This is a genomic window from Streptomyces sp. AC627_RSS907, assembly GCF_019049165.1.
The window spans coordinates 60159-117829 of sequence record NZ_JAGMUE010000280.1; the positions used below are offsets into that span (position 1 = coordinate 60159).

The 57671-nt window shown below is 72.9% G+C and carries 38 protein-coding genes and 2 pseudogenes (1 of these 40 only partly in view); 18 read left to right on the forward strand and 22 right to left on the reverse strand.

What is annotated here, in order from left to right:
* Positions 1–82: 82 nt before the first annotated feature.
* Positions 83–1048 (forward strand): alpha/beta fold hydrolase, encoded by a 966-nt coding sequence (locus tag KUM32_RS33495; protein ID WP_217145684.1) that lies wholly within the window; start codon positions 83–85, stop codon positions 1046–1048.
* A gap of 317 nt (positions 1049–1365) precedes the next feature.
* Here the strand turns inward: KUM32_RS33495 and KUM32_RS33500 are convergent, their stop codons facing one another.
* On the reverse strand, positions 1366–2115 hold the full coding sequence (locus tag KUM32_RS33500; protein ID WP_217145685.1) for a TioE family transcriptional regulator: 750 nt from the start codon (positions 2113–2115) through the stop codon (positions 1366–1368).
* Positions 2116–2173: 58 nt separating this feature from the next.
* Here KUM32_RS33500 and KUM32_RS33505 point away from each other — a divergent pair, with 58 nt between their 5' ends.
* The 3 genes from KUM32_RS33505 to KUM32_RS33515 all read left to right on the forward strand — a co-directional run bounded on the left by KUM32_RS33505 (position 2174) and on the right by KUM32_RS33515 (position 6289).
* Positions 2174–3391 carry an erythromycin esterase family protein gene (locus KUM32_RS33505; protein WP_217145686.1) on the forward strand — a complete coding sequence of 406 codons (1218 nt, stop codon included), beginning with the start codon at positions 2174–2176 and terminating at the stop codon, positions 3389–3391.
* 279 nt (positions 3392–3670) lie between these two features.
* Positions 3671–5308, forward strand: coding sequence for a family 43 glycosylhydrolase (locus KUM32_RS33510; protein ID WP_217145687.1), 1638 nt, complete (start codon positions 3671–3673; stop codon positions 5306–5308).
* 297 nt (positions 5309–5605) lie between these two features.
* On the forward strand, positions 5606–6289 hold the full coding sequence (locus KUM32_RS33515) for a DUF899 family protein (protein WP_217145688.1): 684 nt from the start codon (positions 5606–5608) through the stop codon (positions 6287–6289).
* 125 nt (positions 6290–6414) lie between these two features.
* On the opposite strand, the gene KUM32_RS33520 is transcribed toward KUM32_RS33515, so the two are convergent.
* The 3 genes from KUM32_RS33520 to KUM32_RS33530 all read right to left on the reverse strand — a co-directional run bounded on the left by KUM32_RS33520 (position 6415) and on the right by KUM32_RS33530 (position 9542).
* Positions 6415–6786 (reverse strand): hypothetical protein, encoded by a 372-nt coding sequence (locus tag KUM32_RS33520; protein WP_217145689.1) that lies wholly within the window; start codon positions 6784–6786, stop codon positions 6415–6417.
* Between the two features lie 258 nt (positions 6787–7044).
* On the reverse strand, positions 7045–8355 hold the full coding sequence (locus KUM32_RS33525; protein ID WP_217145690.1) for an MFS transporter: 1311 nt from the start codon (positions 8353–8355) through the stop codon (positions 7045–7047).
* 290 nt (positions 8356–8645) lie between these two features.
* Entirely contained in the window at positions 8646–9542 is an 897-nt protein-coding gene (locus KUM32_RS33530) for a hypothetical protein (RefSeq protein ID WP_217145691.1), read from the reverse strand.
* A 562-nt stretch (positions 9543–10104) separates the two neighbouring features.
* Here KUM32_RS33530 and KUM32_RS44130 point away from each other — a divergent pair.
* The 3 genes and pseudogenes from KUM32_RS44130 to KUM32_RS33540 form a co-directional block, all read left to right on the forward strand.
* Positions 10105–10467: pseudogene (locus KUM32_RS44130) on the forward strand (GDP-mannose pyrophosphatase); the annotation flags it as partial.
* Positions 10468–10758: 291 nt separating this feature from the next.
* Positions 10759–11895: a C40 family peptidase gene (locus tag KUM32_RS33535; RefSeq protein WP_217145692.1), complete on the forward strand. Its 1137-nt coding sequence runs from the start codon at positions 10759–10761 to the stop codon at positions 11893–11895.
* Positions 11896–11899: 4 nt separating this feature from the next.
* Entirely contained in the window at positions 11900–12814 is a 915-nt protein-coding gene (locus tag KUM32_RS33540) for a hypothetical protein (RefSeq protein ID WP_217145693.1), read from the forward strand.
* Positions 12815–12971: 157 nt separating this feature from the next.
* On the opposite strand, the gene KUM32_RS33545 is transcribed toward KUM32_RS33540, so the two are convergent.
* Positions 12972–16739: a S8 family serine peptidase gene (locus tag KUM32_RS33545; RefSeq protein ID WP_217145694.1), complete on the reverse strand. Its 3768-nt coding sequence runs from the start codon at positions 16737–16739 to the stop codon at positions 12972–12974.
* Between the two features lie 298 nt (positions 16740–17037).
* On the opposite strand from KUM32_RS33545, the pseudogene KUM32_RS33550 reads away from it, so the two are divergent.
* Together KUM32_RS33550 and KUM32_RS33555 are read left to right on the forward strand one after the other, a co-directional pair.
* Positions 17038–17373 (forward strand): annotated as a pseudogene (locus KUM32_RS33550) (class I SAM-dependent methyltransferase); the annotation flags it as partial.
* Positions 17374–18192: 819 nt separating this feature from the next.
* Positions 18193–18789: a response regulator transcription factor gene (locus KUM32_RS33555; RefSeq protein ID WP_217145695.1), complete on the forward strand. Its 597-nt coding sequence runs from the start codon at positions 18193–18195 to the stop codon at positions 18787–18789.
* Between the two features lie 43 nt (positions 18790–18832).
* Here KUM32_RS33555 and KUM32_RS33560 read toward each other — a convergent pair whose 3' ends face one another.
* The 4 genes from KUM32_RS33560 to lanKC form a co-directional block, all read right to left on the reverse strand.
* The gene (locus tag KUM32_RS33560; RefSeq protein WP_217145696.1) at positions 18833–20668 is read right to left on the reverse strand and encodes an ABC transporter ATP-binding protein; all 1836 of its coding nucleotides are present in this window, start codon (positions 20666–20668) and stop codon (positions 18833–18835) included.
* A complete protein-coding gene (locus KUM32_RS33565) occupies positions 20665–22461 on the reverse strand; it encodes an ABC transporter ATP-binding protein (RefSeq protein ID WP_217145697.1) in 1797 nt (598 codons plus the stop codon). Before KUM32_RS33565 ends, KUM32_RS33560 begins: the two co-directional genes overlap by 4 nt.
* 136 nt (positions 22462–22597) lie before the next feature.
* The gene (locus KUM32_RS33570; RefSeq protein ID WP_003972313.1) at positions 22598–22726 is read right to left on the reverse strand and encodes a SapB/AmfS family lanthipeptide; all 129 of its coding nucleotides are present in this window, start codon (positions 22724–22726) and stop codon (positions 22598–22600) included.
* 32 nt (positions 22727–22758) lie between these two features.
* Positions 22759–25377 (reverse strand): class III lanthionine synthetase LanKC, encoded by a 2619-nt coding sequence (lanKC, locus tag KUM32_RS33575; RefSeq protein WP_217145698.1) that lies wholly within the window; start codon positions 25375–25377, stop codon positions 22759–22761.
* Positions 25378–25639: 262 nt separating this feature from the next.
* On the opposite strand from lanKC, the gene KUM32_RS33580 reads away from it, so the two are divergent.
* Positions 25640–25840, forward strand: coding sequence for a DUF2191 domain-containing protein (locus tag KUM32_RS33580; RefSeq protein ID WP_217145699.1), 201 nt, complete (start codon positions 25640–25642; stop codon positions 25838–25840).
* Here the strand turns inward: KUM32_RS33580 and KUM32_RS33585 are convergent.
* The gene (locus KUM32_RS33585) at positions 25831–26712 is read right to left on the reverse strand and encodes an alpha/beta fold hydrolase (protein WP_217145700.1); all 882 of its coding nucleotides are present in this window, start codon (positions 26710–26712) and stop codon (positions 25831–25833) included. The genes KUM32_RS33580 and KUM32_RS33585 overlap by 10 nt on opposite strands.
* 126 nt (positions 26713–26838) lie before the next feature.
* On the opposite strand from KUM32_RS33585, the gene KUM32_RS33590 reads away from it, so the two are divergent.
* The gene (locus KUM32_RS33590; RefSeq protein ID WP_217145701.1) at positions 26839–27246 is read left to right on the forward strand and encodes a helix-turn-helix domain-containing protein; all 408 of its coding nucleotides are present in this window, start codon (positions 26839–26841) and stop codon (positions 27244–27246) included.
* Between the two features lie 193 nt (positions 27247–27439).
* Entirely contained in the window at positions 27440–28078 is a 639-nt protein-coding gene (locus KUM32_RS33595) for a carbonic anhydrase (protein WP_217145702.1), read from the forward strand.
* 410 nt (positions 28079–28488) lie between these two features.
* Here KUM32_RS33595 and KUM32_RS45075 read toward each other — a convergent pair whose 3' ends face one another.
* Positions 28489–31305 (reverse strand): SpoIIE family protein phosphatase, encoded by a 2817-nt coding sequence (locus KUM32_RS45075; RefSeq protein ID WP_217145703.1) that lies wholly within the window; start codon positions 31303–31305, stop codon positions 28489–28491.
* Between the two features lie 254 nt (positions 31306–31559).
* On the opposite strand from KUM32_RS45075, the gene KUM32_RS33605 reads away from it, so the two are divergent.
* Positions 31560–32060 carry an N-acetyltransferase gene (locus KUM32_RS33605; RefSeq protein WP_217145704.1) on the forward strand — a complete coding sequence of 167 codons (501 nt, stop codon included), beginning with the start codon at positions 31560–31562 and terminating at the stop codon, positions 32058–32060.
* Positions 32061–32325: 265 nt separating this feature from the next.
* Here KUM32_RS33605 and KUM32_RS33610 read toward each other — a convergent pair whose 3' ends face one another.
* The 4 genes from KUM32_RS33610 to KUM32_RS33625 all read right to left on the reverse strand — a co-directional run bounded on the left by KUM32_RS33610 (position 32326) and on the right by KUM32_RS33625 (position 36663).
* Positions 32326–32919 (reverse strand): DinB family protein, encoded by a 594-nt coding sequence (locus tag KUM32_RS33610; RefSeq protein ID WP_217145705.1) that lies wholly within the window; start codon positions 32917–32919, stop codon positions 32326–32328.
* 251 nt (positions 32920–33170) lie between these two features.
* Positions 33171–34925: a lysyl oxidase family protein gene (locus KUM32_RS33615; RefSeq protein WP_217145706.1), complete on the reverse strand. Its 1755-nt coding sequence runs from the start codon at positions 34923–34925 to the stop codon at positions 33171–33173.
* Between the two features lie 335 nt (positions 34926–35260).
* Entirely contained in the window at positions 35261–35755 is a 495-nt protein-coding gene (locus KUM32_RS33620; protein WP_217145707.1) for a hypothetical protein, read from the reverse strand.
* 56 nt (positions 35756–35811) lie between these two features.
* On the reverse strand, positions 35812–36663 hold the full coding sequence (locus KUM32_RS33625; RefSeq protein WP_217145708.1) for an endonuclease/exonuclease/phosphatase family protein: 852 nt from the start codon (positions 36661–36663) through the stop codon (positions 35812–35814).
* A 172-nt stretch (positions 36664–36835) separates the two neighbouring features.
* Between KUM32_RS33625 and KUM32_RS33630 the strand changes: the two genes are divergently transcribed.
* On the forward strand, positions 36836–37837 hold the full coding sequence (locus tag KUM32_RS33630) for a helix-turn-helix transcriptional regulator (RefSeq protein WP_254406498.1): 1002 nt from the start codon (positions 36836–36838) through the stop codon (positions 37835–37837).
* Positions 37838–37893: 56 nt separating this feature from the next.
* Here KUM32_RS33630 and KUM32_RS33635 read toward each other — a convergent pair whose 3' ends face one another.
* Positions 37894–38919, reverse strand: a complete 1026-nt coding sequence (locus KUM32_RS33635) for a metallophosphoesterase (RefSeq protein WP_217145710.1) — start codon at positions 38917–38919, stop codon at positions 37894–37896.
* A 111-nt stretch (positions 38920–39030) separates the two neighbouring features.
* Between KUM32_RS33635 and KUM32_RS33640 the strand changes: the two genes are divergently transcribed.
* A complete protein-coding gene (locus KUM32_RS33640) occupies positions 39031–39588 on the forward strand; it encodes a hypothetical protein (RefSeq protein WP_217145711.1) in 558 nt (185 codons plus the stop codon).
* Positions 39589–39597: 9 nt separating this feature from the next.
* On the opposite strand, the gene KUM32_RS33645 is transcribed toward KUM32_RS33640, so the two are convergent.
* From KUM32_RS33645 to KUM32_RS33660, 4 genes are read right to left on the reverse strand one after another with little or no spacing between them, the layout of a single operon-like run.
* Positions 39598–40611: a DUF2891 domain-containing protein gene (locus KUM32_RS33645; protein WP_217145712.1), complete on the reverse strand. Its 1014-nt coding sequence runs from the start codon at positions 40609–40611 to the stop codon at positions 39598–39600.
* Positions 40611–41261 (reverse strand): pyroglutamyl-peptidase I, encoded by a 651-nt coding sequence (pcp, locus tag KUM32_RS33650; RefSeq protein WP_217145713.1) that lies wholly within the window; start codon positions 41259–41261, stop codon positions 40611–40613. The genes KUM32_RS33645 and pcp overlap by 1 nt, the downstream gene beginning before the upstream one ends.
* Before the next feature lie 57 nt (positions 41262–41318).
* Positions 41319–42293, reverse strand: a complete 975-nt coding sequence (locus KUM32_RS33655; RefSeq protein ID WP_217145714.1) for a DUF979 domain-containing protein — start codon at positions 42291–42293, stop codon at positions 41319–41321.
* Positions 42290–43009, reverse strand: coding sequence for a DUF969 domain-containing protein (locus KUM32_RS33660; protein WP_217145715.1), 720 nt, complete (start codon positions 43007–43009; stop codon positions 42290–42292). Before KUM32_RS33660 ends, KUM32_RS33655 begins: the two co-directional genes overlap by 4 nt.
* Before the next feature lie 216 nt (positions 43010–43225).
* On the opposite strand from KUM32_RS33660, the gene KUM32_RS33665 reads away from it, so the two are divergent.
* The 3 genes from KUM32_RS33665 to KUM32_RS33675 are packed head-to-tail and all read left to right on the forward strand — an operon-like array spanning position 43226 to position 45491.
* The gene (locus KUM32_RS33665) at positions 43226–43978 is read left to right on the forward strand and encodes a LamB/YcsF family protein (protein WP_217145716.1); all 753 of its coding nucleotides are present in this window, start codon (positions 43226–43228) and stop codon (positions 43976–43978) included.
* Entirely contained in the window at positions 43975–44637 is a 663-nt protein-coding gene (locus KUM32_RS33670; protein WP_217145717.1) for an allophanate hydrolase subunit 1, read from the forward strand. The genes KUM32_RS33665 and KUM32_RS33670 overlap by 4 nt, the downstream gene beginning before the upstream one ends.
* On the forward strand, positions 44634–45491 hold the full coding sequence (locus KUM32_RS33675) for a biotin-dependent carboxyltransferase family protein (protein ID WP_217145718.1): 858 nt from the start codon (positions 44634–44636) through the stop codon (positions 45489–45491). The genes KUM32_RS33670 and KUM32_RS33675 overlap by 4 nt, the downstream gene beginning before the upstream one ends.
* 25 nt (positions 45492–45516) lie before the next feature.
* On the opposite strand, the gene KUM32_RS33680 is transcribed toward KUM32_RS33675, so the two are convergent.
* Both KUM32_RS33680 and KUM32_RS33685 read right to left on the reverse strand, forming a co-directional pair.
* Complete coding sequence (locus KUM32_RS33680; protein WP_217145719.1) at positions 45517–52086, reverse strand: type I polyketide synthase; 6570 nt, start codon at positions 52084–52086, stop codon at positions 45517–45519.
* A 58-nt stretch (positions 52087–52144) separates the two neighbouring features.
* Positions 52145–57671, reverse strand: partial view of a type I polyketide synthase gene (locus KUM32_RS33685; protein ID WP_217145720.1) — the 3' portion only. Its footprint extends 470 nt past the window's final position; only the last 5527 of its 5997 coding nucleotides appear in the window; its start codon lies beyond the right edge, outside the window; its stop codon occupies positions 52145–52147.

Sequence of the window (57671 nt, forward strand, 5' to 3'; positions counted from 1 at the left end):
CGGAGCACTCCTGACCGCCTTGTCCCGTCGCCGGTCGCGGAAGACCGGCGACGGGAGGTGCCACCGAAAGGGAACCCACATCGTGAGCACATCCACTGCCACCACCACCGAGGCCTTGGACAGGCCCGTCCCGGTCCTGTCCTTCAGCCCCGTCGTCCTCTCCGTGCCCGGACGTCCGGTGGACCTCCAGGTCCGCGTCTCCGCCCCCGCGACCGGGACCGGCCTCCCCGTCCTCCTCCTCTCGCACGGGCACGGCCCCTCGAACAACCTCTCCTCGCTCAACGGCTACGCGCCGCTCGCCAACTTCTGGGCTGCCCACGGATTCGTCGTCATCCAGCCGACCCACCTCACCTCCCGCACACTGAGCCACCTGGTCGCCGACGCACCCGGCGCACCCGACTTCTGGCGCTCCCGTGCCGAGGACATGACCCACATCCTCGACCGGCTCGACACGATCGAGCGCACCGTGCCACAGCTCGCGGGACGGATCGACCACACCAAGGTCGCCCTCGCCGGGCACTCGCTCGGCGGCTTCACCGCCGCCCTCCTGCTGGGCGCCGGGCTCAACGACCCGGACACCGGGAACGTGGTGCACCTCGTCGAGCCCCGGATCAAGGCCGGCGTGCTCCTCGCCGCGCCCGGCCGGGGCGGCGACGCCCTCAACGGGCCCATGGCCGAGCAGTGGCCGATCATCGGCGCCCTCGACTTCTCCACCATGACCGCGCCCGCGCTGGTCGTCGCCGGCGACAAGGACGACTCCCGGCACTTCACGGACATGGGACCGGACTGGCACGCCGACCCCTACACCCTCGCCCCCGGACCCAAGACCCTGCTCACCCTGTTCGACGCGGAGCACGGTCTCGGCGGGATCGCGGGATACGACGCCGCCGAGACCACCGACGAGAACCCCGAGCGGGTCTCCGCCCTGGCCCGACTCACCGCGGCCTACCTCCACACCGAGCTCCACCCCGGCGCCCCCACGTGGCGGGCCGCCTGCGAGGCGCTGACGAGCGGGCCCGACGCGGTAGGCCGAGTCGAGCACAAGTAGGCGCCCGCGCCGCTCCACCCTCGTCGGGAGGCCCTCGGCACCACGGCCGGCGCATGCCCCTGCTGCAGAGGTCTGCGCGGGCCGGCGGGCCGCGGCCCGCAAGGGCGACGCATGTACTCGCCCCGTCGGCCCGGGGAGCCGGCCGCTGAGAACTACCCGTAGTCGATCAGCCACCAGGTCGTGATCGACACCGAAACCCGGGGGAGGACGAGTGTCCATTCCGGTCGTGATCGCGCACCCCGCCCCGCAACGGCCGGAGAGTGAGCCACGCCATGACGACGGGCTCGCAGTGCCGTCCTCGACCTCGGAGCGGCAGGTCAGTCCCCAGCCGTTCCGCACTCACGGAGGTACGCTTCCAGCTCGGCGGCTCCGGTCAGCAACGCCCGCCCACGAGTGGACAGCCGACCGTGCCAGTCCCGCAGGGCTGCCTCCAGCGGCTCCAGCCCGCCGGCCGCCCGCACCTGGGCGGTCAGCGGGGCGATCTGCTCCAGGAGGTAGCCGCCCCGCCTGAGCTGGTGGGCCAGTCGGGCATCCCGCACGTCGGCCTCGCCATAGACGCGGTAGCCGGTCTGCGGGTCGCGGCGCGGGCGCACGAGCCCGGCGCGCTCCCACTTGCGCAGCGTCGCGGGTCGGATCCCGAGCTTCCGGGCCAGCGGCCCGATGAACGTGCCCTCGGCCCCGGGCATCGCGGTCGGCTCTGCTCCGGGCACCCCCGCGGGATCCAGGCCGCGGAGGGCCTTCTCCACTGCCTGGAGGGTCTGCCGGTCGACGAGCAGCTGAGCGTGACTCTCGTCGATGAGGCGGAAGGCCTCGTCGACGGCGCCCTGGTTCACGGCCCGCATGATCGACGTCGCCGTCTGGTGGCCGTGGCCGGGTACCAGGGCGAGAAACGCCCGCAGGGCGCCCGCGTGCTGCGGCGTGTAGACGCGATAGCCGTGGGGCGTGCGGCCGGCGGCCGGAAGGATGCCGGCCTCCTCGTAGTTCCTGATCGCCTGCGTGGACAGACCGTGCCCGCGGGCCAGGTCAACCGGCCTGAGCCGAGCGGCTGTTTGAAGGTTTCGCCCCATATCGCCGACGATACCGCGTGCAGGTCTCAACCGTAGGTTCAACGATAGCGTTGAGGGCATGGCTACCGACATCAAGGACGCCGCCCAAGCCGTCGATGCCGCCTCCGTCATGAGGCTGGTCCCGGCCCGGCCGCGGCTGCTCGCCCTGGGCGAGCCCACCCATGGCGAGAACGCTCTGCTCGAACTGCGCAACGAGCTCTTCCGGCAGCTTGTCGAGCAGGAGGGCTATCGGACCATCGCGATCGAGAGCGACTGCATGACGAGCCTGCTCGTCGACGACTACGTCACCTCGGGCACGGGCACCCTAGAGGAGGTCATGGAACGGGGGATCAGCCACGGTTGGGGCGCCTTTGCGGCCAACCACGAGCTCGTGCGCTGGATGCGCGCCTACAACATCCGCGTCGACGACGAGGGCCGGCCCGCTTCCGAACGGCTCCGCTTCGCCGGTTTCGACGGCCCGCTGGAGATCACCCACGCCGCGAGCCCCCGTCAGGCCCTCACCGCACTCCACGACCACCTCGCGGCCCACGTGGACACGGACCTGCTCCCCTGCACCGCGGACACGCTCGACCGCCTGCTCGACGCCGACGACCGGTGGACCGATCCCGCCGCCATGATGGACCCGTCCCGGTCCGTGGGGCAGTCGGCCGAGGCCCGTCAGCTGCGCCTGCTCGCCGACGATCTGGTGGCGCTGCTCGACCAGCAGACACCCCACCTGCTCGCGGCGACCTCGCGTGACGATGTCGACCGGGCTCGCCTGTACGGGCGTACCGCCACCGGCCTGCTGCGCTACCACTTCTGGATGGCCGACACCTCACCGGCCCGCATGAGCCGACTGTGCGCGCTGCGGGACTCGATGATGGCCCACAACCTCCTCGCCGTCGCCGCTCGGGGCCCGGTGCTCGCCCACGCGCACAACTCCCATCTCCAGCGGGAGAAAAGCAGGATGCAGATGTGGCAGGGGCCGGTGGAGTGGTGGAGCGCCGGCGCGCTGGTAAGCGCCCAGCTCGGCGCGGAGTACGCCTTCGTGGCCACGGCTCTCGGCACGATCCGGCACCAGGGAGTGGACACTCCGCCGCCGGACACCCTCGAAGGTCTCCTGTACGCGCTCCCGGAAGACCGCTGCGTCATCGACGCCCCGCGGCTGGCCACCGCCCTCGGTGACACGCGGCCCGTGCCCCGGGTGTCCCCCTGGTTCGGCTACGCCCCGCTCGACCCGGCCCGTCTGGCGGACAACGACGGGATCTTGTTCCTCAAGGATGTCCCGCAGCGATGAAGGAACCGAGGTCGTCGTGTACGGCCGGCACAGGCCTGACCTGCACGGCAGGTCAGGCGCCCGAGGCGTCGGGCGGCCGGGTGAGTGACACGTCGGCACCACCCGGCGAGCGAAACAATTCGGTGCGACTGCCGAATGATGCAAGGGGGTTGACGCGCCCCGGGTGCCATCCACGATCCTGACCGTCCGAGTTGCCGAAACATGTTCGAAACACCGAACGTGTGGCCACTCGGGACCCGCTCCCTCCCTGCCCCGCCCTCGACGCCGCAAGGAGCTCGCATGTCATGGACTCGTCATTCCGTCAATCGTCGTGCCGCACTCGCGACGGGAACCGGCCTGCTGGCGGGGAGCGTGCTGCCCGTGGCAGCGGCCGGACAGGTGTCCGCCGCACAGCCGGCGGCGCCTTCCCCGACCGCCACGACCTACGCCAACCCCGTCCTCTGGCAGGACTTCGCGGACATCGACGTCATCCGCGTGGGCAACACGTACTACTGCTCGGCCTCGACCATGCACTACTCGCCCGGCGCTCCGATCCTGCGCTCGTACGACCTGGTGAACTGGGAGTTGGCCGGCCACTCGGTGCCGGTGCTGGACTTCGGTCCCAAGTACGACCTCAACGGCGCCCGCGGCTACGTCCGGGGCATCTGGGCATCGTCACTGGCGTACCGCCCGTCCAACCGGACGTTCTACTGGGTGGGCCAGATCGACTTCGCGAAGACCTATCTGTACACGGCCACCTCCGTCGAAGGCCCCTGGCGCCGGCTGACCACGATCGGCACCGCCTACTACGACGCGGGCATGCTCGTGGACACCGACGACACCCTGTACGTGGCGTACGGCAACACCGCCATCCACGTGGCACAGCTCTCCCCGGACGGCCGCACCCAGGTCCGTACCCAGCAGGTGTTCAGCACCCCGTCCAGCGTCGGGACCCTGGAGGGCGCCCGCTTCTACAAGGTCAACGGCAGTTACTACATCTTCCTGACCCGCCCCGCCAACGGCCAGTACATCCTGAAGTCGACGAGCGGCCCCTTCGGCCCCTACACGCTCAGGAAGGTGCTGCTCGACCTGCCCGGCCCGGTCCCCGGTGGCGGGGTCCCCCACCAGGGCGGGCTGGTGCAGACGCAGTACGGGGCGTGGTACTACATGGCGTTCGTCGACGCCTACCCCGGCGGCCGCATCCCCGTCCTGGCCCCGGTCACCTGGACTTCCGACGGCTGGCCCGTCGTCCAGCTCGTGGGCGGCGCCTGGGGCGGCTCCTATCCCGCGCCCGCCGTTCCCGCCCCGCCTCGCCCGGTCGAGCCCATGACGGGCGTCGAGCACTTCACCGGGACGTCCCTGGCGCCCAGGTGGGAGTGGAACCACAACCCCGACAACAGCAAGTGGTCGGTGGGCGACGGCCTCACGCTGCGCACCGCGACCGTCACCAGCGACCTGTACTGGGCCCGCAACACCCTCACCCACCGCATTCCGGGCCCCACCTCCACCGCGACGGCGGTGCTGGAGCACACCGGGATGCGGGACGGGGACCGGGCGGGCCTGGCCCTGCTGCGCGACTCCTCCGCCTGCATCGGGCTCATGCGCGACAGCGGCGGCACCCGCGTGGTCATGGTGGACGGTCTCACCATGGACGCCAACTGGAACACCACCGGCACCGGCACCGTGCGGGCGAGCGCCGGCGTCTCGGGCAGCCGGATCTGGCTGCGTGTGAACGTCGACATCACGCCCGGCACGAACCGCACCGCGCGGTTCTCCTACAGCACCGACGGAACCCGTTTCACCCTGTTCGGACCCACCTTCACCCTGAACAACGCCTGGCAGTTCTTCATGGGCTACCGCTACGCCCTCTTCAACTTCACCACCGGGGCGCTCGGCGGCTCCGTCCGGATCACGCGGTTCGAAGCAACCGCTCCCTGACCGGACTCGAGCGGGCGGCGGGAGCGGCTGCCGCACCGGCCAGGAGCACACCCGCGCCGGTGCGGCACCGGGCCGTCACCACACCGCCCCCGCCCTCCACGCCCCGCCCCGTGGCAGGTGGCCGCGCCCGGTCCTCCTCCGCACGGGGCCGGCTTCCCCGGCCCGCTCGCGGACCGACCCGCAGCCCCGGACGACAGCTCGGCTGTCGGTGGACCGCGGAGCCGCCATAGACTCGAAGGACCGGTCGGGGAACGCGGGAACCGGGAGCTCGGGGACTGGCCATCTCAGGAGGACACGATGCTGCGGCACACCAGACTGGCCGGCGAGTCGGCTGACTACCTCGACGCTCGCGAAGAGCTGCGCCTGGCCGAGATCGAACTCATGCGTCACCGCGAGAAGGTCGCGGCCCAGCGACGGGCGCTCCCGCAGGGTCCGCCGGTCGACGACTACACCTTCGTCGAGGGCCCCGCCGACCTCGACGCCGGCGACACACCGGTGCGCGAGGTCACTCTGAGCGAGTTGTTCACCGCCACGGACCGTCCGCTGATCGTCTACCACCTCATGTACGGCAAGCTCCAGACCACCCCCTGCCCGATGTGCACGCTGTGGGTCGACGGTTTCAACGGCATCGCCCACCACATCGCCCGCAACGCCGACTTCGTCATCGCCGCGGCCGCGGACCCACCCGCCCTGCGGCAGCACGCCCGCAACCGCGGCTGGCACCGGCTTCGGCTCCTGAGCTGCGGCGACAGCACGTTCAAGTACGACCTGGGCAGCGAGGACGAGGCCGGCGAACAGGACTCCACCGTCTCCGTCTTCACTCGCGACGGCGACGGCACGGTCCGCCACCGCTACTCCACCCACCCCCGCATGGCCGACGACATCGACCAGCGCGGCATCGATCTCCTGGCCCCCGTCTGGCACCTGCTCGACCTGACCCCGCAGGGCCGCGACGACTGGTACCCGAGCCTCGACTACTGACGGTGCTCACCTGCACGAACGCCCATGCGATCCGCAGGTGACCGGTGATGCCGAGGTCATACGCGTACAGCGGGCGCGGACGCGGCGGCGGCCGGGACGACACTCGGGCCCGGCGTCGTCCGGGGTCAGTCCGCGTACACGAAGACCAGGGACAGGGCCGCGAACAGCACCACGGACGAGCCGAGCAGCGTCAGCACCGCGGGGACCGCCGCGGTCAGCCGCTCCCCGCCCTTTCGCCGGCCTGCGCGGAACGCCATGCGGGCCAGGACGAGTGGCAGCGCCACGAGGGCGAGGAAGAACATCGGCGCCGCGAGCCGGCTGAACGCGGTGGTGCCGGTGTCGGTGACCAGGTGCCACGCAGTCGTTCCGAAAACGACTGCCGGACCGGCCAGCAGACCGAGTGAAACGACCGACGCCACGACGACGATCAGCCCTTCGGTCAGCCGTTCGGCGCGAGTACGCTCCCCGGGTACTCCTGTCGGCCCGTCGTGCCCCATGCTTCCCCCAGGTGCCGCAGTGCGGAGTCGCCAGTACTCCGGGTCCGACCGCACAACCGGTGGCCGGCACGACGACGGCCGTCAGGCCGCCCGCCGCGGACAAAATGATCTCACGGCCCGACCCCGACTTCGAACTGCTCTTCGTGCTGTGAAGAGCTCTTCGAAGGCGGCCCGGCGCCGGACGTACGGCCACGTCCGCGCCGCGCCGGCCCGTGCATGCCTGGGGCTGATCAAGCGCCCGGTCATCACCACGAGTCGTTATCGCGGCGCCCCGCTGTCGGCGGCCTTCTGCACGGCCGGGAGCGTCCGCCCAAGGCGGGCGAGGGACGACAGGGCCATCACCACCGGGGACAGCATCATGCCCGCGGCCGTCGCCAGGAGACTGGTGCGCACCCCCCACTCCTCGGCGAGGAATCCGCCGAGCAGGGAACCGAGCGGAGACAGCCCCATGCCGACGAACGTGATCGTCGCGGCCACGCGGCCTTGCATCCCGTCCGGAGTGGCCGTCTGCCGTACGGCCATGACCGCCACATTCACCAGCTGACCGCCTGCCCCGAACACGAAGTTGACCGCGACCAGCACGGAGACGGTCACCCCGGAGGAGCCGTGCAGCGCGGGAACACACAAGAACACGCCGTCGCCGAGTGCCGCCGCGGCCACGAGCACCGGCCCGTACCCGAACCGGTTCGGCAGGCGGGCGGCCAGCACGGAGCCGAGGAGGGCCCCCGGCCCGGTCGCCGCCAGAGCCAGCCCGACGGCGGCGCCGGACAGGTGCAGCTCCCGCGGCAGGAAGAGCAGATAGACGGTCATCACGGCCGCGAAGGAGAACTGGAAGGCGGCTGAGGCCAGGCACACGGTCCGCAGCACCGTGTCGTGGACGACGAAGCGGAGCCCCTCCCGGATCCGCCGCCAGACCCCGAGGGGATCTTCCCGGCGTTCCGGGGTCGATTCCACCCGCCGGATTCTCCGGATCGACAGGAACGACAGCGCGAAGAACAGTGCGCTGGAGGCGGCGGCGACCGGCGCCGACAGAAGGGACACCAACGCTCCGCCGAGGGCGGGACCGCCGGTCTGCGCCGCGGACCGGCTTCCCTCGAGCGCGCTGTTGCCCCCCACGAGCTGATCGCGTCGCACCAGGCGTACGAGCGACGTCTGGTAGGCCACGTCGAAGAACACGGAAAGGGCCCCCACGGCGAAGGCGATCACGTAGAGCGGGGGCAGGCCGAGCCGGCCCGAGAGGCCGGCCACCGCGGCGGCGCCCAGGGCGAGGGCCCGGCCGGCGTCCGTCAGCACCATCACCGTACGGGTGCGCCGCCTGTCCACCCAGGCGCCGACGAAGAGCGAGAGCAACAGGATCGGTGCCTGGCCCACACCGCGCAGGACACCCAGCTCGGCGGCACTGGCGTTGAGGGTCAGCACGGCGAGGAGCGGGAGGACTACCAGACCTGTGTGTTCTCCGAGTTGGGAGGCCGTCTGCCCCACCCAGAGTCTGCGGAAGTCACGGTCCCGCCACAGGCTGGACGGAGCGGGGTGACCGGAACGGGATCCAGCGGGGGAAGCGGAAGGCACGGATATCCCTCGGGTTGCCGACAACGAGGCCCGCTACCTGGCGACACCACGGGTGCGCCGACGGTTCGGGCAGGAGAAGGCTCGCTGTGCCGCAACATCAGGGGCAGCACGCGATGACAGACCTACAGGCCTACGACGTCAACGCGCGCTCGGACGACCGACCATGCCTACAACTCCTCGTGGGTCGACTCACCGCTCCGGACACTAGCGCCCGGTGGCTCGACGCGAAAGGCAAGGGGAGCCCCGCAGCCGCCCCGAGCCTCGCCGCGATCTCTGCGGGCGCCCGCCGGTTACCGGCTCCAGCTCGGCGAGGGGCCGTGCGGCGGTGTGTAAGGGATCGGGCGGCCTGATGCCGCGTCCAACAGGACGCGGTCACCCACGGGGCGAGCGAGCTCCACCGTCACTCGTTGCAGCTTCGCCTGCTTGGTGCAGTCGCCTCCGCTCTCCCGCTGCTTGACCGAGGACGACAGGACCACGCTGCGCGGTGTTTCCAGCACCTCCACCGCCGGGCCGTCGTCGCACGCGCCATGGCGAGCGACCACCGTCGCCGACCGGCCGTCTCCGGCGACGCCGACCAGCCCGCCCAGCAGCTGGACGGGGACGTCGCGCGCTGGGGCGATCGGCGGCGAGGGGAGCACCGAGGGGAGGACGGCGGCCCGCTTGAGGGGTGAGGTGTAGCCGTCCAGGGTGAAGACCCAGGCAGGGACGGTGGCCGGTCCGCGGCTGGTGACCAGCGTCATGGTGCCCGGCTTCGCGCCGGTCACGACGAGGTGCGGCTCGTCTCCGACGCGGCCGTCGGACAGGGACCTGTACGCGTCCTCCGCCCCCGTCATCGGCCGCGTGAGCGACCCGCCGGCGGCCCAGGTCACCCGGCCCTCCCCTGCCCGGGTGGCAGGCAGCTCGCCGTGCCGGACGAAGCTGCGGTCGCGGTACGCCCGCGCATCGGCCTCGCTCCGCAGGCCGCCACGGGGCAGTTGGATCACGTCACCCATCGGGTGGTAGCCGGCGCGCCACGCGTCGGCCGCGGCCGACCCCTCCCAGGCCGCGGCCACCTGCCGGGCGCGCCGCGCCACCGCGTCCGCGTCAGCACCGGCGTCGTCACCGGACGGACCACCGCAACCGGCGACCACCGGTCCGGCGACCACCGTGCCCAGCAGGGTGACGCAGCTCATGGCCCTGACGCGCATGCGTCCTCCAGGGAGAAGATTCCTCCTTCTGACGCTGCCGGTCCGGGACGGGTTCCATCAGCGGTGGTGACCGCCGGTGTACTGACCAGCGCGCCGTACCCCGGGGGCGGCGACCGCGGTGTCCGGCGCTACCGGGTGAGGGAAGCGCCCGAGCGGTTGCGGGTCGTTCTGAGGAGGTTGTTGTACAGGCGTCTGAGGTGTTTGGCCACGGGGCAGTTCACACCGTCGGCATCGCACTGACGGCATGTCCTCAGGTGGTGGTCATAGTCCTCGCGCGCCTGCTCCAGGCGGTCGTCTGACGGGTTCATTCGGCTTCCTGTTGGTCATCCGGGCACCACGAACGCGGGCACACAAAGGGGAAGGGCGCTACCTCGGGTGGTCGGGCGAGGTGCGCACACCAACTGTGATCTTGTTACTCGGGGTACAGCAAACCGAGGCGGGCATTGTGCCCGCGCAGACCGGCCGACGGTACTCCCGCCATGGGCCGACCGCTGTCCGGCCTCTGCACGATCCGACCGGAGTCGGTGACGCGGGTGCCCTTGTGCGGGAGGTGTTCAGTCGGCTCGAGGCAGCCGCGGGACTGCTCGACGCGGACGACCCGCCCGCCCTTCGCCGCGAGGCCGCCGAGGAACTCGGCGTCACTCTCGGCCCCCTCACCCTCGTCCTCGACGCCTACACGGGCCCCGGCTCCGTCACGGACCGCCTCCCCTTCTTCGCCCCCCTGCTCCCCGGCCGACCGGACCGGAACCGGCGGCGGAGTCGAAGAGGACGGAGAGGGCCGAGAGGACGTCGAAGTCCCCGAACTGCCCTTCGCCGAGGACCTCGCCATGACGGTGACGGCCGCATCGCCGACGGCAGGACCGCCCTGCTCCCGCAATGGGCGGCTCTGCACGGCCCTTTCGCCCTCTCCACGGGCACCGGCTGACACCGTTGCCCTCGTCTTTCGAGAGCACGGGCCACCCGGGGCACGACGCCCGGCCGCGGGCCGACATGGACGAGGCGTGAAATCGCCGGGAAGCAGAGGGGGAACGCGGCCGGCAGCCGGTATGCGCGTCGCGTGTGCGCGAGTTGACACGCGCGGGGATACAGGGGTCGGCCGTTCGGGTGAGGGTAGTGTGTTCAAGGGTCGAACGACCTCCTTGTGACCTCCGGTGGCGGCTGTGATGGCGAGGTGCCCGTCCGAGCCGCCTGCACGCGACCGTTGGAAGTGGAGTTGATGCACGTGTCGACCGGCGGAAGACGGCTGCGGAGCCGGGCCAGCACAGCAGTCCTCGTCTGCGCGATCGTCCTGATACCCGGCCCGATCTACGCGGCCCCGAACGAACCAGGTCCCCAGGACGACAAGTCGATCGAGGACATCCGCGCCGAACTGGACGGCCTCTACCGCGAGGCGGAGGTGGCCACCGAGGCGTACAACGCCGCGAACGAGAAGGCGACGAACCAGGCGAAGCGGCTGACGACGCTCCGCAAGGACCTGGCCCGCACCCGGGCCCGGGTGAACGATCTCCACGACCTCGCCGGTGCGGCGGCGCGGACCCAGTACCGCGGGGGCCACCTCGCCGCGACGGGGATCCAGTTGCTGCTCGGCGACCACCCCGACCAGGCCCTGGACGAGGCGTCCCAGGCCCGCCAGGCCATGCGGAACCTGGTCAATGTCTCCGACGCCCAGAAGACCGCCCACGCGAAGCTGACCGGGCAGACCGACGCCGCCGCGAAGGAGTTGCAGAAGCTGCAGAGCAGCCGGGCGGACAAGGCCGAGGCGAAGCAGAAGATCGAGAAGAGGATCGCCCAGGCCAAGCGGATCGAGGACGGGCTCGAAAAGGAACAGGCCCGCAAGCTCGCCGAGTTGGAAAGGAAGAGGGCTGAGGAAGCCAGGTCCAGGTGGACGGGTTCCGGTTCCGGGGGCGGCGGCACCTCCTCCGGGTCCGGCTCGGGTGGCGGCACCTCCTCCGGGGGCGGCACCTCTGCCGGGACCGGCCCGCGCGGCGGGACCAAGGCGAGCGGAGCGGCCGCCAGGGCCGTCGACTTCGCGATGGCGCAGATCGGCAAGCCGTACGTGTGGGGCGCCGTGGGCCCCTCGTCGTACGACTGCTCGGGTCTCACCTCCGCGGCCTGGGCGGCGGCCGGACACCCCGTGCCCCGTACCTCGCAGGCCCAGTGGCAGGGGCTGACCCGCGTCGGCCTGTCCTCCGCGCGGCCCGGGGACCTGATCATCTACTACAGCGACGCCACGCACGTGGGCATGTACATCGGGGGCGGGCAGATGGTCCACGCCCCGCGGCCCGGACGCACGATCACGACCGCACCGGCCGCCTCCATGCCCATCCTGGGTGTCGTCCGACCCGGAGTCTGAGCGAATGTCCCACTCACTGACGCCCCGTGACGGGGGGAACCTGCCCGCGCTCAGCGCACCACCGCTGGTCCGTCTCGACGCCTACGTGGCCGAGGACGGGTCGACGGTGGTCAACGGCCATCTGCTGGAGATGGGCGGCACGCGGCCGCCCAACGAGGCGATCCTCGACGCCGTCGCCATGTTCGCCCGCACCCTGGGGGCCCCGGTGGCGGCCACCGTCATCGACCGCACCGTGCAGCAGGTGGCACGCCTGCGTGTGTACCCCGACGGCTCGAGCCGGACCATCGCCGAGGAGGAGGACCTGCCGCCCGGGCGCGAGCGTACCGCCGCGGAGGAGGAGGCGTTCCCTCCGCTCGCCCGCGTCGAGCGCATCATCCAGCACGCGCAGCGCGAGGAACTTCACACGGCGTTCGTCCTCGCCAGCGCGCTGCGCGAGCACCTCTCGCTGCGCAGGGGCGCGGAGGACGAACTCTCGCTGGAGGCGAGGGCGATCGAGGCGTACCTCGCGTATCTGCGCGGCGACTACATGCTCTCCACCGTCCTGGCGCTGACCGTCGCGCGCATCCGCTGCCGCACCGACCTGAACCGTGCGGCGCCCGAGGTGGCCCGCGCCACCGCGGCGTGGCAGCGGCTGTGGGACGAGGGCCAGGTGGCTGCCCGGGGGCAGGAGCTGTTGCACATGTGGGAGCGGCTGTCCGCGGAGGGCCTGCTGCTGGAACCGTCCCATCAGGCCATGGCCCAGGCCGTCCGGACCAGGCTCGAACAGGGCAGCCGTCCCGTGCCGCCCCCGGCGGCGGCAGCGGCCGTGACCGCGGGCCAGGGCCCGCTCGCCCCCGAGGACAAGCCCCTCAAGCCCACCCGACGGGGGCTGCGGCGCTTCACCCGGCGGCCGGGCCGGTCCGCCGGGTCGTCTCCCTGACGAACCGGAGCACGGCGGGCGGGTGTGATCGAGCGTCCCGCGCCTGTCTCCGGGGGGAGCGACAGGCTGCGGACCTGTGGCCCCGGCGAGGCCGACCGTGGCCGGGCGACACCCCGGCACTGCGGGTGCCGCCCGGCGACCAGCCGTATGACGCGGGTTACCGCACGTCGTAGGCCCGGGTCACGGTCTGGGTGACGGAGTTGCCCTTGGTGTCCGTCAGGGCGACCTTCACGGTGACCTGTTTGCCGGAGGCGCCGGCGTGGTCGACCGTCGCCGACCAGACACCGCCGTGCTGGTCCGTCGCCGCCTCGGTCCAGGTGCCGCCACCGTCGTAGGAGTACGACAGCTGCGCCGACCGCAGCGCGCCGGGCCGGTATCCGGCGTGTCCGGTGATGCCGAGGGTGATGCGCTGCCCGTCACGCGCGGCCAGGGTCTTCATGCCGTCCTCGGGCAGCCGGTACCGCGGGAAGAGGATCGGCAGTCCCTGTGAGTACACGTCCTTCTCGAGCCGGGAACGGAACGACCACGTCGTCTCGGTCGACACGGACCGCTGCCAGACCTGCGCGGGCTGCCCGAACTTCGCGGTCCGCAGGGTGAGTTCGTACGCGGAGTCGGCCGCCGGGACGTCGAAGACGCCGTAGGGGTAGGAGCTGGTGCCCGCCTCCTCGCCGTCGATGCGCAGGGACATGGACCCGACGTCGCCGAACGACCCCTGGGCCGCATCGTGTTCGTGGTCGCCCCACATGGCCGGCGCGACACCGATCTGGTTTCCCTGCCGCTCGGCGGCGAGTTGCTCCTTGCCCGTGGCGTCCCGCGGCGTGGCCGGGGCCAGGACACCGCCGTACCAGTCCTCGGTGCGACGCTCCCCCGCTCGGTAGGTGCGGACGGCGCCCATCATGCTCTCGCCCCAGGGGAAGCTGCTGGAGACGTTCTGCGAGAAGCCGGTGCTGCCTGCCGAGTAGTACTCGGTGCGTCCGCCGGGCACCGCGACGCGGTCGAGTGCGCCCAGCGGAATGTCGGCGTTCGGCCGGTGCGCGACGGCTATGGAGAGGTAGTCGGCCGCCACGCCCATCGCGTGGTAGGTGGCCTGGGTGCGGCCGAGGCCGGCGTCCCGGACACGGTAGGTCCGGTCGGAGGTGACGGGGCCGTTCTCCGGGAAGGCGAGGTTGTAGACGTAGGGGCTCGTCGCGGTGGCCCGCCAGTCGAGGACCACCGGGCCAGAGCCCAGCCGCCGCACGAGTTCCTTCGCCTCGTCCGAGGGAAGCCCGAGCACCGGCAGCGGCCCGCCCGTGTATCCGGTCACCGGGTACCAGCGGGCGCCGGCGTCGTGGTGGGCGATCAGCGCGAGGGCGCCGGCGGCCTTGGCGGCCCGGGCCTCCTCGATGACGGAGGTGGTGTCGTCCGGCACGCGGACCAGGGCGATCCTGCCCTTGACCCGGGCCTCGGCCAGCTCGGCCGCGGTTCCCGCACCCGCGTCCACCACCTCGGCCTCTCCGGCACCGTCGAGGTTGACGGAACCGGTGTCCGCGGTCACCGGGTGCAGGCGCGGCCCGCCGGCGATGCCGAAGGCGGTGATCTGCGGTGCGTAGCGGCGCCAGTAGCTGCCGAACTCGAAGTCACCCTCGTGGGCGCGGCCTTGGACGTCGGCGTAGTAGCCCCGCACGCCGCGGCCCCCGTTCAGGGTGCCCGAGTGCAGCCAGACGCCGTCCCACGAGCGGGCGAAGGCCAAAGTGGTGCCGCGGTCCTCGGCGGGCCGGTCGGTGCGCACGGACAGCCGGTGCGCCCTGCGCGCGTCGAGGACGACGGTGGTGTTCTTGGTGATCTCCAGCTGCGGACGTGCCGCGTAGGTCAGGGAGTCGGCCAGTGGTCCGTCGCTGTCCGGGGTGACGATGAAGGAGGACAGGAAGTAGCTGCCGGGACGCACCCGGTACACCTGTTCGGCGGCGCCTTCGTTGAAGCGGCGCTCGCCCGACGCGTCGTCCGTGCCGACGAGGTCGAGGGACGAGGAGCCCGACGCGGGTCTGCCGCCGCGGTCGACGACCTTGACACGGAGGTCGACGGTCCGCGGCTGGACGTAGAGCGAGAACGGCGTGGAGACGGTGACCTTGCCCGCGGTGGCGATCACGCGGCCGCTGATGTCGCCGTACTGGCCGGCCTTGAGGGAGGCCGTCGGATCCAGCCGGAGCGGCACCTCGACGGTGCTGCCCGGGGGCACGGTGACGGACCTGTTCCTCAGTCCGGCGACGGCCGAGCGGACGGCGCTGCCGTCGTTGCCGGTGACGTGCCGCACGGCGAGGTCCAGCTTGACCGGCCGGTCGGTGGTGTTGGTGTACGGGATCTCGACGGTGGTGCGGTCGGCCTTGCTCTGCGGCCAGTCGAAGCTCCCGCCCTGCACGGCGGGGGCGCCGAGCACTGTTCCGCCGACCGCGTCCTCGACGTCGAGGCGCCCGCCGCCGGTCTCCCGCACGTCGCCCGGGACGGTGCTGTCGGCGGAGGAGACCAGCGCGGCTTTGACCTGCTGCGCGTTCCAGTCGGGGTGGCGCTGTGCGACGAGCGCGGCGGCACCCGCGACATGCGGGGTCGCCATGGAGGTGCCGCTCATCGAACGGTACGCGTAGATGCCGCGGCCGCCGGAGGAGGCGGCGGAGATGCCGACGCCGGGTGCGGCGATCTCGGGTTTGAGGGTGTGGGAGCCGCGGACGGGTCCCCGGCTGGAGAACTGCGCGGTGGAGTCGTCCCGGTCGACGGCGCCGACGGTGAGGACGCTCGGCGCACAGCCGGGTGACGACACAGAGTTCAGGGTCGGCCCGGTGTTCCCGGCGGCGATGACGAACAGGGTGTCCTTGTGGTTCCGGGCCAGTTCCTCGGTCGCGGTGGCCATCGGGTCGGAGCAGTCGGTGCGCTCGGGAATGCCCAGGCTCATGGAGACGACGTCGGCGTCCTGGTCGACGGCCCACTGCATGCCCGCGATGATCCACGACATCTCGCCGGAGCCCGAGTCGTTGAGCACCTTGCCGACGAGGAGGTCGGTGCCCGGTGCCACGCCGCGCATCCTGCCGTCGCTCGCCGCGCCGGTGCCGCCGACGGTGGAGGTGGTGTGGGTGCCGTGTCCCTGGACGTCGTCCGTGCCGGGCGAGTCCGTGAAGTTCCTGCTGGCACTGATCCGGCCCTTGAGGTCCGGGTGTCCGGCGTCGACGCCGGTGTCGAGCACGGCCACTTTGGTGCCCGTGCCGTCGTACCCGGCCGCCCAGGCCTGCGGCGCGTGGACCTGCTTGGTCGACCGGTCGAGCGTCGCCCGGACCTTCCCGTCCAGCCACAGCTTCTTCAGGGGACCGGCCGACCGTGAGCGGGGGTCGGTGACGTCCGCCCAGAAGGACGCGGCGCTCTTCTTGTCGGCCTTCAGTGCCACACCGTCGACCGCGTCGAGGACGAGGCCGCGCTTCGCTCCACGGGGAGTCGCCGGTGCGCTGCGGGCGACGTCGACGGCCTCGTCGTAGACGGCGATGAGAGGTGTCACGTCGGAGTGCGCGTCGTCGTAGCCCTGACGCACCAGCCCCGTCACGTTGAACAGCTCCTGGTCCACGCGGCCGGCGGCGATCGCGGCGACGGCTCCCTCCGGGTAGACGTAGAGGTCCTTGCCCACCTGGCGGGTCTGCAGGAGCGGTGTGCTGCCGTCCGCCGCGGGCAGCGCGACCGCCGAACTCCGCCCGGAGGGGCCCTCGGTGACCAGGATGCGGTCACCGGTGACGAGGGTGACGACAGCCCCCTGCCCGCCACGTGCGGTGGCGGCCGGGCTGCCGGTCAGGGGTCTCTGCTCCGCGAGGGTGTCGTTCCCCGGTGTCCCCGCCATGGAGGGCACGGCCGCGGTGGCGGCCAGGACGGCGGCGATCGCCGTCCCCAGGGCAGTACGCGATATCGGGCGCATCGCTCTCCCAAATCTGTGCACCGGCACCGTCCGGGCCGATGACACGTCTGCGCCGTCTGCCTGTGACGGGACGTCGAAAGGCGGGCGGCGGAAGCTGGTTGGTGCTGGGGTGGCACCACCTTGGCAGACGGACGGCTGGTGCCGAGGTGGGAGACGGTGGCGGGTTTACGCTGTGGCCGCATCCCGCCACCCCCGTCTCGCGGTCCCCGTTCGGACCGGGCACCGTCAGGCCCTGCGGACCGGGCGGCGGTCACAGGAGGCCCTGTCCGGCGGACCGTGTGACTACTGGGCTGCGGCGATGGACCGCGTGACCGATGTGCCCGAGAGCCTCGCCCAGCCCGCGGACCGGGCCCGGGCGAACGACTACGACAGCTTCGCCGAGGCGTACACGGCCGAGACCGAGAACAGCCTCGTGAACGCGTACGACGCCCGGCCCGCGATGTTGGCCCTCGCCGGAGACGTGGCCGGCCGCCGGGTCCTGGACGCCGGCTGTGGTTCAGGCCCTCTGTTCGCCGCACTGCGCGAGCGCGGCGCCCTCGTCACCGGCATCGACGCCAGCGCCACGATGCTGACGCCGGCCGGGCGGCGGCTCGGCGACGACGCGGCCCTGCACGTGGCCGACCTCGGAGACCGGGCATCGATCATTGCGTGCAACGGCTTGCGCCAGAACTTCATCGGGAAGGACTGCCCGCTGAACGTCCAGTCGAAGGTATAGCTGGTGGTCGCGAAGTAGTCGGGCCGACGCCCCGGGAAGGCGTAGGCCACGACGGGGTGGTCCACCGACGCGTAGGCCTCGGCCATGGCACCGGGGTTCAGCTCGTGCAAGGGGGTGGTTCTGGAGGCCACCCGCAGTCGGTCCTCGGTCAGCTCCACGATCCGTGGCAGCAGTCTCCCCGTCCGTTCGCCGTACAGCACCTGACTCACCGCTGCCCCTGTCCGTCCTGTGACCCCGCTGAGCCGAGTGCGTCCCGGGCCCGCGTCGCGTGCCGGCCGCGCGCCACACCGGGGCGGGCAGGCGTGATCACTCGTAGACCGACCTTCCGACGAAGGGACCACAGAACTCGAGACCGTGTCGGCGGCTGCGTGGTTCCACCGGTTCCGCAGGGCGGTGGTACCGGAGCGAGAAGCCGAAGACGCGGCGCAGTACAAGGGGAGCCGCAATGTTCCGGTCACATTCCCTTCGTCTTTTTTCGGTCGGTGGTGCCGTACCCCGTGCGCCACGAGGTCCTCCTGACCGGTTTACCCGACCCGTCAGGGACAGGTTCCAGCCCGGTCGCCCCTTGCCGTCCGCCTCCGGGCTCCGCTGAGAACGGCGTGTTGATGTCGCTGGGACCCGCGTGTGATCGACAGCCCCGCTTCTCGTGCAGTGGCCTGGGGCACACGGGTGGGGTAAGCGGGGGACGAGCCCGGAGGCCTGTGAGGGCGGCCGGGGAATCTAGGGGGTTGGCTGCACATGGTCCGTGTTCTCGTGGTGCACGATGCGACGCTGCTGCGGACGGCCCTGGTGCAACTGCTCCGGTCCGCCGAGGGATTCGAGGTCTCGTCGATGTCCTCCCGCGGTGAGGGTGCCGACGGGGACGACATACCCCCGGACGTGTGCATGGTGGACGGGGACTGTCTGGAAGGCCCTGGTGGGGTGGACCGTGCGCCGTTCTGGGACCGTTGCGGGGCCCGGCTCGTCGTTCTCGGAGTCTCCGAGCGCCCCGGTGTGCTGCGCAGGGCCTTGGACGCGGGGGCGCTCGGTTTCGTCGACAAGGACGCCTGCGCGCAACGGCTGATCGACGCGCTGCACACCGTCGCCAAGGGCGAGCGGTTCCTCGACGAAAGACTCACCCTCGCGTTGCTGGAGGCGTCGGAGATGCCGCTGACGTCGCGTGAGCTGAGTGTGGTGTCCCTGGCCGCGCAGGGCGCCCCCATCGCGGAGATCGCCCTCTCGCTGCACCTGTCCCGGGGAACCGTCCGCAACTACATGGCCAGCGCGATACGGAAGGTCGGGGCACGCAACCGTGTGGACGCGATACGCATCGTGCAGAGCGCCGGCTGGATGTGAGGGGGAGGCACGCAGGCCGCCGGGACCGTGTGGCAGGCGTGGGTCACTCCGGGCTTCCGCTCCAGTGCCCCACCAGATCACGGTAGAGAGGGCAACGGCCCAGGAGGTCCGGATGGGTGCCGCATGCCGCACCGGCACCGTCGAGCACCAGGATCCGGTCGGCCCGCATCGCGGACGAGATGCGGTGTGCCACGACGACGAGCGTACCGGGGCGTCGTGCGAGTGCCTCCTCGGCTCGCGCCTCGGACGCGGCGTCGAGATGACAGGTCGCCTCGTCGAGGAGGAGCAGGCGAGCCGTGGACAGGTGCGCGCGCGTCAGGACGATCAGTTGGCGTTCGCCCTGGGAGAGGTCGTCGGGCCGTACCGGCGCGTCGAGCCCGCCCAGGCGCTCGACGAGAGGGTCGGCGCCGAGCTCTCGCACGGCTGCCTCGATCTCGGTGCGGCGGGCGTCCGGCCGCAGGTAGCCGAGGTTGTCCCGGACCGTTCCGGTGAAGACGTAGGCCTGCTGGGGCACCAGCACCCGTAGCGCGGAGAGTTCGGCGGTGCTCCGGCCGGCGATCGTACGGCCCGCCACGTCGACTTCGCCGCTGTCCGGCGCGAGTGTCCCGGCGACGAGGCGGGCGAGGGTCGACTTGCCGATGCCGCTGGGGCCGACGACGGCCAGGTGTTCACCCTCCTCGACGCGGAGATCGAGCGCGTCGAGGACCGGCTGCGCCCGCGCTCCGTAGGCCACCGTCACCGCACGTAGTTCCACCGCGGGGGTCGGGCGGCGCGTCCGAGGGGCTTCCCTGAGCGGGCAGCGGGCCTGCTCCGGCCGGCCGGCGCCCGCGGTGTCGGGTGGGTGCGGCGCGTGGGGCGTCGTGCCGGTCGGGAGGGGTGGCGGCGCCGTCGCGGTGAACCGGTCCAGGACCACGAGCAGGCGGGTTCCCGCGGCGCCGATCGCGGTCATGAGGGTGTGCAGGGCGGGTAGCAGGGCCTGGGCGAGGTAGGTGAACGCGCCCAGCAGGGCGCCGGTGGTGACTCCTCTGCCGTGCAGCCACGGCACGGCCACCAGCAGGAGCAGGACCGGCAGCTGGCCCGCGACGCCGAGGGCCGTCGTGCGCACCGCGGCCCAGCGGGCGAGGACACGGGACGCGGCGGCCGCTTCGGCGACGAGCCGCGCTCCGTACCGTGCCGCCTCCGCCTGCGTGCCGCAGGCGGTGATGTCGCGCAGCGCCCCACGGGTACGCGTCGCGTGATCGCCCAGTGCCTCGTCGGCGGCGAGAGCCCGCCGTTGCGCGGCCGCCATGGGCCGCAGCGTGACCAGGAACAGCGTCAGGCCCCCGAGGAGCGGCGGCACGACGACCACCAGGAGGGCCGGGTCCAGGGAGAACAGGCCCACCAGCGCTCCGGCGGCGGTGAAGACGAACGAGCGCAGGGTGAGGACGAGACCGGCGAAGCTGTCCCGCACGATCTCGACCTGGTTCGTGAGCCGTGAGACGGCGGCGCGGTCCCCGCCACCGGGGCCGGCCAGGGCCCGGGCCATCGACTGGACGACCGCCCGCCGTACGAGACGGTCGCGCAGCGGCTCCGTCAGCCCGGCGAGCTGGGCGAACACGCCTGTGACGACAGGTGCCCCGAGGACCACGGCGACGCCGGCGACCGCGAGCCAGCCCAGTCCCGTCGGCGTGTCGCCCACGAGGAATCCCCTGTCCATGGCCTGGGCGACGCCGTAGCCGACCGCGAAGGTCTGCGCCGACTCGACCACCGACCACGCTCCGAGTCGTACGAGAACGCCCTTGCGCCCGGCGAGGAAGCTTCGGGCGGGCGGCACGAGCCGGCGCAGCGCCCCGGACCTGACGGGGGCCGCCGGGGCACGGCTGCCGTCGACGGACGTCACGGCCGCACGTCTTCGCGCAGGGTGGCGGTCCGTCCCCGTGCGGACCCGTCACCGCCGTCTCGGCTGCCGAGCGGCCCCTCACCGTGCTCCTCGGTGGTGAAGACCGCCCGGTAGGCGGCCTTCCCCCACAGTTCCCGGTGGGTGCCCACCGCCCGGACCCGTCCGCTCTCCAGCCAGATCACCAGGTCCGCTCGGGCCGCGACCGACGGCCGGTGTGCCACGACCAGCCGCGTGGCGGCACCGAGAGAGCGGCGCAGTGCCTGGTCCACCGCGTGTTCCGTGGCGGTGTCGAGACTGGAGGTCGCGTCGTCCATGACGAGTAGTCGGCCCGCGTGGGCGAACGCGCGGGCCAGACCCAGGCGCTGGTGTTCGCCGCCGGACAGGGGGGCGTCGGCGAGCCGGGTGTCGTACGTGTCGGGAAGGCGGCGTACGAAGGTGTCGGCGCCCGCGACGCGGAGGGCCTGGCGTACCCGGTGCGGTGACACGGTGCGTGGTCCGGCCGCGACCGCCTCGGCCACGGTGCCGTCGCCCAGGACCGGACGCGGGAAGGCGAAGCCGACCTCGGCGCGCAGGCACGGGCGGGTCAGCTGGTCGAGACGCGTTCCGTCCAGCAGCACCTCCCCCTGGTCGGGATCGATCAGCCGCCCGGCCACGGCGGCCAGGACGGACTTGCCGGCACCGCTGCGGCCCACGACCGCGGCGGTCAGGCCGCCCGGCACCACCACCTCGTCCACCCGCAGGACCTCCGTCCCCTCCCGCAGCACCCGTACACCGCGCAACTCGAGCGCTCCCGGGCCGTCCGGGGGCAGGGTCCGGGACCCGTAGGGCAGGGCGGGCAGTCGCTCCAGGGCCGTGGTGCGCTGCCTCGCGGACCGTCCCCGGACGACCGCGCCGAGCAGCGTGGCCGCACTGCCGAACCCCGCCGTCAGCTGTGCGTACCGGCACACCGCGAGCAGCTCTCCGACGCTCAGGGCCCCGGCCCCGAGCCGCAGGCCACCGACAGCGGTGGCGGCCACCGTCAGCAGCGGGACGAGGACCCCGCCGGTCGCCAGCGCCCGCCCGTGCAGCACCCACATGCGTTCGCCCAGCTCGGCGAGGTCGGTCAACGGACGCAGTACGCGTGCGCGTTCCCGGTCCGCGGTGCCGGAGGCGGCGATGGTTTCCGCGCCCTCCAGGGTTTCCACCAGGCGGGCCGCGATGTCCGACTGCACGCGTTGGTAGGCCCGCACCGACGTTCCCGTGTCGCGTGCGAAGGCCCGCAGCACCAGCGCCAGGGCCGGTAGACCGGCCAGGACGCACGCGGCGACCCACACGTCGACGACCGCCAGCGCGACGAGCGCGCCGGCGGGGGTGATGAGTGAGGCCGCCAGCGCGGCCCTCGCAGCCGGAGCGCCGCCCGCGTCGGAGGCGTTGAGAGTCAGCCGGGTCGCGACGTCACCGGGTGTGTACCGGGTGGCGTGGTCGGGGACGGCGTGCAGCATGCCGGTGAGGGCGCGGGAGCGGATCGAGGCGGTCCAGTCGGCGGTGCACCGGCCGGTGAGCAGCGCGGTCAGGCTGTCGAGCAGGATCTCGCCGACGAGCAGTGCGGCGCTCGCCGCGAGCCAGGGCCCGGCGGTTGCGCCGTGCAGCAGCAGGTCCAGGGTCCGGCCGAGAACGAAGGGCTGGGCGACCGCCACCGCTGCCGCGGCCACCGAGCACACCAGGACCAGCAGGGCGGGGACGGGGCCCGGTTCCGTGTCGTACGGGTCGGGCGCCGAAGGCGTCCTGCGCCGCCGGACCGGGTCGGTTCCCACCAGGCTGCCCCTCCTCGCACCTCTTCGCGGCCCGCGGCCACGAGGCGCGGTACACCGGCGCCGGGGGCGGTGAGGCCCCGGCGCCGGTACCGGACGCGCGGCCCGTCGCGGTCGCCGCGACGGGCCGCTCCGGACGTCAGTTACACGTCGTGATGCTGAGGCTGCTGTCGCCGCAGAGCAGCAGGCTGGCGCGGCTGCCGGTCTCGACGTCCCCCATGGCCTCTTCCTTGGGGGTTTCCATCGACTGCAGATCGAACAGGTTCATGTGTTCTTCCCTTCGTACGGCGGGTGTTCTCTTCACGGTCCCTGGCGGGACCGGCTCGTGGGCCGCGGCTCGCGCCGCGGCGGGGGGAGGAACGGCAGGCCGGCGGGCCGGTCACCGCGTAGGGACGCGACGGCCAGCAGGCACCCGGCCGTTCCGGTGGAGAGGTCCATCGACAGGCGCATCATCTGTTCGCCGGGGAAGGCGAGCCGGCCGCGGTAGGACATGGCGTGCCAGGCCAGCGCGTCGATCTGGCGGCGGACGGCCCCGGGCCCCGTGCCCGGACCGGTGGCCGCCGTCCGGCCGAGGTACAGCACCATCCCGGCCACCCCGCGGTAGAGACCCGGCTGGGCGTAGAACATGGCTTGCGCGGCGCGCACGATCTCGGTCCGCGCCTGCTCGAACTGCTCGTCGGCGCGGTGCGCCAGGTAGTCGTCGAGCACCATGCCGATGCCCACGCTGCCGGCTCCCAGGTACGGCATCGTGCGCCAGCCCTCGTCCACCTGGAGGGCGCCGCCCGCGCCTCGGACGCAGCACGAGAGGTCCTGGCGCAGTGCGGCCCGGGCGAGGTCGAGCAGGCCGGTGTCCCCCGTGCTTTCGTACAGGCGCAGGAACAGCAGGGCACTGCCCGTCGCGCCGTGGAGCAGACCGGCTCGGCGGCGCCGGCCGGGCCGTCCGTCCGGCGCGCCGCCCGGTACGCCCCGGGCGCTCAGCTCGGCGCAGCGCAGGGCCGCGGTGCGCAGGGCGGTGTCGCCGGTGGAGGCGGCCAGCGAGTCCAGCATCAGGCCCACCCCGGCCGTGCCGCTGTGCAGGTCCGCCGCGAGGTCCTCCAAGGGGTGGTCGAGGAGCAGCCGGGTGAGGTCGAGCGCCCGGTCGCGGTGGCCGAGGTACTCCAGGGTCCACGCGACCCCCGCGATCCCGTCGTGAAAGCCCAGCGGCATCCCGGACGGTGGCTCCTTCGTCCGTTCGAGAAGCCATTGTTCCTCGTCCTCGTCGCGTTCGGCCCCGCTCTCGGCGAGCGCGTACAGCACTCCGGCGGCTCCGTGGCCGAAGGAGAGCCCGCCGCCCGCGGTGGCGAACTGGGCGATGTCGCCGGGAAAGAGGCGGTCCTCGCGGGACGGGGTCGCCGACGCGCGGATGGCGGCCGTCATCGAGTCCCGGCTGCCGGGCCAGTCACCCGGCTGCACCGGGACGAAGTGCTCCCCGTTCCGTCGCGCCGCCGGGGGCCGAGGCGCGGCGTCGGTGATCTCGTCGACCGCCGCGTCGAGGAAGGCACGCGGAACCGGGAACTGCCGTGCGATCACGTCGGCGAGGTGCTCCGCCTTGCGCCGGTCCAGCGCCAGGAGACTGGTCAACGGCAGGAACAGGGCGAGCCGCAGGCAGGCCAGCGCGTACCGGTCCACGGCGGGGCCCTGCCGGCCGGGTGGTGCCACGAACCCGGGGTGGGCGACCGTCTGCCGGCCCGGCTCCTCGACGTGGTGGGCGGCCTCGAAGTCCAGCAGGGCCACCTGTCCGTCGTCGCGGACCATGATGTTGAACAGGTGCAGGTCGTTGAAGACGACACCGCGGGCGTGCACGTCCGTGACGGCCTGCTCGACCTGGGTGTGGATGTCGAGGGCCCACTCGGTGTACTCGGCCAGCCGCCGGTGGTCGGGGTCGGCCTCGATGAGCGGATGGCGCCGGGCGAAGAAGGTGTTGAGCGGCTTGCCGTCGAGGTACTCCAGGGCGAGGAAGTGGTGGTCTGCGACGGTGAAGCTGTCACGTACCTCGGGCGTGCAGGCCAGGCCCGACAGCCGCTCCAGGGCCCGGCGTTCGCGGTGCAGCCGGGTCACCGCGTCGGCGCCGTCGGCCGCCAGCCCGGCGTACGGACGGGCCTCCTTGAGGACCACGAGCTCGCCTGAGCGGAGGTCGCGTGCTCGGTAGACACCTCCGCCGTTGGAGAAGTGGAGTGCCGACTCGACGGTGTACGGGATGTCGGCCAGGGTCACCGTCGCCCGCGCGTCGATGTGGGGTCGCAGGAAGTCCGGCACGCTCACCCAGTCGGGGACCCGGAACACGGGACCGCGGAGGTCGGGAACGAGTACGCCCTCGGGGTTCGCGACGGCCGGCTGCAACTCGCCGTTCTCGTCGTAGCAGTTGCGGCGGGTGAAGCCGCCGTAGCGCACGTGGACCGGACTGTCGCCGAGCCTCAGGTCGCTCAGGATGTGCGGTCCGGGCTCACCGGCCAGCAGTGCGGCCAGCTCGCCCGCGAGGCGCTCGAGCTGTTCCTCGTCCGCCGGATACACGGTGATGAACTTGCCGCTGCCCGCACGGTCCGCGTACTTGGCGTTGCGCTGGTGCAGCAGATAGCGGCTCGGGACGAACTTGAACGCGACACCGCGCTCGATGCAGTGTGTCCGCACGCGCTCCAGGACGGACTCGGCGTTGTCCAGGCATGCGGACACGTGGATCTTCCAGCCCTGCGGCGGCAGTTCCACGGCCGACGGGCGCAGGGCGAGCCAGTCGCCGCTCTCGGCCCTCTGCCATCCGGCCGGTACGGGCAGGCAAGCCGCCGCGTACCGGGAGCTCGCCGCACGGGTGCCGGGGGCGGCGCGGTGGGGCGCGTCGTAGAAGTGCGGGTCTGCGTCGCAGTACACGGCGTAGCCCTTGTTCACGCCTTCTCCCCTCACCGGTCGATGCCGAGGGAGACGCTGTCACGCGCCGCGGTGCCCGGGACAGTCACCGCTGTCATCTCTCCGGCGTGCGGAACGCACGGGTAACTTCGCCCCCGGAGCGGCCGGGCGGGCGGGCTCACGGCGTGGCCTGCCCGCGGGGGCCGTGGGGGCGCGGGCCCCCTGTGTGCCCCGTGACCTGCAACGGCAACGAACCGCTGCCGCAGGGCTGTTAGAGTCCTGGTCCGACGAAGGGGGTTCGCCCGTGGCCAAGGTCAGCATCAGTCTCGATGCCGAACTGGTGGTGGAAGTGATGGTCCTGGCCGGGGTCGGCTCGCCCCAGGACGCCGTCGAAGCGGTCGTGCGTGACTACATCGCCCGGGGACACCGCACCGAGGCGCGCACCGGGCTCAGGGACGAGGGCCTGCGCGAGGTGGACGCCAAGCCGCAGGAGCCTCAGGGCTGACCTTCGACGAGGAACGGCTCCAGAAGGCTGAGCAGCCTCTTGGGGCGGTGCAGCGGGATGATGTGGCCGCAGTCCTCGATGACGTGGCCGACAAGATGACGGGCGACCGGCCGCAGCTGCTGTTCGAGGGCCCTGCCCACGGGGCGGGCGCCGATGGCCATGGTGGGTACGGTCAACGGACCCTTGCCGACGGCTTCCCGTATCTGCTCGGCGCTCGTGGGCAGCGCACGGTAGTAGGAGAAGGCGCAGCGCAGGGCCTCGGTCCCGGTGTACGCGTGGACGAAGGCGTCCCGGACGGCGGGGTCCACTCCCTCCCCGAGAGAGCCCTCGCTGATGAACCAGTCGATGTACTGCGCCTCGTGCCCGGTGAGCACGGTTTCCGCGAGGCCGGGGACCGCGTGGAAGCCGAACCACCACGGTGCCCCGTGGGCGAGGAATTCCTCCGCCCCTGGCAGTCCGCCCAGCAGTGATTCCATGACCACGAGTCGTCGGACGAGGTCGGGGCGGCGCATGGCGAGGAGAAAGGCCGGTGGGGTGCCGGCGTCGATGCCGACCACGGCCGCCGAACTCTCCCCGAGAGCGTCGAGGACGGCTTCCGCGTCGGTCGCGAGCGTACCGGCGTCGTACCCGTCCCTCGCGCGCGTGCTCGCGCCCGCTCCTCGCAGGTCCGGTGCGATCACTCGGTACTGCCCGACGAGGCCGTCCAGGACCTCGGTCCACAGGTGCCAGGTGTGCGGGAAGCCGTGCAGCAGCAGCACGGCCGGCCCCTCGCCGGCGAGGGCCACGTTGAGGTCGACGCCGTTGGCCGTGACCCGGCGGAGTTCGACGCCCGACGGACGACGGCCGGCTGTGCGGCGTGGTGTGGCAGGCACAGGGATCCTCTCGGATGGTGACAGAACCAGGTAGAACCAGGTGGTTACGAATGGTGACAACAGAACGATAGGTAACTAGGGTGGGAGGGCCAAGACCGCACTTCTGCCACAGGTGGTGAGTTCCAGGTGACCTCCTTGACGCCGCGTCCCCCTCAGGGAAGGCGTGGAGACCTCTTCGATCCGCAGTGTCCGACCCGCCGCCTGCTCGACCGGATCGGTACGAAATGGACGTCCATGGCCATCAAGGTGCTGGCGGAGGCGTCCCCGGAGGAGGTGCGGTTCGCGGAGCTGCAACGCAGGATGACGGGCGTCTCGCAGAAGATGCTGTCGGTCACCCTCCAAGGGCTGAGCCGTGACGGCCTGGTCGGCCGTCGGGTGGAAGCGTCGGTGCCACCGCGTGTGTACTACCGGCTCACCCCACTCGGCCTGACCCTGGAACAACCGCTGGCCGCGCTCCGCGAGTGGGCCGAGGAGCACATGGCCGAGGTCGACCGCGCGAACCAGCTCGGCGAAGCAAGTGCGGCTGACGGCTGACGGCTGACGACACCGGATCCACCGGACCCGCGAACCGGGGCGGGCGCCTCACGCCTCTGTGACCACGCGGCCACGCACGGGCAAGCAACAGGAGGCGGGCCACGGTGCCTCTCCCCGTGTCCTTCGCCCGGCTGCACCCCTTCTGGCCGACCCCCGCGCCGTGCCGAGCAAGGCTGGACCGTAATCTGCGGCCATGACCAACACTCCGACCATGTCTCCGTCCGAAGCCCTCGAGCTGCTGCTGGCCGGCAACCAGCGGTTCGTCGCCGGCGAGCCGCAGCACCCCAACCAGGACGCGTCGCGCCGCGCGGAGACCGCCCCCGTCCAGCACCCCTTCGCCGTGCTCTTCGGCTGCTCCGACTCACGGCTCGCCGCAGAGATCATCTTCGACCAGGGCCTGGGAGACCTGTTCGTGGTCCGCACCGCCGGCCACGTGGCGGGGTCGGAGGTGCTGGGCAGCATCGAGTACGGCGTCAGTGTGCTGAACTGCCCGCTGGTCGTCGTGCTGGGCCACGACTCGTGCGGCGCGGTCGCCGCAGCCCGCGCCGCCCTGACCGACGGCGTCGGCACCACCGGGTACGTACGTGACGTCGTCGAGCGCGTCACGCCCAGCATCCTCGCCGCACGCGCCGCCGGCCTCACCCAGGACGACGACATCATCGACCAGCACATCCGGTGCACCGTCGACCTCCTCATGGACCGCTCCCGGACGCTCGCCGAACAGACCACCGCCGGACGGACGGCCGTGGTGGGCCTGTCCTATCGGCTGTCCGACGGCAGCGCCCGGCTCGTCACGGCCCGCGGCCTGCCCACGGGAGCGGCTGCCTACTAGGTGACCTGGTTTTGAGTATGTAGGTCGCCACGTGAGGCGTCTCGTGTATCAGATTGCGGAGTTCGCCTGCGGCGGGCTGGGCGTTCGCGCTGTCCTGTGTGCATGGGCGATACCCGGCTGGATCCTGTCGTGCTGTCGGCGACCGAGCGGCTGACGCTGGAGAACTGGGCCAAGCGGTCGGACGCGAGGCGCCGCACTGGGCGGGCGGCCGGTCAGGCGTGGTCGCGATCTGCACCGGGGTGGCCGCGGTGGACTCCCTCCCCGAGCGACCGGTGCCGCCCCGCTCGGCGTTCAGGCGACCACGTCCTCGCGGGCGCCCGGCGTCGGCCCCCGCCAGGGTCCCGGGGGCGCGGCGGCGGCCGGCCCGGCTCGCACGCGGTCGCCGTGGGCGGGACGGCACGACTGGCGGGTCAGCCGGGTTCCTCGAACATCGCCAGCAGTGCCTGCTCGTCCGACTCCGCCGCGGGGTGCTCCGGCTGCGGGACCTGCTCGGCCCACACGGTCTTGCCCTGCGGCATGTAGCGGGCGCCCCAGCTCTTGGTGAACTGCGCCACCAGGAACAGACCGCGCCCGCCCTCCTCGGTCGAGGCCGCCCGTCGGATGCGCGGAGAGCTGTTGCTGCGGTCGGAGACCTCGCAGATCAGTGAGTCGTCGCGCAGCAACCGCAGGCCCACCGGCCCTTGGCCGCCGTACCGCACGGCGTTGGTGACCAGCTCGCTGACCACCAGCCCGGTGTTGAAATCGAGCTCCGACATGCCCCAGACGGCGAGCTGGGCACGGGTCAGCTCCCTGGCCCGCGCCACGACCGAGCGGTCGGACGGGAACTCCCAGGACGCCACCCGGTCCTCGGGCAGGGCGTGCACACGGGCCAGCAGGAGCGCCACGTCGTCGTGCGGGCCGCCGGGCAGGAGGGTGGCGGAGACCCGGTCGCAGATGTCCTCCGGCGCCGGACCCGCGAGCTTCAGCGAGGCCAGCAGTTGTCCGGTGCGCGCGTCGGTGTCCCCGTAGCCGCGCCCCTCCTTGAGCAGGCCGTCGGTGTACATGGCGAGCAGGCTGCCCGCGGGCAGGTCGAGGGTGGTGGACTCGTACGGCTGGAGCCCGCCGAGCCCGAGCGGTGGGCCGGCCGGCAGGTCGATCAGCTCCGCCTCTCCGCCCGGCGTCAGCAGAGCGGGCGGCGGATGACCGGCCCGTGCGGCCGTGCAGCGGCAGGACACCGGGTCGTACACCGCGTACAGACAGGTCGCACCGGTCGCGGGGTCCTGTTCGCCGGACGGTTCGTCGGGGGTGCGGCTGACCAGGTCGTCCAGATGGGCCAGCACCTCCTCGGGCAGCAGGTCCATCCCGGCCAGCGTCCGTACCGCCGTACGCAGCCGGCCCATGGTGGCTGCCGCCTGCAGACCGTATCCGGGCACGTCCCCGACGACCAGAGCCGCACGCATCCCGGACAGCGGAATGGCGTCGAACCAGTCCCCGCCCACACCTGCCGTGGCGTCCGCGGGCACGTAGCGGGAAGCCAGGTCGACAGCGCTGAGCCGGGGCAGGGCGTGCGGCAGCAGGCTGCGCTGAAGGATGAGGGAGGCCTGCCGCTCCCGGCAGTAGTGGCGGGCGTTGTCCACGCTGATCCCTGCACGGGCCGCCAGCTCGCCCGCCAGCGTGAGGTCGTCCTGCTCGTACGGCCTCGTCCTGCCTCGGCGGTAGAACCCCGCCAGTCCCAGGACGGAGCCCCGCGCCGACAGGGGGGCGCCCAGGTAGGAGTGCACGCCCTCACCGAGCAGGCCGACGGGGCGCCCCAGGCCGGCCGGGGACCCGGCCAGGGCGGCGGTCGACACCGAGTCCGTGACCGGCTGCCCGGTCTTCAGGCACCGGGACTGGGGTCCACCGGCCGGGTAGTCGGCCGGCTCGTCCACGTCGCCGGCCAGGAGGTCGCGGGAGCCCTCGCCCGCCCACGCGGCCACCCGGCGCAGCGCCACACCGGGGGGCGGCCGTCCGGCCGGTGGGTCGTCGCCCGACAGCACGCTTTCCAGCAGGTCGACGACGACCAGGTCGGCGAAGCGCGGCACGGCGATCTCCGCCAGTTCCCCGGCCGTACGCCACATGTCCAGGGTGGTGCCGAGCCGGGCGCCCGCCTCGTTCAGCAGGGACAGCCGCCCGCGCGCCTCGGCGGCGAGCCGGCCGACGCCCGGCTCGCCCACCAGCAGCAGCCACGCGTCGGTCCCTTCGGCCGCATGGGGTTCCGCCGTCGCGCCGGGCGCGTCCGCTCCCGTCGCCACGGTGGGACGGTCCAGCAGCGGAACGTGACGCCCGTCGGGGGCGGTGACCGTACCCGATGTCCCCGTGCCGCGGGTGTCCTCGAAGCTGACCTCGACCGCCGCGCCCTCCGCGTCGCCGTGGTGCAGCTCCCGGCGGCGCAGCACGGCGACGCGGCTGCCCGCGAGCGGCACCTCGGCGAATGTCTCACCGGTCGAGGAGATCAGCTCGACGGCCCGCTCCAGCAGTGTCAGCCGCTCCTGCGGGGCGAGCCGGGGCGTCGCTCCGCTGAGCCGGGAGAGCTCTCCCGAGCCCAGGTGCAGCTCGCCACGTCCGCCGCGCTCCCCGGCCAGACGGAAGGAGTGCATCAGCTCGAGCTCTCGGGACCTGCTCAGCTCCAGCAGGCGTTCCCCGATGCGTTCGGTGGCGTCCTGCAGGGCCAGGGCCATGGTGGGGTCGGCCAGCTCCCGGGGCACGGAGAGGTTGACCGCGCCCCGCACGGTGCCGCCCACCGGGTCGCGCACGGGCGCGGCCATGCAGGTCAGCTCCTTGAGATCGTGCAGGAAGTGCTCGTGGCCGACGACCACGAACGGCGCCCTGGTGCTCAACACCATGCTGACGCTGCTGGTTCCCATGAACCGCTCGTCGACGTTGGCACCCCGCATCAGGGAGGCGGCGTCCATCAGCTCCAGCCCCGCCGGGTCGCCCCACCGGTCCACGATGTTCGCCCGTGAGTCGGCCAGCACCACGGTCACCGGCACGCCCGAGAACCGTTCGAAGAGTCGCTCCAGCACTGGCGCTGCAGCTCTGACCAGGCGGGAGTCGGGGTCCAGGTCGGTTTCGATCGGCAGGGCCGCTCCCCCGGGATCGATGCCGAGCGCCTGCGAGCGCTGCCAGGAGGCGAGGATCTCCGGACGGACTCCGGCGACCGGCGTCCGGTCGCCGTGACCGCTGCCCGAAGGAGTCGGGTAGGAATCCACAGAATCAGGATAATCGTGAGCACAGGGCATGCGCAGCGGCCGCTTCGGGCAGGGAATCCCGGACCCTGTGGCCGGCTCGCCCCCGCGGTGTCCCGGTGCGGCCCCCTTGCGCACGAGGTCCTGGCGCTGCGCCACCGGAGTCCGCTCCGGAGGGACGAAACGGTCCGCGTTCCCTGTGCGGGCCTCGGTCTCCCCCGGTCCACCGCCGCATATCCCTTTGCGCGGGTGATCTTCCGCGTGGTTGGCTCGCACCCATGACCTGGCTGCCCCATGACTTCGTCCACCCCCTCCACGTCGACATACCCGACGGCGGAGGCCACCGGCTGCGTCCGATCAGCGGTGGGGACGCACCGCTGGACTATCCCGCGGTGATGGGTTCGCGGGAGCGGCTGTGGACGATCTTCGGGCCCGCGTGGGGCTGGCCGGCGGCCACGATGTCGTACGAGGCGAACCTCGCCGATCTGGAGCGGCACGCCGCGGAGATCGAGGCCCACGAATCCTTCAACTACACGATCGAGAACGCCGACCGCACCGCCCTGCGTGGATGTGTGTACATCGACCCGCCGGAGAAGCGGGGGGCCGACGCCGAGATTTCCTGGTGGGTGGTGGACGACGAGGTGGGCGGTGCGCTGGAGCGGGCGCTGGACGCGTTCGTGCCGCGCTGGATCGCCGAGGACTGGCCCTTCGAGCAACCGCGCCTCATCGGCCGGGACATCACCTGGGACGAGTGGACGAAGCTGCCGGACCGTCCATGAGCAGGCCGTCCCGCCGGTGCCGGAACCGGAGGTCGACGGCGCCCCCGAGGCGGGCGTCGGAGATCACGCGCCGAGCGACCACGCGTTCCCGGCGCGGGTGGTTCTTCCCCGCGTGTCCCCGGCACGTCCTCACGCGCGGGCCGCAGGTGGCCGGCGCGGTCGGGCTGGGGCCCGAGCCGCCTCGTCGCCGGACGGGGACGGGCCGGCCGCACCGGGGCGCGGTCCCCTCGTGGGACGCGCCGGACGGGTGGAGAGTGGTGCGAGGTCACGTGCCCCGGCCGGCCTCCTGAGCCGCCTGCTCCAGCCGGTCTCGGTGCTTCTCCCACCATGCCGTGTCGCCGGGCGGCATGCTGTCGTTGCCCTTGCGCATCCCGACGGCACCGTCCATGAGCTCCCGGAGGATGTCGGCGTGCCCGGCGTGCCGGTGCGTATCGGCGATCACTCGCACCACGGCGTGATGCAGTGTCACCTCGTCCTTGCCGTCGGGCCACCACGGCACCCTGCCGGTCGTGTCGAGCGTGAGCGCGTCGATGGTCGCGTCCGCGTGTGACCATGCCCGGCGGTAGAGCCCCACGATGTACGCGCGTGACTCCTCGGCGGTGGCCCACATGTCCGCGTTGGGCTCGGCACCGTCATCGAGCCAGGGCAGCGGCTCACCGGACGGCCTCCCGAAGGTGTCGCCGAGGTAGCCCAGTTCCACACCGGCCGCGTGCTTCACCAGGCCCAGGAGATTCGTCCCGGTCGGTGTCAGCGGGCGGCGGACGTCGTACTCCGCCAGCCCTTCGAGTTTCCACAGCAGGGCTTCACGGGCGGACTGCAAGTAGAAGTGGAGGTCGGCCTTGGCGTCCGGTGAGGTCATGAGGCCAGTCTGCCGTCCGGGCGATCTCTGTCCAACGCCTTTCCGCCCAACGCCTTTTCCACCCACCGCCTTTCCACCGCTCTCGGCTGTCGATGTCGAACTCGCCGTCGGCACAGACGCCGGCCCCGGGACCTGGCACGGGCCGGCCGGCGGCGGTTCCGCGCTGCGGCACGGACACGGCTGAGGGCCGGCGGCCACTGGTCGTGGCCGCCGGCCCCTTGAGCCGCGTCAGGTACCGCCCTGACACATGGTCAGTTCGCGTTCACCAGCTCGTGCGCCGGCACGGTCACCGTCCGCTTGCCCGGCTTGCCACCGAGCACGATCTTCCGCAGAGCGCTGTTGTTGTCGAGGCTGGTCTCCTTCAGGCGCTTCTCCGGGTTGGCCAGCACCTGGATGTAGTACGTGCCGTTCGGGACACTGGTGATGTCGAAGGACTGGCCCGGCAGGTCCTGGGTGTACGTGTCCCCGGAGCCGACGTCGAGCACCTCACGGACCGAGATCGAGTTCTCCTGGCCGCAGGCGGTCGCCAGGTCGGTGTTGAACGGGTGCCAGTTGGCGTTCTTCACCGTGTAGTCGATCGCGTCGGTGTTGGCCAGGCAGAAGGCCTCCTTGCCACTGCGCACGGCCTCCTTCTTGTCCGCCTTCAGCAGCCGGTAGCTGGCGAAGTCGGTGAAGTGCCAGTGCACGTGACCCGGACGCGGGTCCCACTCCATGGTGCCGGTCGGGGTGTAGCCGACCTGCTTGCCCTTGGCGTCGTAGAAGTACTGGTAGGCGTCCATCTTGTCCTTGCCGGGCGAACGGAAGCCGTCCACCACCAGCTGCGCCGGACCGGCGTTCCACACGTTGGCGCTGAAGGCCAGGTAGTCCTTGCCGGGTATGTCCTTCTCGCCGTCGCTGATGACGATTCCGTAGGCCGGCAGCGAGCGCAGGTCGGGCTTGGGGACGTCCGGGACGGAGGGCTTGCCGGCGGGCCGCTTCGCCAGCGGCTTGAGCGCCGGCGCCTTGCGCGAGCCGTCGGTCTGGCCGCGCGTGTCACCGACCCGCATCGCGCTGGCGGTCTGCTCCTTCTTCAGCGCCCACGGCAGCGCCGGCGGCGCCGCCTTCAGCGGACCGTGACCCGCGTTGTACGAGGGGCCGGCGCCGCTCGTCACCGGCGCGGCGGCCTCGGCGGGCGTCGGGGCGTGCCCCGGGCCGTGACCCGCGTGCGTGGCCGGCGCCTGGTGGGCGGTTCCGTGCCCGGCGTGCTCGCCGCCCTTGGCGGACCGGGACATCGGCTCGGCGGCGCCCAGTTCGTCCTCGTAGCTCCGCTCCTCCACCTTCACCTTGACCGTGGCCGGTTTGTCGGCGATGCCGAACAGGTCGCGGTACTTCTTGGCGACCCCGACCTTGGCGGTGTACGTGCCGGCCGCCAGCTTGACCGCATCGGCGTACGAACCCGCGTAGGTGTTGGCGGCCCAGCCCTTCTCCACGCCCCACACCGAACCGAGGGTGAACGGGTTGGTGGGGCAGCTCTCCGGATACTTGGAGGTGGCGGGCGCGTCGGGGCGCACCCGGCCGCTGGCGTTGTTCGGGCAGAAGTCCTCGGTGCGGCTCAAGACCTTCTTGCCCGCGTTGTCGGTGACCGTGATCTCCGCGAAGCCGGGCAGGCCGGAGAAGTCCTTCACCGTGCCCTTGGGCAGCGTCTTGGCCTTGGTCTTGCCGCCCTCGTACACGGTCTGGGTGACGGTCACCGGGTCCTTGTAGGACTTCCGGGTCACCTTCAGCTCCAGCGGCGTCCCCTCGGCGGTGAGGTACGTGCCGAGGTCGAGGAAGACGCCCGGGTCCTCCTTCCAGGAGGTGAGCGTGACCGAGGAGGTCGCGGCGATGAGGCTCAGCTTCGGCCCTGTCGCGGCCTTCGCCGGCTCCGACGTGGCGGCCACGAGGCCGGCCGTCACGGCCATGGCGGCCACGGCCGTGGTACTGGCGAGCAGCGGACGCCGCAGCCGGGTGGTGCGCGTTCTGGTCATCGTTCCCTCGTCCTCCGAGTGCTGTGAGAAGGAAGCAGGCGGCGGGCGGCGCGACGTGTCGCCGAGGACAGCCGGCAGGGCCCGCGCGGTGAGAGGCACTCGCTGTGCCCGCGCTGTGAGAGGAACGGTCCGGGTACTCGGTTGGCCCGGGGGTGGAAACCGGTGTGATGTTGGCCGGAAAGCTCCGTTGTGGAGAAAAACGGGCCGTTGTCAGGGATACGGCCCACCCGGTGACAGGCCTTCTGGTACAAGCCGCGGCGGGGCCCGGTGGGGCGGACACCGTACCGCCGCCCCGGCAGCCGCCGGCCTGGCCGCGGCGGGGTGACAGCCGCCGGTCAGTCCCCCGCTCGTACGGCGACCGCGAAACCGACCTCCCCGCCGGGCTCCTCGCGAAGCGACTCGGGAAGGCCGCCGACCGCCGCGCACAGGGCCTCGGCCATGCCCCGGGTCAACGGCCCGTCGGGGCGCGGGGCGTCGAGCGCGGACGCGTCCTCCGTCTCCCGCCGGGGACGGACGTACTCCGCGCCCCAGTCGGTGAAGCGCGGCAGGGACACCTTGCCGTCGTCCTGGTGCCAGCCGCGCGACGCCGCGGCCACCACGACCCGTAGCCGACGCTCGTGGGTGTCCGGCACCACCTCGGTGAACACGGTGAGCCGGACCAGCCCGTTGCCGTCGTCCATCCCGTACGGCAGGGTCCACTCGACCACGCCCGTCATGGGTTCCACACCGGGGTCCCCCGCCGCACGCGCCGCCGCACAGGCGCGTCGGCGCAGGTCGATGAGAGGTCCCAGATTCTCGACGACGTGGGCGTGCCAGTACTCGACGGCCATGCGCGGCCCTCCCGATCGGGGCGCGGGCCCCCCGCCCGCGCTCGGAGCGGCCAAGCCTATGCGGGCCTGTCACGCAGGGCCACGTCGGTGTGCAGCATGTGGTGGTCCGAGTACGGCGTGGGCTGCACGCGGTGCCTGAGGGGGGCGATGCCGCGCAGGAAGACGTAGTCGAACTTGCTGTGCCAGTCGGTGGTCGCCTCACAGGTCCCGCCGGACGCGGGAAGACACCGGGGGTCCGTGTCCGCGGCCAGCGCCTGTATCGGGGCGAGTTCGGGAGCGTCCGGCACGGCGTTGAAGTCGCCCATGACGATGGCGCGGTCGTGCCGGGCGACGTCCGCGGCGAGTACGCCGGCCTGGTCCGCCCGGACCGCTTCCTGACGTCGTTGGGCGAGATGGGTGTTGAAGACCCGGACGGACCGGCCGCCCACCGTGGTGGTGACCGCCATGTACCCACGGTCCTCGGATCCGCCGTCGGGGTACTCCACGCTGACGCGGTCCGTCATCGGTGCCGCCGAGAGGACCGCCTGACCGAACGATCCCGGATTCCACGGCCACCCCCCGCAGCGGCCGCGATGCCGGAGAACCGTCCCGTACTCGACGTGGTAGACCAGCCCGTGCAGGGCCTCCAGATAGTCCCGGATCCTCTCGACGTCTCGCACGCACGCCTCTTGCAGGCCGATGACCTGGGGCGCGTACGCGGCGATCTCCGCCGCACGGTCGACGTTGCTCTCCTTGCAGGGGTTGCAGATGTTCCACGTCATGACCCGGTTCGGCACGACGTCCCTGACGGCGTCGGCGGGCAGTGCCCTGTCGACGTGGCCACCGCTCTGTGCGCTGGACCCTACGAGCAACATGCAGGCCACGGCTATGGCGCCCACGAACAACCCCGTGCCCCTACCGAGCACCATCGCCTCCCCAGCGCGGATACACATGACGTCGGACGTCTCCACGCACAAGGTTAGGGGACGGGCGCTGCAGGCGACACAAGCTCCGGGGCCCGGTCACGCCCGGACGGGAACGGCGGAGCATGACCAAATCCGTCGTTGTCCTGTCCGCCATGGCCGCCGCACCATGACGCTCATGGGAAACCCGGGGGAACCGTCGCCGCATGAAGCCAAGGACGCCGGTGGTTTCATCGAGTCGATGCGGCGGCTCAAGGAGCGCTCGGGGCTGACCTATCGCGACTTGGAGGAGCGGGCCGCCCGTCATGGCGACGCGCTGGCCCGGAGCACGTCGGCCGACATGCTGCGGCGGTCGACCCTGCCGCGGCCCGAGCTGCTGGCCGCCTTCGTCCGCGCCTGCGGGGACGGGGAACGGGTCGACGCCTGGCTGGACGCCAGGAACCGGATCGCCACGGATACCGCGGCCACACCGGCCCCGGCGCCCGGGACAGCCCCAGCGGCGCGGGCCGAGGACGGGGTCCCACCAGAAAGCGAGGCCGGCGCCCAACCACAAACGGCGGCAGAGGCTCACCCGGAAACGGACGCCGCGGAGGCCGGGGGCGCCCCGCCACGCCGGGTCAAGCGCCGCACGGTCGCGCTCACGGCCTCGCTGATGGCCCCGGTGCTCGCGCTGACCGCCTGGGGACTGCTCCCGGACGGCTCCGACGGCCCCGCCCTCGATTCCCGTGCTCCCGCCGACGGCTGGGTCACCATCCACCCGGCCCGTACGCCCGGCCTCTGCGTGACCGACGGACGCGACCGCCGCGGCGCCTACGACAACGCCGTCGCCGTTCAACTCCCCTGCGGTCAGGCCACGGTGCCCCGCACCTACCTCGAGTTCGCCGGGCAGAACCTGTACCGCGTGCAGTGGCACCACCCCCAGGAGGGGAAGGGATGCCTGACGGTCATGGAGACCGGCCCGGTCAAGGACATGCTCGAGCCGCGCAACGACTGTGCCCACGCCACCCTGTTCCGCGTGGAGGCCGCCGAGTCCGGCAGCACCGCTGGTCACCGGCTTCGCCCGGCGAACAGCGGTCACTGCATCGGCATCGTCGGCGACGACACCACCGAGGGGGCCGAAGCGATCGAAGAACGGTGTACCGGCGCGGCCGATCAGCTGTTCCTCCTCCGGGAAGGCTGACCGCCGGGCGGTCCCGCAGCCGACCGGACGGCCGCCCTCGTCTCCCGCCGGGCCTCTCAGCGCGCCAGCGGCACGGTGATCTCCTTCAGCCAGGCGCCGCGGGCGAAGTCGCGGGCCTTGATGACGACCGCGTCGCGGTGCACCTCGACCTGGAGGCCCTGGTTGAAGGAACCGCTGACGGCGACCTCGCCGCCCTTGCCGTCGTCCCGGAATCCGGTCTGGATCGCTCCCGTGTTCACGACGGTGAACCCGCTGAGGTTCGCGGTGCCGGGTACGACGCGACGCACCACCCAGTCGGAGAGGTCCAGGTCCCAGTGCGTGTGCCCGGAGAAGAGGAAGACGTCGGGGTGACGGCCGAGCAGGCCCAGGAGGCGGTCGGCCTGGAGGTAGTCGCTCGAGTAGAGCTTGTTGCGGGTGCCGGAGACCGTGTTGGGCAGCGGGTGGTGGGTGATCACCATGACCGGCTTGCGGCGCCGCGACCAGTGCCACAGGCGGTCCTCCAGCCACGCGAACTGCTCGTCGCTGATCCACACCTCGTCCCAGAGCTTCGGGTCGTGGTAGTGCGAGTAGCGCTCGGTACCGAGGGTGAGGACGGGGATGCCGCCGAAGGACATCTCGGCGTGCACACTGCCGCGCCGGGCGAAACGGTAGAAGCTGCGGAAGAGGGAGTCCTCGGTGGTGTTGTTGGGCCAGGTCGCCTCCGACAGGGTGTCGGGATCGCGCCACTTCGGCACGTAGAACTCGTGGTTGCCGATCGCCCAGGCCACCTCGGACGGGTGGGAGTGGCGCTCCAGTTCGGTGGTGACCTGCGCGTACTCGAAGTCGTAGCCGCGCGGTGTGATGTCGCCCGCGACGGCGAGGCCCGCGCTGCGCGGGTTGACCGCCGCCATGTCGTCCAGGGCCCGGCCGAAGTCGCGCAGGTCCCCCTGGATGTCGCTGATGACGTTGAACCGTACGACGTCCCGCCCGCGCCCCCGCCCGAGGGCCTCGGGCGTACCGGCCGGGGCGGCGTGGGCCTGAGCGGTGCCGGCGGCGGTCACCAGGGCGCCGCCGGTGGCGGCGAGGAGGGATCTGCGGTCCATGTGCGACTCCGTGTCCGTGAGACGTGCGGGGGTAACGACGACCAAGATCATGTTCTCGGGTGCACTCGGCCCGACGCGTCGAGGACATCTGCGTGTACGAAGCATGAATTCGTGCGGACGACGCGCGTGGCGCCTTCCCCCGGTCTCGCTCCCGGGTCCGGGACCGGTGCCGGGCACCACGCTCTCGGTGACGCGGTCGAGCACGGCGTCACCGAGCAGCAGGTCGGTTCCCCTCAGCAGTGGGGCGGGCTGTCCATGGTGCGCGGACCAGTGGTCCCGGCCGGCATCGATGGCTTCACCGAGCTGTACCGGAGGACCGGCACGCCCGAGCGGGCCGACGCCGACGCGTCGATGAGCCGTATGGGGTGCGAGGCCGCGCGACTGGTCGACCTGGTGGAGGAACTGCCTCTCGTCGCCCGCCCCGACGAGCACGGTGCCGCCGCGGCGCGAGCCCTCCGGCGCACCCCGACGGATCCGCGCGCCCGGCCGCCGACGCGCTGCACGACCTGCGCGCCCTCGGTCCCGGACGCCCGGTCGCCCTCCACGGCCCCGGCGGAGGGCCGTCGGCCCCGGCGCCCGTGCTCGGTGGCGAAGCCCGGCTGCGTCAGGTCACCTCCGGCCTCGTGGGCGACGCCGTCGCCCGCACCCACCCCTCCGGTACGCCGGTGAGGAGCCGTGTCAGCCGTGGGTCACAGGGTCGAGGGCCAGCGCGGCGAAGGTCGCCAGCCAGTGGTCGGTGGTGAAGTCGCCGCGCTCCACGGCGGGCAGGCCCGCCGAGAGGTGGGCCGCGGCCGCCTCGTCCAGGCGGCTGCGGCCCGGACCGTCGGGCAGGGCGTCCGCGAGGGACCGCAGCGCCGCCGCCCGGCTGAGGGTCAGACCGAGCAGATGGCCGATCTGCGGGTCGGCGTGGTCGGAGACGACCGGCACCTCCAGCGGCGGACAGGAGGCACCGGATGCCAGCGCCGGCAGGAAGCGGTCGAGCCACGCCGCGAACGTGTCCTTCGGGAGCACCCTGCGCATCGCGTCGGCCTCACTCAGCGCCGGCGACAGGAAGTCCTGTCCCGACGGTTCCCAGTGCGCCGGCGCGTCGTGGTCGTCGGCGAACCAGGCCAGCAGTCGTTCCCGGACGGCCCGGTCGGTGGCGGCGGACAGCTCTCCCGAGTCGAGTGCGAGGCTCAGCGCGAAGGCGCTGTTGGGATGGTTGCCGTGGCGTACGGGATACGTGGCCTTGGGCAGCCACTCCGCCAGCAGCCGGTCCACGGTGGCGACGGCCGGCGTCAGGGCCCCGGCCCAGCGGGCGCCCGCCGCGCCGGGGAAGGCCCGGCACTCGGCGGCGAGCGCGAGCAGCCACGCCCAGCCGTAGGGCCGCTCGAAGGACGGGCGGTCCCGGAGGTAGGCGGCTTCGGCGGCGAGGTTGCCGGGGGTGAGGTGCCGGTCGAGTACGGCCGTGGCCGGCCCGGTGTCCGGGAGTGCGGGCGTGCCGCCGTGGCGGCGCAGCAGACGGACGAGCAGCCAGTGCATGTGGACCGAGGAGTGCCAGTCGTAGGCGCCGTAGAAGGCGGGGTGCAGGATGCGGGGTTCGAGGCGCTCGTCGGCAGAGGTGATCAGGTGGGCCGGGAAGTTGGGGTACTCGCGGGTGATGTTGGCGAGGGCGAGCCCGGCGAAGGCGCCCGCGTGGTCGCTGAGCGGCATCAGTGGGTGGCTCCTTCGGTGACCTTCAGGTCCCGCTCCGCCGGTGTGCGGGCGGCGGTGGCCAGCAGGGCGCGCAGGCCGTGGGCGACGGTGGCGGGCGGCAGGGAGGGCGCGGTGCCGTCGGGGACCTGCTCGGGTGCCCAGGGCACGTGCACGAAACCGCCCCGTACGTGCGGGAACTCGGTGGCGAGGAGGTGGCCGAGACCGTAGGCCACGTGGTTGCAGACGAAGGTGCCGGCGGTGTTGGAGACGGCGGCCGGGACACCGGCCTCGCGCAGCGCGGCGACGCAGGCCTTGACGGGCAGGGTGGAGAAGTAGGCGGCGGGGCCGTCCGGGACCACCGGTTCGTCGATGGGCTGCCGGCCGGCGTTGTCGGGGATGCGCGCGTCGTCGACGTTGAGAGCGACGCGTTCGACGGTGACGCCGGGGCGTCCGCCCGCCTGGCCCAGGCAGATCACCAGGTCGGGGGATTCGGCGCGAACGGCGTCGCGCAGGGTGGCGAGGGACGTGCCGAAGACGCAGGGCAGTTCGGTGGCGGTGACCGTGAGTCCGGCGGGCGGTTCGGCGGCCACCAGGGACGCCGCCTGCCAGGACGGGTTCACTCGCTCGCCGCCGAAGGGGGCGAAGCCGGTGATGAGGACACGGGTCATGGGAGTTCCTTGCGGGTCGGGCGGGCGCCGGTTCGGGGCGAGGGGCGGAACCACGGCTCAGAAGGCGAACAGCGCCATGATGACGGTGCAGCATCCGAGCAGCGCGATCCCCGTCGGCAGCTGTGCCTTGATCGGTCCGTACTGGTCCTTGAGCTCGAGCAGGGTGGCCGGGACGATGTTGAAGTTGGCGGCCATCGGCGTGCAGAGCGTGCCGGCGAAACCTGCCAGCATGCCGATCGCGAGGACGGCGGGCTCGTTGCCGTGCATCTGCTGGATGAGCACCGGCCAGCCGATCGCCGCGGTCATCACGGGGAAGGCGGCGAAGGCGTTGCCCATGATGACGGTGAACAGGAACATGCCGACGCAGTACGCGATGACGGCGAGGTACTTGGAGTCGTCCGGCAGGACCCTGTTCACGATGTCGCCGACCTGGGTGCCCACCCCGGCGGCGGCGAAGATCGAACCCAGTACGGCCAGGAGCTGGGGCAGCAGCAGCGCGGAGCCCATCGCCTCCAGCATGGAGCGGCCGGAGTGGATCGGGACGGAGAGCTTCTTCTCACCGGTGACCAGCATGCCGACGACGAGCGCGGCGACACATCCCAGGCCGAGCCCGAGCAGCGTGGCCTTGCCGGTCTCGAAGAGGCCGGACTCGTCCAGCACGGAGGCACAGACGATCGCGACGAGCGGAATCGTCAGTGCGGGGATGAAGATCCTGCTGCCGAGCCGGGTGGCGGAGGCCTCGCGCTGCTCGGCGGTGGTGGTGACCGGGACACCCTTGCCGAGGAAGTTGAACCCGGCGAGCACGATCAGGACGAGGACCGCCACGCCGAGCGGTTCGGCGGGCAGGGTCCAGTCGCCGTTGCCGGCCGTGGCGTTGGCGACGCCGGTGCCGTAGGGGAAGGTGAGTCCGAGCAGGCCCCAGAACGCGGCGGACGTCCACCGCTTGGGGTTGCTGCGGTCGGCGGCCATCTGCACGGCCATGACGACGAAGACGAGGCCTATCAGCCAGTACAGCCATTCGACCTTGATCACTTGTCGGCCCCCTCGGGAAGCGGCAGGTCGTGTTCGGCGGCGGCGAGCGCCATCTCACGCTCCAGTTGCCTGTCCATGAGCAGCAGCCGGGCGCCGTGGATGAGGAAGGCGCAGACGGCGAGCGGGATCGCCCACAGGGCGAGCTGGGTCGGTTCGATGTCCTGGTGGTACGTGGAGTTCACGAAGCCGGTGATGAGCAGGATGGAGCCGATCGCGATGAAGCAGTCCTCGCCGAAGAAGACGCCCACGGTGTCGGCCGACGCGGAGTAGGAGCGCACCTTCTCGCGCAGGCGGTCGGGCAGCTTGGCGCCCGTGGAGCGTTCGGCGGCGGCCTCCGCCATGGGCGCCACCAGGGGCCGCACGGTCTGCGCCGGGCCGCCGATGCTGTTCAGGCCGAAGGCCGCGGTGACCTGCCGGACCAGCAGGTAGACGGTGAGGAACCGGCCGGCGCTGAGCTTGCCCAGGCGGCCGATGAGGTTGCGTGCCTGTTCGCGCAGGCCGTAGCGCTCGAGCAGGCCGATCACCGGGAGCACGATGGCGTAGACGGTGACCGAGCGGCTGTCGGCGAAGGACCGGCCGAAGGCCGCGAGGACCTCCAGCGGATTCATCTTGCCGAGCAGTCCGGTGACGATACCGGCGACGCCCACCACGAGGACGGGGTTGCGGCGCGTGACGAATCCGAGGATCACCACGACCACACCGAGGAGAACGATCATTCGGTGGCCTTCTTCAGGCATGAGGGGGCAGGGCACGGATCCGGAAGCCGCGGAACCGTGACTTCAGCGGTCCCCGGACCATAGCTCCAGATACGTGGCAGATGCACGGACACTAACTATCGTTGAACGATCTAACAAGAGGTGCATGTCGCGACGCCCGCCACGGATGGCCGTCGACCCTTGTCGGATCGTTCAACAATCGTCTACGTTCAGGGAGTGATCGACCTCAACGCAGATCTCGGTGAAGGCTTCGGCCGCTGGACCCTCACCGACGACGACGCCCTGCTCTCCGTCGTCACCAGCGCCAACGTCGCCTGCGGCTTCCACGCGGGCGACCCCTCGGTGATGCGTCGCGTCTGCGACCTCGCCGCCGAGCGCGGGGTGCGGATCGGGGCCCAGGTGTCCTACCGGGACCTGGCCGGCTTCGGACGGCGCGCCATGGACGTGCCCGCCGGCGAACTGGCGGCCGAGGTGGCGTACCAGATCGGCGCGCTCAGGGTGTTCGCCGAGGCCGCCGGGGCCGAGGTGGCCTACGTGAAACCGCACGGCGCGCTCTACAACCGGACCGTCCACGACGCCGAGCAGGCCCGTGCCGTCGTGGCCGGCGTACGGCTCGCGGGCGGCGCCCTGCCCGTGCTCGGCCTCCCCGGCTCGCACCTGCTCACCGCCGCCGGGGAGGCGGGACTCCCCGGAGTACCCGAGGCCTTCGCGGACCGCGCCTACACCGCGCGGGGCACACTCGTTCCCCGCCGCGAGGCGGACTCCGTCATCACGGACGAGGACACGGTGGTACGGCGTGCGCTGGCGTTCGCGGTGCGGGGCGAGGTCGAGGCCGTGGACGGTACGACCGTCGCGGTCGCCGCCCGGTCCCTGTGCGTGCACGGCGACACGCCGAACGCGGCCAGGATCGCGGCGCGGGTGCGCGAGGCACTGGAGACGTCCGGGGTCGGGATCGGGGCGTTCGCATGACGGGGAGCCCGCCCCTCACGACGCGTCGCGCCGGCCGCCACGCGCTCCTCGTCGAACTGCCCGACGCCGAGCGCACCGCGGCCTTCCACGCCGAACTGCTGCGCCGGCGGGCCACCGGTGCGCTGCCGCCCGTCGAAGAGATCGTGCCGGGGGCGCGGACCGTCCTGCTGGACGGGGTGGCGGACCCGCAGGCGCTGGCCCGCACGCTCACCGGCTGGGAGGTGCCGCGCAGCGCCGACGACGACGGGGACCTCGTGGAGATCGCCGTGCGCTACGACGGACCGGACCTCGCCGACGTGGCGGCGCTGTGGGGAGTCGCCCCGGAAGAGGTCGCCGCGCGCCACTCGTCCTTCACCTACCGTGTCGCGTTCTGCGGATTCGCACCCGGATTCGGCTACCTCACCGGGCTGCCCCCGGAGCTGCACGTGCCCCGCAGGGCCACGCCCAGGACCCGGGTTCCGGCCGGTGCGGTCGCCCTCGCCGGCCCGTACAGCGCTGTCTACCCGCGCGCCACACCGGGCGGCTGGCAACTGATCGGCACCATGCCGGACCCGGGTCCGCTGTGGGACACCTCGCGGGAACGCGCGGCGCTCCTCACACCGGGGACCCGCGTGCGATTCCTCACAGCCGACGACGGCCCCACGGGGGTGACGGGATGACGGCCAAGCTCACGGCCGTGCGCTCCGGCGCGCTCACCACGGTGCAGGACTCGGGCCGGCGCGGCCATGCCCACCTGGGCGTGCCCCGTTCCGGGGCCCTGGACGCGCCCGCGATGCGGCTAGCCAACCGGCTGCTCGGCAACGACCCGGACGCCGCCGTGCTGGAGACCACGCTGACCGGCTGCGCCCTCCGGCCCGACCGCGCCGTCACCACCGTGGTCGGCGGTGCGCACTGCCCGGTCACCGTGGACGGGCGGCCGGCGGCCTGGGGCGCCCCGGTGCGGGTGCCCGCGGGGGCGGTCCTGGAGGTGGGGCCGGCGACCGCGGGCGTGCGCTCGTACGTGGCGGTGGCAGGCGGCATCGCCGCCGAACCCGTCCTCGGCAGCCGCTCGACGGACCTGCTCTCGGGCCTGGGCCCGCAGCCCCTGCGCGACGGGGACGTCGTCCCCGTGGGCACCCCCGCACCGCCGGTGGCGCTGCCCGTCGCCGCGCCCTGGCCCGGGCCGCCCGCCGAACTGGTGCTGCCGGTACACCTGGGCCCCCGCGCCGACTGGTTCACCCCGGCCGCCCTGCGCACCCTCACCTCGGCCACATACCGTGTCTCCCCGCACAGCAACCGCATCGGCCTGCGTACCGAGGGGCCGCCGCTGGAACGGGCCTCGACGGGCGAACTGCCCAGCGAGGGCATCGTCCTGGGCGCCGTGCAGGTTCCGCCGGACGGACGCCCCGTGATCTTCCTGCACGACCACCCGACGACCGGCGGCTACCCCGTCGTCGCGGTCGTGGCGGAACCCGCCCTGGCGGCGGCGGCCCAGGCCGCGGTCGGGACACCGGTGCGCTTCACGCTCGGCTGAGGGGGCGACCGGCGGTCCCCCGCTCTCACACCTCGTCGTGCGGCGTTCGGAGTACCCGCATACCGATGCCGTGAGCGCGGTACACGCAGGTGTCGTCGCCCCACAGCGTCGCCTCCGCGGTGGCCCACCGTCCTCCCGCGTCCTCACCGGTGTCCAGGATCTCCATGAGCACTCTGATCAACCGGGTCTCCGGAGTGATCTGGCCCCGGTACTTCCACGTCACCTCCTGACCCGTCATCACCGGCTCGAACCGGGGAGAGGAGATTCCGTCGGTCAGGCCGCGTTCGATCATGTAGTACTGCAGGAGCCGGCACATCGCCTCGATGCCGAGGGACCCCGGCTGCACCGGGTCCTGGAAGAAGTGCGCCTTGAAGAACCACTCCCCGGCGTCCACGTCCTTCTCCGACCGCAGCCGGCCGAGCCCCGCGCTGCCCGCGTCCGGCCAGTAGCCCGTGATCCTGTCGAGCATCAACAGCATGGGGCCCGGCAGACGCCCCGGGCCCTCGAAATACGGCCCCGGACGCGTCGTGAGGTCGACCAGGTGGTCGCACGCAGCGGTGAGCCCCGTCCGGTCGGCCGTCGAGACCGGGAGCCCCGTCTGGAGCTCGAAGGCCGAGTGCGGGAAGAACCCGAAGACCGTCGAGAGCTCGAAGACCTGCCGGCCGTCCGCGGAGCAACGGACCGAGAACGACTCGATGATCATGTCGCCCACGCGCGAGATGCCGGTCAGCCCGGCGTGGGTCCGCACCGTCCTCGTGGCGGGGGTGATCTCACCGGAGACGGTTCCACAGCCGTCGAGATTGCGGAACAGCAGATCGACATCGCTGGTCAGGGCGCTGCCCACGTAAGTGGCGAGCCAACCGCACGGTTGCAGGGCGATCTCCATGAGAACGGCGAACGGCATCGTCCTGCCGTCGTTCTCCTCGAAGTACCAGGCGTGGTCGGGGACGTCGTATTCGGCGACCACACCGCTGCCCTCCCGCATGCCGTTCGGCGGCCCCTCCACCGCGACGACACGGCTCATGAAGTGGTAGGGAGGGCCGGGCAGACGTGCGCTCCTGCGCGTGCCGTCGAAGCGCTCGTAGGACGGACCGAACGCCTCACTGGGCCTGCCCCACGCGCACGCGAGCAACGAGGCGTAGTCGAACGCGAAGCCGTCCACCACCGCCACCGCCGTGGGCTCCAGGTGGCCCACCAGACCCCCGAGCGAGGCGGCCGGCACCGGGGTGCCGCTGGTCTGCCGGGCCGGCGGGCCGAGCAGGCGCCAGTGCGTCAGCGGCCAGTCCGGCACCAGCCGGAGGCCGACGTGCCGGCCGTGGAAGGCCCGGCACCCGTCGACGGTGCCCAGCACGTCGGCGTACAGGGTCGGCACCGGCCCGGCCGACACCCCGCGCACGAACACCTCGTACACGATCCGCCGGCTGCTCACAGTGGCCTGCCCCCGGCACTCCGCCGTGCTGGGGGCACCGTCGACCGGCTCGAAGCGCCAGCCGTCCCTGCCGACGGTGAAGCCCATGGCGGCCAGGTAGAAGGCCATGGCCTGCATGCCGCCCTGGAGCATCAGGGTTCCCGGCATACAGGGATCGTTCCTGAAGTGTCCGGCGAAGAACCAGTCGTCCCGCGCGACGGGAGTCTCCGCACGCAGGTAGCCGCGGCCCCACGGCCCGCCCGCCGGGTCGAACGCGGTGACCTCGTGGAGCAGCCGCAGCCACCCGTCGTCGATGCGCGGCGACCGCACATGGGCCGCGGCCCGCTCCCATCCGGGCCCGAAGCAGTCCGCGGGCCGCCCCTGTGAGAAGGCCCGCACCTGGTCCGCGCTGAAGGCTTCGTACGCGCACCGGACGGCGGGAGGGTCGGCGGGGAGGTCGGGGCCGGGCGGGTCGTCGGCGGGGTCGCCCTGTACTCCGGCGCTCCGGCCGAGTTCCGCCGGGGTGAAGAACCCCGCCTGTCCCTTGCGGACGCTGAGCCGGAGCTCTCCGTCGACGCGGCAGTCGTAGTGGAAGAAGAACAGCCGGACGCCGTCGTGCTCGGCGTGTCCGTCGATGTGGATCTCGTAGCACAGCGTCTCTCCGGCGCGAGGAGGGCTTCCGTGGTACGTCAGTTCGCAGCCGAGCAGCCGGTAGACCCGCTCGCCCCGGGTCAGCAGGTCGATGCCGAGCCAGCTGATGAGCAGGAGGTCCGCCTGGCCCGCCTCGACCATCAGGCCGCAGGGCATCCGCCCGGTGGCGTCGAGGTACCAGCTGTCGAGGCGGACGTCGGTCTCCGTCCAGATCGTGCCCTGGTGGTTCGCCGGGTCGGGGGTGAGCAGTGCCGCCGGTTCGGCCTCGATACCGGTGACGCGGTCGGCCAGCAGCATCGGCGGCTCGGGCATCCGGGTCTGCACCGCGTACGTGTCCTGCGCGGCGAACCTCGGTCCGAAGAGGTCGGAGATCCGCCCCGACGCGAGGTGTTCCAACTGGGCCCGGTCGAACCTGGGTCCGGGCCGGGGGACCGGTGGTGACCGGCGCGGCTCGGGAGCGGCGAGAGCGTCCGGCGGCGCCACCCGCCGGGTGCGCGGCGCGTCCGGCGGCTGTGCGGGGTGGGTGACGGCCGCCGGTGCGGCACGCCCCAGAGCGGCGACAGCCTGCTCGGTGACCCGCAGGAAACGTCGGTGGAGCTCCGCCTGCCCGGCCATGACCTCGCGGTGGAGGGCCGTCACACGCAGGGCGTGCCGGGCGGCCAGGGCGCGCCGGTCCACGGGCACCGGGCCCTGCTCCTCCCCCGCGCGGGGTACGACAACGGCCGGCGGGGCGGTTTCCGGGCCGGGCGGGCCGGCTTCCGGCATCGGCACGGGAGCCAGCCGGGGAGCCCGGGGCAGGGGCGCCGCGGGCCGGCCGAGTGAGGAGGGCAGCCGGGGCTCCCCCAGGACCGGTACCTCCAGCGTCGGACCGGTCGGCGCTTCCGCCTGCGGAGCTCGCCCCAGTTCGGCGAAGAGTGCCTCGGCCCGCACGGGTACGCCGGCGACCACGAGTTCGGCCACGGCCAGGCACAGTTGCCGCAGGCCCCTGCCGTCCGCGGCGTCCAGGGCGACGGCCACGTGCTCACGGTCGCCGAGCACCCGTTTGATCCACCCGGTGCACAGCCCGCGCGGTCCCTGCTCCACGAAGATGCGGACCCCGTCGGCCCAGGCCCGTTCCACCGTGCCGGCGAAGTCGATCGTGCCGAGGCCCTGGGCGGTGATCGCCTCGGCGGCCCGTTCGGCCGTCGGGAGGTACGCCCGCTGGTCGGCCTCGCTGTAGAACCGCACCCCGGGCACCGCGACGGTGGGCCGCAGATGGAGGTTCCTCCACTCCTCGCGGACCTCCGCCAGTTCCGGTGCGTGGGCGGCGAGGTCGTAGTCGATCACGATGGCGTTTCCGGCCCCGAGCCGGTCCACCACGGCCGCGCACGCCCGTGACTCCCCGCCGACGACGCAGATGCCGGGTGCGTTGAGCGCCATCAGGTGAACGGCCGGCTGCTTCGCGATCTCTTCCCCGACACGTTCGAGGGGCGCGGTCACCAGGTAACTCGTCCACCGGGTCCCGCTCACACCGGCGCGTTTCCAGGCCCGCTGCACCGCGCGCAGTTCTCCGGTCAGCTCCCTGGTGAACAGGCCGCTCTCCCGGGCGGCCACGTACAGGCCCTCGGCGTCCGGCCAGGCTCCGAGCGCGACCAGGGCGGCGGTCTCACCGGAGGAGTACCCGAGGGCGGCGTCCGGCCGCAGACCGAGCAGGCCGCGGCACAGCTCGGTGTGGACCGTGGCGAGCCGGGCCGCGCTCCTGATCCGTTCGAGCGTCGTCGGGTCAGGGCCGGGGTCGACGGACTCGGCGACGGCCCCGTGCCCGGCCAGGACGGCCGCACCGAGTGACGGGAGGGCGAGCATCACCTCACGCCCCATGCCGGGGTACGCGGCCGAACCGTTGGTGTACACGAACGCGGTCTCTCCGACCACCGGCGCGTCCCGGTACAGCACGCCGCCGGGCCTGACCCCGCCGTCGGCGAGCCAGCGGCGGGCACCCTCCACGCCCGCGCGGAGCCCGGCGTCGCCCTCGACGACCAGTGCCAGGCGGGCGGGACCGTCCCAGGACTCCGCTCCCCGGTCCAGCGCGGCCAGCACCTCCCGCCGGTCGCTCCCGGAGAAGACGTGCAGCCGCGGCACGGCCGGCCGGACCCTGGGCAGGGAGTCGCCGGCCCGCATCCGAACGCACACGGTGGGGGCCTCCAGCGGGGTGACGACCGCCTGGGCGGTGCGCAGGCCGGCGCGCGGCTGGGCGGGTTCTCCCGGGCGGGGCACCGCGCGGTACAGCAGGGCGGTCGCCGCGACGGCGACGGACAGCAGCCCCTGAGCGGCGTGGACCCGGCCGAAGACCGACGCCGGGTCGACCGTGGCCGCCTCGCCGTCCCCGACCAGCAGGTCCGTCTCGTCCCCGACCAGCAGGTCCGCCTCGTCCTCGCCCTCCTCGTCGAGGAGGGCGATCACCGTGTCGCCGTCCCGGCGGGCGGTGGTGAGGGGTTTCAGCACCAGGACGACGGCCGCGTCCCCGGTTCCGGTCTCGCGGCCGAGTTCGCGCAGGGCGGTGCGGTGCACCGCGCCGCGGGACAGATCGGTCGCGCCGACCAGGGCGGCATCGGCCTCGCCCGCCCTGATGGCCCGGGCCGCGAGGGCGAGCGCCACCACGCCGGACGCCTCCTCCGCCGACACCGCGAAGCCGGGCCCGGCCAGGTCGAGTTGGGTGTTGATCCGGTTGGCCACGAGGTTGGGAAAGGTGCCGACCACCCGCTCGGCTCCCATGGAGGAGACGAAGGCGTCCTGGGCGCTCGCCACAAGGCCGGCTTCGGCGTCGCACCCGGACTGCTCCACCCAGTGCGGCAGCCTCCAGCGCGCGCCGCCGCGTGCCACCTCGGGGTCCACTCCCGTCCCGATGAGCACCATGGTCCGCTCGCGGGGCAGGGACACCCCCCGCACGGCGTCGCGCGCGGCTTCCAGCACCAGGAGTTGGTGGGGCGAGGTGCTCTGCAGCGCCACCGGTGGAAAACACAGGTCCGGCAGCGACACGCCGACCCCCCTGAGGGGACCGCACCGCTCGCCGTCGAGGACCGCGCGGCGGAAGGCCTCGGTGTCGGCCCCGTCGCCGACGCGCGCGCCGACGGCCACGATCGCGACCGGGACGTCCGCCGCCGGGGCGCCGGATGCCGGGGCGACATGCCGGGCCGCGCGGAACGGGCCGGGCGCACCACCGCCGTGTGCTCCCGTGTCCCCCTCCCAGGCGTCGACGATCAGATGGGCGTTGGTGCCGCCGAAACCGAAGGCGCTGACGGCGGCCCTGCGGGTCCCCGGCCACGGCTCCGGCTCGCTCAGCACCCGCAGCGGTGTGCCCTCGAGGTCGGCGAGGGGCCGGTCGGCGCCGAGTGTCGCGGGACGGATGCCCGCGCGCATCGCCCCGAGCACCTTGAGCAGCCCGCTCACCCCCGCACAGGCCAGCAGGTGACCGATGTTGGACTTCACCGAGCCGATGGGGACGTCGTGGGACGCCGCGAAGGTCCGCGCCGTGCTCCGGGCCTCCACGGCGTCCCCGAGCGGGGTTCCGGTGGCGTGGCACTCGACGAGCGAGACCGTCTCCGGCGCGATGCCCGCCGCGGAGTACGCCAGCCGCATCGCCCGTTCCTGGCCCTCCTGGGCCGGGCTGAGCAGGCCGCGGCCCCGTCCGTCGTTGGACAGCCCGATGCCCCGGATCACCCCGAGGACGGGCGCCCCGGCCGCCAGTGCGTCGGGCAGCCGCATCAGGGCCACGAACCCCGCGCCCTCGCCGTGCAGCAGCCCGTCGGCGTCCCGGTGGAAGGGTCGGCTGCGTCCGGACCTGCTCACCGCGGACAGGCCGCAGAACCCCACGTGCAGGAACAGGTTGTCGACGCGGTTCACCGCGCCGGCGAGCATCATGTCGGCCGTGTCGTCGTGCAGGCGGTCGCACGCGAGTTTGATCGCGTACAGCGAGGAGGCGCAGGCGGCGTCGAGCGCGAAGGCCCCCGCGCCGAGTCCGAGGGCCTTCGCCGCGAGGTGGGCGGGCAGTCCGGAGGAGAAGCGGTTGCGCGCGTCGGGGCGCACACGGCGGGTGCCGGTCAGCAGGGCGTCCCGCACGTGCGGTTCCTGGGCGGACAGCCACACGTGTTCGGCGTAGGCCGACCCTGCGCTCGTGGGGTAGGAGAGGGTTCCCAGCACCAGGCCGGCCCGCTCGCGGGGTCCGTCGTACCGGGCCTCCCCCAGTGCCTGCCGGGCGCCGTGCAGTACCCAGTGGAAGAGCGGATCCAGGGTCAGGAGCCGTTCCGGGGGGACGAGGAACCCCTCCGGGTCGAAGACCGGTTCGAACCCCCGGACGTAGCCGCCGATGTCGGTCCAGGTGCGGTCGCGGTGGTCGTCGACGGTCCCCACGGCCCAGCGGTGGGGCAGCCGCCACCGTCCGTCGGGGACCGCCGACAGGCTGCAACGCCGTGCGCGGATGTTGTCCCAGAAGGTGTCCGGGTCCAGCGCGTCGGGCAGTACACAGCCCCGTCCGACGACGGCGATCGGTTCGAATTCCACGCTGCTCCACTCCACGCGTCGCACGCGTACGGATGGCCGGGGTCACGGGCACGCTCGTTCAGTCGGGGCGTCGTACGAGCTCCACCCCGAGCAGTTCCGCGCGCAGGGCGCCGTCCGGGTCGACGAGGGCCACGTCGCACCGTGCGCCGGTGTCGTGCACCTTCCGGGCCCGCAGCACGCCCCGCAGGCTGTCCGGAGCGGGGCCGCGCCGGTGGATGCGGCACTCCGCGACGGCCATCGGCAGGGCAGCGTCCGCCAGGACGTGTTCCGTCCACACCAGGGCGAGTTGCAGCGCGCCGTCCACCGCGGCCGGGTCGGTCTGCCAGTGGCCGCCGCACCAGCCCAGCCCGGTGACGCCCGCGAGGGCCGCTTCGGCTCCGTGGGCCCCGACGCCCCGGAGGGCGCGCAGTGCGTGGAACCGCGGCCCGTGGAAGAGGGTCCGGCCGCCGTAGGGCACGGGGCGGTCCGTCATGTCCGTTTCCCCGGGGCCGTCCCACGGCTCCTGTCGCGACGGTGCCGCCTCGAAGTCCAGGACGGCGCGGTAGTGCGGCACGCCGTCCTCGTCACGCAGTTCCGCCTCCAGGTCCGACGGGGGGCCGATGACCCTGCGGTGTCCGTGCACGGTGAGCCGGTGCCCCTCACGGGCCAGCCGCGGGAGGGTGATCTTGTCGAGCACCCGCACGTCGCGCAGGACCGGGGCGCCGGTGGTGGGGCGCCACGCCGCGGCCGCGGCGGCGAACCACTCCAGGGCCAGGGCCAGGGGCAGGACCGGGTCCCCGGTGACGCGGTGGTCGGCCAGGTAGGGGTGTGTGGTGGAGGTGATCCGGACGTGGGCGGGGGGCGGGTCGCCCGCGCCGTCCGGCAGCCCGTCCCCGTCACCGGCGACCAGGGCGACGCGGGTGTCGCGGGACGGTGCGCCGAGTTCGGCGGTGAACGCGGCGGAGCCCCGCTCGACGGGGATCAGCGCGATGCCCGACCGGCCGAAGTGCTCGGCCAGCGCCGGGGTCACCATCCCGCCGCGCCAGGGTCCCCAGGCGATGGAGCGCACCCGGCAGTCCGGTCGCCCGGCGCGCTCGGCCGACGCCACGTGGTCGAGTACGCGGTTGGCCATGGCGTAGTCGCTCTGCCCCGCGTTGCCGAAGAGGCCGGCCACCGAGGAGAACAGGCAGATCGTCTCGACCGGGTCGTCGGCCGTCGCCGCGAGCAGCGCGCGCAGGCCGTCGACCTTGGTGGACAGCACCCGGTCGAACTGCTCGTCCGTCTTGTCGCGGATCCGCTTGTCGGCCAGTACTCCGGCACCGTGCACGATCCCGGTGACGGGGCCCCAGGCCCCGCGTACCTCGCGCAACGCGCCCGCGAGGGCCTCGCCGTCCCTGATGTCCACCGGCAGGTACCGGACCGGGGAGCCCGCGTCCTCCAGCTCGGCGAGCGTCGCCCGGACCTCACGCGCGGCCAGGATCGCCCGCGCCCTGGCGCTGATCTCGGCGGGACCGGTGCCTTCGGCGCGTTGCTCGCCGAGTACCCGCACGAGTGCGGCCTCGTCGGTGGCCGCGGCCGCGCCGGCGGGCTCCACCGCCAGTTCCGTGCGGCCCAGCAGGGCGATCCGGGGCCGGTGGGTCCTGGCGAGGTCCAGCAGGGCGGCCGCGGTCACCCCCCGCGCGCCCCCGGTGACCACGATCACCGACTCCGGCCCGATCCCCGACTCCGGCCCGGCCCCCGTCGCCGTGCCCGGCTCCGACGGTGCCGCGTGCTGTGGTGCCGCGTGCTGTACCGGTGCCGCTTGCTCCAACGGGGCCGCGACGGCGTACGGAACGAGACGGGTGCCGTCCGCACGCAGGCCGGCCTCCGGTGCCGGTCCGCCTGCCAGCAGCTCTTCCACGATCGCCTCGGCGACCGCCTCGGCGTCCCGGCCGCCGCGCTCGCAGTCGATCGCCCTGACGCATGCGGCCGGCCACTCCCTCGCCGCGGTCCGGGCCAGGGCGGCGAGGCCGCCGAGCCACGCGCGGGCGGGCTGCCTGCCGTCGAGCCCGAAGTCACCTCCCGTGTCCTGCACGGTCACGAACGCACCGCCGGCGGCCTCCATGCGCGGCGCGACCGAACGCGCTGTGCGGAACGCCTCCCGCAGGATCCGCCCGGCCTCCTCGGGCGAGCCGATGTCGGTCAGACCGCCGAGGTACACGACGGCGCGTGCGCCGTCCGCGACCCCGGTGGCGGCTTCGGCCGGCACTCCCCGGCCGGTCAGTTTCCCGGCGACCAGAGCGGCGACCTGGGAGGGGCCTGAGACCACCGAAACGGGTCCGTCAGCGAGTCCCGCCGTCTCCAGGCCCGGCGCGGGCGCGTGCACCGTTCGCAGGGCCAACCGCCGCAGTTCCACCGCATCCGCCGGTTCCCGGCTCGCTGCGGCGCCCTCGGGCGGGGCGGACCGCCCGGCACCGGGAGCGGCGGCCTCGGTGAGGGCGTCGACGATCTCGCGCAGGGTACCGAGTCCGCCGAGCGCGGCGGCGTCCCCGGCCGGCAGGTCGCCCACCCGCTGCCGAACGGCGGAGAGGATCTCCACGCGCTTGATGGAGTCGACGCCGAGGTCCGTCTCGAGCGACATGTCCGCGTTGAGCATGGAGACCGGGTATCCGGTGCGCTCGGCGACCACGGAGAGCAGCAGTTCCTCGAGCCGCTCCGGGGTCGCGGCCTGCGGCGTGTCGGAGCGGGCCGGAGCCGGCGGGGGTTCGGGCGCGCGGGCGGGCGGTACGACGGGCGCCGCGGTCGGTGCGGGGGGCCGGGGGCCGGGAGCCGGGGCGGACGTCCGGGGAACGGGACCTGGAACGGGACCGGGGACGGGCGGCATGGACGCGGTCTGCGGTGCCGGGGCGGCCGGAGGCGACGGGAGCGGCGGAGGCGGTGCCGGATCGGCCTCACGCGGCGCACCCAGGATCGCGGCCAGGGTCGTCTCGGTCATCCTCAGGAACGCCATGTGGCTGTCGACCAGCATGCGGTGACAGGCCGCGTGGGCCTCCGCCGCCTGACGCTGCACGTTCTCGACCAGGGCCGGCCAGTGGGGATCGGCCGGCAGGGCCGCATCGGTCGACTCGGGTACGGGTACGGGCTCGGCGGCCGGCGCGGGCGAAGGGACCGGTGCGGGCGTCGCGGATGCTGCGGGCGCCGGGGCCGGTGCGGGCGTCACGGCAGCCGCCGGCACCGGCAGGCCGCGGGGCGGGTTCGGTGGCGGCAGTTCGGCAGCCCCTCCCTCGGGGGGATAGGGCTGACCGTAGTTGGCACCGCTGATCTGCACGGTCATGCGCGGCTCGCGCTCCTTCGCTGCTGTCCCTGACGGTCCGTACGGCGTCCAGAGGAAGCCGTGGTCCACCTGCGCACCGTGCGCGGCCAGTCTGCCGAGCGCGTCGTGCAGGGTGTCGGCTGCGTCGTGTCCCCGGCGGTCCAGGGCCACCGCCACGTGGGCGCGTGCACCGAGGATCCGCCCGACCAGGCCGGTGAGTGCGGACCCGGCGCCGATCTCGACGAACGTCCGCACTCCCGCGGCGTACATCGCCTCGACCTGCTCGCTGAACAGCACGGGCGAGGCCAGGTGCTCGGCGATCCGTCGGCGCACCTCGTCGGGGTCCCCCGGGTACGGCGCCGCGTCCGCGTTGCCGTACACATCGATCACGGGCGCCGTGACGGTCAGGTCACACAGGAAGTCCGACAGCGGGCCGGTCGCCGAGGCGACCAGCGGGCTGTGGAAGGCGTGCGCGGTCTCCAGCCTGCGATGGGGGATGCCTCCGGCGTCCAGTTCCCGCTCGGCGGCCTCGATCGCCGCCCTCTCGCCGGAGACCACGACCTGGTCCGGCGCGTTGTGGTTCGCCGGCCATACGCTTCGCACGCCCGCTTCGGCAAGGACGGCCGTCACTCGCTCCGGGCTCGCGGCCACCGCCAGCATGGCCCCGGGTGTGCCGGCCGCCGCGCGCATCAACTCGCCCCTCCTGCGGGCGAGCGCGACCAGGGTTTCGGCGTCCAGGGCTCCGGCCGCGTGCAGGGCCACCAGTTCGCCGAAGCTGTGGCCTGCCACGCAGTCGGGCCTCAGCCCGAGGCCGCGCACCACCTCGAGAAGGGCCAGACTGTGCACGGCGAGCGCCGGCTGCGCCCATTCGGTGGCGTTCAGCAGGGCGGTTCGGGCGTCCCGTTCCTCGTCGGTGAAGCCGGGAGGGGGGAAGACCACGCTGTGCAGGGTGCGCCCCTCGAACCGGACGCTTGCCAGGCGGTCCCAGACCGTCTGCGCGGCGGGGGCGAGCAGGGCGAGGCCCGCCCCCATGCCGACGTACTGGGCGCCCTGCCCGGGAAAGAGGAAGGCCACCTTGCCGAGGCCGGGAGTTCCGGTGCCGTAGTGCACCCCGCCCGGGGTGGAGAACGGGGTGTGCGGCCGCCGCCTGATGGCCTCGGCTGCCTGCGCGAACCTGTCGCGCAGGTCGTCGGTGTCGGTGGCCAGGACGGCCAGGCGCACCTCGTCGGCGGGTCCGAACCCGGCCTGGCTCTCCCTCGCGACCTCCGTGAGCGGGCGGTCCCCGTCCAGGGTCCGCGCCAGCAGGGCAGTCGGCGAGGGGGCGCTGAACAGGACGAGTTCCGTGGGCGCGCTCCGGCTGCGCCACGCCTGGCGGCCGGCCCCCGGGGACGGCACGTACTCCTCCAGGGTGACGTGGAAGTTGCTGCCGCCGAAGCCGAAGCTGGACACCGAGGCCCGGCGGGGGTGGCCGGGTGCCCGTACCCACGGCCGGGTCTCGGTGTTGACGTAGAACGGGCTGTCCCGCGACCGCAGCGCGGGATGGGGGCGCTCGACCTTGATGGTAGGCGGCAGGACCTTGTGGTGCAGGGCCATGACCGCCTTGAGGAGTCCGGCGGCACCCGCGGCACACTTGGTGTGACCGATCTGCGACTTCACCGAGCCGATCGCGCACCACTGACGGTCCGTACGCCCGCTCTCCTCGAACACGGTGCGCAGCGCGGCGAGTTCGGCGGCGTCCCCCGCCTTCGTACCGGTGCCGTGTGCCTCGACCAGTTCCACGGTGCCGGGGTCGTAGCCCGCCTGCTCGTACGCGCGTCGCAGCGCCCGTGCCTGGCCCTCGGGCAGGGGCGCGTAGATCGCCGTCCCCCTGCCGTCGGACGAGCTGCCGATCCCCCGGATCACCGCGTGGATCCGGTCGCCGTCACGTTCCGCGTCGGACAGCCGCTTGAGCGCGTACATCACGACGGCCTCACCGAGCATCGTGCCGTCGGCCTGGTGGGAGAAGGGCCGGCAGTCCCCGGTGGGCGACAGCGCGGGCGTCTTCGAGAAACACAGGAACATCCCGATGTCGTTCAGGGTGTCGACACCACCGCTGAGGACCAGGTCGGCGCGGCCCAGCGAGAGTTCCGCGACGGCGGTCGACAGGGCGGCGAACGAGCTGGCGCACGCGGCGTCGGTGGTGTGGTTGGTGCCGTGCAGGTCGAACCTGCCGGCGATGCGTCCCGCGACGACGTTCCCCAGGAGCCCGGGGAAGGTCGACTCCTGCCAGGGCGTGTAGTGGTCCAGGATGGTGTCGCACACTGCCTGCGCCTCG

Bases quoted from the DNA above. Each gene is read 5' to 3' on its own strand.
- KUM32_RS33505 (WP_217145686.1), top strand. From the start codon at position 2,174: ATGGCTACCGACATCAAGGACGCCGCCCAAGCCGTCGATGCCGCCTCC.
- KUM32_RS33515 (WP_217145688.1), top strand. From the start codon at position 5,606: ATGCTGCGGCACACCAGACTGGCCGGCGAGTCGGCTGACTACCTCGAC.
- KUM32_RS33535 (WP_217145692.1), top strand. From the start codon at position 10,759: ATGCACGTGTCGACCGGCGGAAGACGGCTGCGGAGCCGGGCCAGCACA.
- KUM32_RS33630 (WP_254406498.1), top strand. From the start codon at position 36,836: ATGGGAAACCCGGGGGAACCGTCGCCGCATGAAGCCAAGGACGCCGGT.
- pcp (WP_217145713.1), bottom strand. From the start codon at position 41,261: ATGACCCGTGTCCTCATCACCGGCTTCGCCCCCTTCGGCGGCGAGCGA.
- KUM32_RS33540 (WP_217145693.1), top strand. From the start codon at position 11,900: ATGTCCCACTCACTGACGCCCCGTGACGGGGGGAACCTGCCCGCGCTC.
- KUM32_RS33610 (WP_217145705.1), bottom strand. From the start codon at position 32,919: ATGACCTCACCGGACGCCAAGGCCGACCTCCACTTCTACTTGCAGTCC.
- KUM32_RS33660 (WP_217145715.1), bottom strand. From the start codon at position 43,009: ATGATCGTTCTCCTCGGTGTGGTCGTGGTGATCCTCGGATTCGTCACG.
- KUM32_RS33570 (WP_003972313.1), bottom strand. From the start codon at position 22,726: ATGAACCTGTTCGATCTGCAGTCGATGGAAACCCCCAAGGAAGAGGCC.
- KUM32_RS33615 (WP_217145706.1), bottom strand. From the start codon at position 34,925: ATGACCAGAACGCGCACCACCCGGCTGCGGCGTCCGCTGCTCGCCAGT.
- KUM32_RS33530 (WP_217145691.1), bottom strand. From the start codon at position 9,542: ATGCGCGTCAGGGCCATGAGCTGCGTCACCCTGCTGGGCACGGTGGTC.
- KUM32_RS33635 (WP_217145710.1), bottom strand. From the start codon at position 38,919: ATGGACCGCAGATCCCTCCTCGCCGCCACCGGCGGCGCCCTGGTGACC.
- KUM32_RS33670 (WP_217145717.1), top strand. From the start codon at position 43,975: ATGACGGGGAGCCCGCCCCTCACGACGCGTCGCGCCGGCCGCCACGCG.
- KUM32_RS33605 (WP_217145704.1), top strand. From the start codon at position 31,560: ATGACCTGGCTGCCCCATGACTTCGTCCACCCCCTCCACGTCGACATA.
- KUM32_RS33520 (WP_217145689.1), bottom strand. From the start codon at position 6,786: ATGGGGCACGACGGGCCGACAGGAGTACCCGGGGAGCGTACTCGCGCC.
- KUM32_RS33645 (WP_217145712.1), bottom strand. From the start codon at position 40,611: ATGCCGCTCAGCGACCACGCGGGCGCCTTCGCCGGGCTCGCCCTCGCC.
- KUM32_RS33500 (WP_217145685.1), bottom strand. From the start codon at position 2,115: ATGGGGCGAAACCTTCAAACAGCCGCTCGGCTCAGGCCGGTTGACCTG.
- KUM32_RS33620 (WP_217145707.1), bottom strand. From the start codon at position 35,755: ATGGCCGTCGAGTACTGGCACGCCCACGTCGTCGAGAATCTGGGACCT.
- KUM32_RS33595 (WP_217145702.1), top strand. From the start codon at position 27,440: ATGACCAACACTCCGACCATGTCTCCGTCCGAAGCCCTCGAGCTGCTG.
- KUM32_RS33510 (WP_217145687.1), top strand. From the start codon at position 3,671: ATGTCATGGACTCGTCATTCCGTCAATCGTCGTGCCGCACTCGCGACG.
- KUM32_RS33675 (WP_217145718.1), top strand. From the start codon at position 44,634: ATGACGGCCAAGCTCACGGCCGTGCGCTCCGGCGCGCTCACCACGGTG.
- KUM32_RS33625 (WP_217145708.1), bottom strand. From the start codon at position 36,663: ATGGTGCTCGGTAGGGGCACGGGGTTGTTCGTGGGCGCCATAGCCGTG.
- KUM32_RS33555 (WP_217145695.1), top strand. From the start codon at position 18,193: ATGGTCCGTGTTCTCGTGGTGCACGATGCGACGCTGCTGCGGACGGCC.
- KUM32_RS33545 (WP_217145694.1), bottom strand. From the start codon at position 16,739: ATGCGCCCGATATCGCGTACTGCCCTGGGGACGGCGATCGCCGCCGTC.